49 protein-coding genes and 3 pseudogenes are annotated in these 57,671 nt (G+C 54.5%); 30 read left to right on the forward strand and 22 right to left on the reverse strand.

Features of this window, described 5'->3' with window-relative positions:
- Positions 1 to 150: 150 nt before the first annotated feature.
- Positions 151 to 486: a hypothetical protein gene (locus OHL20_RS24230; protein WP_263385886.1), complete on the forward strand. Its 336-nt coding sequence runs from the start codon at positions 151 to 153 to the stop codon at positions 484 to 486.
- A gap of 20 nt (positions 487 to 506) precedes the next feature.
- Positions 507 to 755, forward strand: a complete 249-nt coding sequence (locus OHL20_RS24235; RefSeq protein WP_263385887.1) for a hypothetical protein — start codon at positions 507 to 509, stop codon at positions 753 to 755.
- 3 nt (positions 756 to 758) lie between these two features.
- Here the strand turns inward: OHL20_RS24235 and OHL20_RS24240 are convergent, their stop codons facing one another.
- From OHL20_RS24240 to OHL20_RS24250, 3 genes are read right to left on the reverse strand one after another with little or no spacing between them, the layout of a single operon-like run.
- Positions 759 to 1,163, reverse strand: coding sequence for an HAD-IA family hydrolase (locus tag OHL20_RS24240; protein ID WP_263385888.1), 405 nt, complete (start codon positions 1,161 to 1,163; stop codon positions 759 to 761).
- Positions 1,124 to 1,480: an HAD family hydrolase gene (locus OHL20_RS24245; RefSeq protein WP_263385889.1), complete on the reverse strand. Its 357-nt coding sequence runs from the start codon at positions 1,478 to 1,480 to the stop codon at positions 1,124 to 1,126. The genes OHL20_RS24240 and OHL20_RS24245 overlap by 40 nt, the downstream gene beginning before the upstream one ends.
- A complete protein-coding gene (locus OHL20_RS24250; protein WP_263385890.1) occupies positions 1,477 to 1,704 on the reverse strand; it encodes a hypothetical protein in 228 nt (75 codons plus the stop codon). The genes OHL20_RS24245 and OHL20_RS24250 overlap by 4 nt, the downstream gene beginning before the upstream one ends.
- Before the next feature lie 91 nt (positions 1,705 to 1,795).
- On the opposite strand from OHL20_RS24250, the gene OHL20_RS25410 reads away from it, so the two are divergent.
- Positions 1,796 to 3,403 carry a DUF2130 domain-containing protein gene (locus tag OHL20_RS25410; RefSeq protein WP_396272905.1) on the forward strand — a complete coding sequence of 536 codons (1,608 nt, stop codon included), beginning with the start codon at positions 1,796 to 1,798 and terminating at the stop codon, positions 3,401 to 3,403.
- Between the two features lie 203 nt (positions 3,404 to 3,606).
- Here the strand turns inward: OHL20_RS25410 and OHL20_RS24265 are convergent, their stop codons facing one another.
- A complete protein-coding gene (locus OHL20_RS24265) occupies positions 3,607 to 4,656 on the reverse strand; it encodes a Fic family protein (RefSeq protein WP_263385891.1) in 1,050 nt (349 codons plus the stop codon).
- 550 nt (positions 4,657 to 5,206) lie between these two features.
- Between OHL20_RS24265 and OHL20_RS25415 the strand changes: the two genes are divergently transcribed.
- From OHL20_RS25415 to OHL20_RS24275, 3 genes are read left to right on the forward strand one after another with little or no spacing between them, the layout of a single operon-like run.
- Complete coding sequence (locus OHL20_RS25415; RefSeq protein ID WP_396272921.1) at positions 5,207 to 5,416, forward strand: helix-turn-helix domain-containing protein; 210 nt, start codon at positions 5,207 to 5,209, stop codon at positions 5,414 to 5,416.
- Positions 5,413 to 6,195, forward strand: coding sequence for a ParA family protein (locus OHL20_RS24270; RefSeq protein WP_263385892.1), 783 nt, complete (start codon positions 5,413 to 5,415; stop codon positions 6,193 to 6,195). Before OHL20_RS25415 ends, OHL20_RS24270 begins: the two co-directional genes overlap by 4 nt.
- On the forward strand, positions 6,176 to 7,693 hold the full coding sequence (locus tag OHL20_RS24275; protein WP_263385893.1) for a hypothetical protein: 1,518 nt from the start codon (positions 6,176 to 6,178) through the stop codon (positions 7,691 to 7,693). Before OHL20_RS24270 ends, OHL20_RS24275 begins: the two co-directional genes overlap by 20 nt.
- A gap of 44 nt (positions 7,694 to 7,737) precedes the next feature.
- Here the strand turns inward: OHL20_RS24275 and OHL20_RS24280 are convergent, their stop codons facing one another.
- Positions 7,738 to 8,244, reverse strand: a complete 507-nt coding sequence (locus OHL20_RS24280) for a hypothetical protein (protein ID WP_263385894.1) — start codon at positions 8,242 to 8,244, stop codon at positions 7,738 to 7,740.
- Positions 8,245 to 8,386: 142 nt separating this feature from the next.
- On the opposite strand from OHL20_RS24280, the gene OHL20_RS24285 reads away from it, so the two are divergent.
- Positions 8,387 to 9,334, forward strand: coding sequence for a tyrosine-type recombinase/integrase (locus tag OHL20_RS24285; protein ID WP_263385895.1), 948 nt, complete (start codon positions 8,387 to 8,389; stop codon positions 9,332 to 9,334).
- Between the two features lie 264 nt (positions 9,335 to 9,598).
- Entirely contained in the window at positions 9,599 to 10,402 is an 804-nt protein-coding gene (locus tag OHL20_RS24290; RefSeq protein ID WP_263385896.1) for a DUF6338 family protein, read from the forward strand.
- Between the two features lie 613 nt (positions 10,403 to 11,015).
- On the opposite strand, the pseudogene OHL20_RS24295 reads toward OHL20_RS24290, so the two are convergent.
- Positions 11,016 to 13,709 (reverse strand): annotated as a pseudogene (locus OHL20_RS24295) (Tn3 family transposase); the annotation flags it as partial.
- A gap of 66 nt (positions 13,710 to 13,775) precedes the next feature.
- Between OHL20_RS24295 and OHL20_RS24300 the strand changes: the two are divergent.
- From OHL20_RS24300 to OHL20_RS24310, 3 genes are all read left to right on the forward strand, one after another.
- On the forward strand, positions 13,776 to 14,477 hold the full coding sequence (locus tag OHL20_RS24300) for an IS6 family transposase (RefSeq protein WP_263385898.1): 702 nt from the start codon (positions 13,776 to 13,778) through the stop codon (positions 14,475 to 14,477).
- 38 nt (positions 14,478 to 14,515) lie between these two features.
- Entirely contained in the window at positions 14,516 to 14,944 is a 429-nt protein-coding gene (locus OHL20_RS24305) for a recombinase family protein (protein WP_263385899.1), read from the forward strand.
- Between the two features lie 167 nt (positions 14,945 to 15,111).
- Positions 15,112 to 16,155 (forward strand): hypothetical protein, encoded by a 1,044-nt coding sequence (locus tag OHL20_RS24310; protein WP_263385900.1) that lies wholly within the window; start codon positions 15,112 to 15,114, stop codon positions 16,153 to 16,155.
- A 152-nt stretch (positions 16,156 to 16,307) separates the two neighbouring features.
- On the opposite strand, the pseudogene OHL20_RS24315 reads toward OHL20_RS24310, so the two are convergent.
- The 3 genes and pseudogenes from OHL20_RS24315 to OHL20_RS24325 all read right to left on the reverse strand — a co-directional run bounded on the left by OHL20_RS24315 (position 16,308) and on the right by OHL20_RS24325 (position 21,754).
- Positions 16,308 to 16,999: pseudogene (locus OHL20_RS24315) on the reverse strand (IS6 family transposase).
- Between the two features lie 67 nt (positions 17,000 to 17,066).
- Positions 17,067 to 20,603 (reverse strand): TonB-dependent receptor, encoded by a 3,537-nt coding sequence (locus OHL20_RS24320; protein ID WP_263385901.1) that lies wholly within the window; start codon positions 20,601 to 20,603, stop codon positions 17,067 to 17,069.
- An 899-nt stretch (positions 20,604 to 21,502) separates the two neighbouring features.
- Positions 21,503 to 21,754, reverse strand: coding sequence for a hypothetical protein (locus OHL20_RS24325; RefSeq protein WP_263385902.1), 252 nt, complete (start codon positions 21,752 to 21,754; stop codon positions 21,503 to 21,505).
- A 12-nt stretch (positions 21,755 to 21,766) separates the two neighbouring features.
- Here OHL20_RS24325 and OHL20_RS24330 point away from each other — a divergent pair, with 12 nt between their 5' ends.
- Positions 21,767 to 22,066: a hypothetical protein gene (locus OHL20_RS24330; protein WP_263385903.1), complete on the forward strand. Its 300-nt coding sequence runs from the start codon at positions 21,767 to 21,769 to the stop codon at positions 22,064 to 22,066.
- Between the two features lie 325 nt (positions 22,067 to 22,391).
- Here OHL20_RS24330 and OHL20_RS24335 read toward each other — a convergent pair whose 3' ends face one another.
- The gene (locus tag OHL20_RS24335; RefSeq protein ID WP_263385904.1) at positions 22,392 to 24,386 is read right to left on the reverse strand and encodes a family 16 glycoside hydrolase; all 1,995 of its coding nucleotides are present in this window, start codon (positions 24,384 to 24,386) and stop codon (positions 22,392 to 22,394) included.
- Between the two features lie 231 nt (positions 24,387 to 24,617).
- Between OHL20_RS24335 and OHL20_RS24340 the strand changes: the two genes are divergently transcribed.
- Entirely contained in the window at positions 24,618 to 24,908 is a 291-nt protein-coding gene (locus OHL20_RS24340; protein WP_263385905.1) for a hypothetical protein, read from the forward strand.
- 35 nt (positions 24,909 to 24,943) lie between these two features.
- Here the strand turns inward: OHL20_RS24340 and OHL20_RS24345 are convergent, their stop codons facing one another.
- Positions 24,944 to 25,645, reverse strand: coding sequence for an IS6 family transposase (locus OHL20_RS24345; RefSeq protein WP_263385898.1), 702 nt, complete (start codon positions 25,643 to 25,645; stop codon positions 24,944 to 24,946).
- Positions 25,646 to 26,004: 359 nt separating this feature from the next.
- On the opposite strand from OHL20_RS24345, the gene OHL20_RS24350 reads away from it, so the two are divergent.
- The 9 genes and pseudogenes from OHL20_RS24350 (at position 26,005) to OHL20_RS24390 (ending at position 32,589) form a co-directional block, all read left to right on the forward strand.
- Entirely contained in the window at positions 26,005 to 26,211 is a 207-nt protein-coding gene (locus OHL20_RS24350) for a hypothetical protein (protein ID WP_263385906.1), read from the forward strand.
- 157 nt (positions 26,212 to 26,368) lie between these two features.
- Positions 26,369 to 27,013 carry a recombinase family protein gene (locus OHL20_RS24355; protein WP_263385907.1) on the forward strand — a complete coding sequence of 215 codons (645 nt, stop codon included), beginning with the start codon at positions 26,369 to 26,371 and terminating at the stop codon, positions 27,011 to 27,013.
- Positions 27,010 to 27,351 carry a hypothetical protein gene (locus tag OHL20_RS24360; protein ID WP_263385908.1) on the forward strand — a complete coding sequence of 114 codons (342 nt, stop codon included), beginning with the start codon at positions 27,010 to 27,012 and terminating at the stop codon, positions 27,349 to 27,351. The genes OHL20_RS24355 and OHL20_RS24360 overlap by 4 nt, the downstream gene beginning before the upstream one ends.
- A 610-nt stretch (positions 27,352 to 27,961) precedes the next feature.
- Positions 27,962 to 28,507 carry a DUF2975 domain-containing protein gene (locus tag OHL20_RS24365; protein ID WP_263385909.1) on the forward strand — a complete coding sequence of 182 codons (546 nt, stop codon included), beginning with the start codon at positions 27,962 to 27,964 and terminating at the stop codon, positions 28,505 to 28,507.
- A gap of 11 nt (positions 28,508 to 28,518) precedes the next feature.
- The gene (locus OHL20_RS24370; protein WP_263385910.1) at positions 28,519 to 28,758 is read left to right on the forward strand and encodes a helix-turn-helix domain-containing protein; all 240 of its coding nucleotides are present in this window, start codon (positions 28,519 to 28,521) and stop codon (positions 28,756 to 28,758) included.
- Between the two features lie 341 nt (positions 28,759 to 29,099).
- Positions 29,100 to 29,402 (forward strand): hypothetical protein, encoded by a 303-nt coding sequence (locus OHL20_RS24375; protein ID WP_263385911.1) that lies wholly within the window; start codon positions 29,100 to 29,102, stop codon positions 29,400 to 29,402.
- Positions 29,403 to 30,420: 1,018 nt separating this feature from the next.
- Complete coding sequence (locus OHL20_RS24380) at positions 30,421 to 31,701, forward strand: carboxypeptidase-like regulatory domain-containing protein (RefSeq protein ID WP_263385912.1); 1,281 nt, start codon at positions 30,421 to 30,423, stop codon at positions 31,699 to 31,701.
- 457 nt (positions 31,702 to 32,158) lie between these two features.
- Positions 32,159 to 32,290, forward strand: a pseudogene (locus OHL20_RS24385) (type II toxin-antitoxin system RelE/ParE family toxin); the annotation flags it as partial.
- The gene (locus OHL20_RS24390; RefSeq protein ID WP_263385913.1) at positions 32,287 to 32,589 is read left to right on the forward strand and encodes a helix-turn-helix domain-containing protein; all 303 of its coding nucleotides are present in this window, start codon (positions 32,287 to 32,289) and stop codon (positions 32,587 to 32,589) included. The pseudogene OHL20_RS24385 and the gene OHL20_RS24390, both read left to right, overlap by 4 nt.
- Positions 32,590 to 32,888: 299 nt before the next feature.
- Here the strand turns inward: OHL20_RS24390 and OHL20_RS24395 are convergent, their stop codons facing one another.
- From OHL20_RS24395 to OHL20_RS24410, 4 genes are all read right to left on the reverse strand, one after another.
- Positions 32,889 to 33,125, reverse strand: a complete 237-nt coding sequence (locus OHL20_RS24395; RefSeq protein WP_263385914.1) for a hypothetical protein — start codon at positions 33,123 to 33,125, stop codon at positions 32,889 to 32,891.
- A 23-nt stretch (positions 33,126 to 33,148) separates the two neighbouring features.
- A complete protein-coding gene (locus tag OHL20_RS24400; RefSeq protein WP_263385915.1) occupies positions 33,149 to 33,991 on the reverse strand; it encodes a hypothetical protein in 843 nt (280 codons plus the stop codon).
- A 125-nt stretch (positions 33,992 to 34,116) separates the two neighbouring features.
- Positions 34,117 to 34,992, reverse strand: a complete 876-nt coding sequence (locus OHL20_RS24405) for a hypothetical protein (RefSeq protein WP_263385916.1) — start codon at positions 34,990 to 34,992, stop codon at positions 34,117 to 34,119.
- An 834-nt stretch (positions 34,993 to 35,826) separates the two neighbouring features.
- Positions 35,827 to 36,198: a hypothetical protein gene (locus tag OHL20_RS24410; RefSeq protein ID WP_263385917.1), complete on the reverse strand. Its 372-nt coding sequence runs from the start codon at positions 36,196 to 36,198 to the stop codon at positions 35,827 to 35,829.
- A gap of 252 nt (positions 36,199 to 36,450) precedes the next feature.
- Between OHL20_RS24410 and OHL20_RS24415 the strand changes: the two genes are divergently transcribed.
- A complete protein-coding gene (locus OHL20_RS24415; RefSeq protein WP_263385918.1) occupies positions 36,451 to 36,807 on the forward strand; it encodes a hypothetical protein in 357 nt (118 codons plus the stop codon).
- Positions 36,808 to 37,062: 255 nt separating this feature from the next.
- On the opposite strand, the gene OHL20_RS24420 is transcribed toward OHL20_RS24415, so the two are convergent.
- Positions 37,063 to 37,650, reverse strand: coding sequence for a methyltransferase family protein (locus tag OHL20_RS24420; RefSeq protein WP_263385919.1), 588 nt, complete (start codon positions 37,648 to 37,650; stop codon positions 37,063 to 37,065).
- Between the two features lie 251 nt (positions 37,651 to 37,901).
- On the opposite strand from OHL20_RS24420, the gene OHL20_RS24425 reads away from it, so the two are divergent.
- The 4 genes from OHL20_RS24425 (at position 37,902) to OHL20_RS24440 (ending at position 41,782) form a co-directional block, all read left to right on the forward strand.
- Positions 37,902 to 38,417: a hypothetical protein gene (locus OHL20_RS24425; protein WP_263385920.1), complete on the forward strand. Its 516-nt coding sequence runs from the start codon at positions 37,902 to 37,904 to the stop codon at positions 38,415 to 38,417.
- Positions 38,318 to 39,325 carry a hypothetical protein gene (locus tag OHL20_RS24430; RefSeq protein ID WP_449555764.1) on the forward strand — a complete coding sequence of 336 codons (1,008 nt, stop codon included), beginning with the start codon at positions 38,318 to 38,320 and terminating at the stop codon, positions 39,323 to 39,325. The genes OHL20_RS24425 and OHL20_RS24430 overlap by 100 nt, the downstream gene beginning before the upstream one ends.
- A 130-nt stretch (positions 39,326 to 39,455) precedes the next feature.
- Positions 39,456 to 40,421, forward strand: a complete 966-nt coding sequence (locus tag OHL20_RS24435; protein ID WP_263385922.1) for a VWA domain-containing protein — start codon at positions 39,456 to 39,458, stop codon at positions 40,419 to 40,421.
- 59 nt (positions 40,422 to 40,480) lie between these two features.
- Positions 40,481 to 41,782 carry a hypothetical protein gene (locus OHL20_RS24440; RefSeq protein WP_263385923.1) on the forward strand — a complete coding sequence of 434 codons (1,302 nt, stop codon included), beginning with the start codon at positions 40,481 to 40,483 and terminating at the stop codon, positions 41,780 to 41,782.
- 13 nt (positions 41,783 to 41,795) lie between these two features.
- Here OHL20_RS24440 and OHL20_RS24445 read toward each other — a convergent pair whose 3' ends face one another.
- Entirely contained in the window at positions 41,796 to 42,089 is a 294-nt protein-coding gene (locus OHL20_RS24445) for a hypothetical protein (protein ID WP_263385924.1), read from the reverse strand.
- A gap of 555 nt (positions 42,090 to 42,644) precedes the next feature.
- Between OHL20_RS24445 and OHL20_RS24450 the strand changes: the two genes are divergently transcribed.
- Positions 42,645 to 42,902 (forward strand): hypothetical protein, encoded by a 258-nt coding sequence (locus OHL20_RS24450; RefSeq protein WP_263385925.1) that lies wholly within the window; start codon positions 42,645 to 42,647, stop codon positions 42,900 to 42,902.
- Between the two features lie 2,074 nt (positions 42,903 to 44,976).
- On the opposite strand, the gene OHL20_RS24455 is transcribed toward OHL20_RS24450, so the two are convergent.
- From OHL20_RS24455 to OHL20_RS25420, 4 genes are all read right to left on the reverse strand, one after another.
- Positions 44,977 to 46,251, reverse strand: a complete 1,275-nt coding sequence (locus tag OHL20_RS24455) for an acyltransferase family protein (RefSeq protein ID WP_263385926.1) — start codon at positions 46,249 to 46,251, stop codon at positions 44,977 to 44,979.
- A 1,510-nt stretch (positions 46,252 to 47,761) separates the two neighbouring features.
- Positions 47,762 to 48,676 carry an alpha/beta hydrolase gene (locus OHL20_RS24460; RefSeq protein WP_263385927.1) on the reverse strand — a complete coding sequence of 305 codons (915 nt, stop codon included), beginning with the start codon at positions 48,674 to 48,676 and terminating at the stop codon, positions 47,762 to 47,764.
- A 230-nt stretch (positions 48,677 to 48,906) separates the two neighbouring features.
- Positions 48,907 to 49,392 (reverse strand): hypothetical protein, encoded by a 486-nt coding sequence (locus OHL20_RS24465; protein WP_263385928.1) that lies wholly within the window; start codon positions 49,390 to 49,392, stop codon positions 48,907 to 48,909.
- Entirely contained in the window at positions 49,389 to 49,796 is a 408-nt protein-coding gene (locus OHL20_RS25420) for a PadR family transcriptional regulator (protein WP_396272917.1), read from the reverse strand. The genes OHL20_RS24465 and OHL20_RS25420 overlap by 4 nt, the downstream gene beginning before the upstream one ends.
- A gap of 120 nt (positions 49,797 to 49,916) precedes the next feature.
- On the opposite strand from OHL20_RS25420, the gene OHL20_RS24470 reads away from it, so the two are divergent.
- A complete protein-coding gene (locus OHL20_RS24470) occupies positions 49,917 to 50,303 on the forward strand; it encodes a VOC family protein (RefSeq protein ID WP_263385929.1) in 387 nt (128 codons plus the stop codon).
- Between the two features lie 81 nt (positions 50,304 to 50,384).
- Here OHL20_RS24470 and OHL20_RS24475 read toward each other — a convergent pair whose 3' ends face one another.
- Positions 50,385 to 51,617, reverse strand: a complete 1,233-nt coding sequence (locus OHL20_RS24475; RefSeq protein WP_263385930.1) for an IS110 family RNA-guided transposase — start codon at positions 51,615 to 51,617, stop codon at positions 50,385 to 50,387.
- A 700-nt stretch (positions 51,618 to 52,317) separates the two neighbouring features.
- Between OHL20_RS24475 and OHL20_RS24480 the strand changes: the two genes are divergently transcribed.
- Positions 52,318 to 56,937: an RHS repeat domain-containing protein gene (locus OHL20_RS24480; RefSeq protein WP_263385931.1), complete on the forward strand. Its 4,620-nt coding sequence runs from the start codon at positions 52,318 to 52,320 to the stop codon at positions 56,935 to 56,937.
- Positions 56,938 to 57,671: the final 734 nt, after the last annotated feature.

The following is a 57,671-nucleotide window of genomic DNA, read 5'->3' on the forward strand; positions in this document are numbered from 1 at the left end:
CAAAGCGCCGTTCTCTTCACCGCAGGGATCTAGATGCAATCGCACCGTAAAAATGTGCTCCAGGATCGCTGCCGGAGGCTGGACGTGGAGCACATCCGCTTCATCGATCAAGGCCCGACACATGCCCGCACTGAAATTTGTTACGTCCTGATGACACAGACCCTTCCAGTTCGCATCTGGAATTTTGTCGAACAGAATACTTTGGACGGGAATGAAATGCGCTCGGAGAAGAGGCTCGACCAGCCCGCGGACGGCATCGTAATCTGCCAGTTTCCTTACCTCGGCCGACACGTCCAGGAGATTGCGGACGGCAAAGACTTCGCAACGCTTTCACACCGATCCCGTGTCGGCAATGTACTCAAGATCGTGCAGGAGATCGTCCACTTTCTGACGCGAGAGAACATCTTTCACAATCAAAAACTGTCGATCGTCCACAGCGGGTTTGTTGCATATCGATGCTCGCACCATCATCGACTGATGCCCTAAGCTGATGCCAGGAGCTACCAATGCGCGACACCTCCCTGTTCCTCCCCGATGCGATTGAGGACGCATTGCGCTCCAATCTGGAATCCGGCTTGCGTAGCCTTGCGGACGCGATTGCGAGCAAACAATTAGACGGAACATTCCTTGGCTCGATCGCCGCTGCAGGTGGACGGAACGACGACCGCATCCATCTCCGCATCACCATCGACGTTGCCGCACCGATCCTGAGATCGATAGTAAGCTCGGCTTCTACTTTGAAGCTGACCGAGTAGCAGTCACGGTTTGTGACTCAGAAGCGCTGGGAAATTGAGATTGAGTGTTGCAGTTTCAGGGTGGATGTCGATGTGGATCTGATCAATAGACGCGATGATCCAATCTGCTTCCTGGAGTTCCTCAGGACGATGCGAAGATGCCACGGCGAGCACCGAACACCCTGCCGCCTTGCCCGCGCGAATCCCTGCCGGCGCATCCTCGATCACGAGGCAATCCTGCGGCTGTCGCGTGAGGATGGCAGCTCCTCGCAGGTATCCTTCCGTGTTTGGTTTACCGAAACGTACAGTATCGCCTCCGACTGCGTGCTGTGGTGCTGTGATTCCAGCTACAGCAAGCCGGCTCCGCATCATCGATTCAGAAGCCGAGGTCACAACGGTCCAGCGGTAGGACGGGATCGAAGCCAGCAAGGCGACGACTCCGGGATACGCGACAACTCCATCCAGCTCTCCGCCGCAAACAAATCAAGCTGCGCAAGATGATCAGCGATCGCTCTCGCGTCCAGGTGGGGACAGTATTCCTGAATTGTGTCGGCAGCACGACGACCATGCGTTCGGTGCAGCTCAAAGGTTGCTGCGAAGCCATGATGCGCCGCCCATCGTGTCCAGCATCGTTCGTCCCCATCTGTCGATTGAACGAGTACACCATCCATGTCGAAGAGCAGACCGGCGACCGCGATCTCGACCGGGAAGGTTGCATGGGTTGGGAGTACGGCGCTCGCGTTCATAGGGCGAGAGTATCAGGGTGCACTTCCCTGTCCGGACGATCCTCCGACCAGAGCGTAGCCTGCCGTGCAGCGACACCCTCCCGGTCCAACGCCGCAATCCGCAGCTTCCATTTGTCAACGAGTTTGAGTGCCTGGCGGCTCCGCCGCTCAGCGCGGGCCAACATGCGTTCTGCATGAACACGGACGCGGTCTGGAGCGCAGTGGGTCACGGGAGACTCTGTCATTCTAACTGTCAAGCCGAGGACTTCTCTGCCTCTGTCCTTGTCAGACTCTCCTGGTCATCATGACGCCCTATACTACGGCTGAGGTATCCCTTTGCCGCTCCAAACCGATCAATCCCTTGTTTGTCCGAAGTGCGGCGAACCCATCAAGCTCACCGAATCACTGGCTGCGCCTCTGGTCGCAGCAACGCGAGCACAATACGAACAGCAGCTTGCCGATCAGGCCAAGACCTTTCAAACAGAGAGGCAGCTGGTTACGAAGCAGCAGGAAGCGAACGATCTCCGTGCTGCTGAATTGGACGCAGCGGCCAGGAAACAAGAGCAGGCGGTCGCACACGCTGTACAGGATGGAATCGCAAAACAACTCGCCGGGGAGCGAACGAAGATCGCCGAGCAGGAGTCCGCCCGAGCACGCCAACAGGTCGAAGACGAACTCAGGACGGAACGGGAGGCTGCCGCTTTTCAGAAGGAACGGATCCAGGATCTGGATCGCAAGCTGACCCTGGCACGGGCAGCCGAGACCGGACTTCTCAAGAAACAACAGCTGCTCGAAGACAAGGAGCGCGAACTCGAGCGTGATTTGCAGAAAGGGATCGCGCTGGCACGAGCTGAGGAACGCGCGAAGGCGCTGTCTGAGGTCCAATCCGACCTCGACCTGAAAGTACGGGACCGAGACAACAAGATCTCGGAACTGCTGACTCAAATCGATAGCCTAAAACGCAAGGCAGAGCAAAGTTCACAGCAGTCCCAGGGTGAGTCCCTGGAGCTTGCGCTCGAACATCAGCTGCGCGCTCAGTTCCCTTTTGACCTGATCGAGCCTGTCGCCAAGGGTGAGTTTGGAGGCGATGTGCTTCAGCACGTTCGCGACCAGGCCGGCCAGCTCTGCGGCAAGATTCTTTGGGAATCGAAGCGGACCAAGGCCTGGTCGGATTCCTGGCTCGCCAAGCTCAAAGGAGATCAGCGAGCAGCGCATGCTGATCTTGCGGTCATCGTGTCGCAGACCATGCCCAAGGATGTTACGCGCTTCGACCACATGGAAGGGATCTGGGTGTCGAGCTTGGGTTGCATCCAACCCGTCGCTAATGCCCTGCGCGTGAGCGTCATCGAACTCGCTGGAGCCCGCCGGTCGAATGATGGACAGGAGACCAAGGCGCAGCAGATCTACGCCTACCTGACCGGGCCACGGTTTAAACACCGCATCGAGTGCATCGCTGAGAAGTTCACGGAACTACGCAGTGATCTCGACAAGGAACGGAAGTGGATGAACAAGCAATGGGCGAAACGCGACAGTAAACTCCTGGCGGTACTCGAAGCCACGTCCGGCATGGATGGCGATCTGCAGGGCATCGCGGGATGTCTTCGCCGCGCGGCCCGCGGACGGCGTTACGTCCATCACTCCAATATCACCGCCACGACCGCTGTTGATACCGTCGGGGCCCGCGTCCGCGACCGCCTTACGCCCAAAGAGATGCAGATCGTTGCCCTCATCGTGCAGGGTCGCAAGAACAAGGACATCGCCTTCCAACTCAACACCAAGGAGCAGGTTGTCAAGAACTACCTGCGCGGCATCTACGACAAAACTGGCGTCTCCGATCGTCTGGAGTTGGCTCTTTTCACGCTTCACCATCGCATCCTGGCCGATGCCGCGGCCAAGGCGGGCAACCTCATCCAGAAGAAACGGCCTAGCAAAACAAGTGGATAGGCGCCCCATAAGAGCGCCTATCCACTTGTTACCCGCTGAGTGGGCTGCTCTCGTTGACCGGCCTAATTTCCATCAACAGAGTCTTAAAGACATCGACGCACTTGAGGGTCCCATGCGACTTGAACTCAACAGCTAAAATGTTGCAAGGGCTGAACTCGCCCCTGCACTTCGCTCCCGTCATATCAAGTAAACAATCTCAGGATTCAGGGCAGCGCATACCAGCTGCCTTTTCCTGTTCCATGCCTTGCGAGATGCCGCTTCTCGACCAATTGCGCAAGATGTTCCTTGAGCGTGTTCCGGCTGGCTCCGGTAAGCCGGATGATCTCTCCCATGGTGGCGCGGCCATGCTGCCGGACGTATTCGACGATCTCGACGGAGAGGCTGGGAAGCGCGGCAACACTCAACTTCTCGCGCTCAATCTTAACAGCGAGCCGGCGCTTCTGCTGCTCCAGAGAACGCAAGAAGAAGAGGAGCCATGGCTGCCAGTTCGCAACTGGTCCGCGGATCGTCGCCTGGGTCTGCCGGAGTGCAAGGTAGTAGGCCTCCTTGCTGTTCTCGATGACGCTTTCAAGCGAGCTGTAGGGCACGTAAGCATATCCGGCCTGCAGCAAAAGAAGCGTGGTCAACACTCGGCTCAAACGTCCGTTGCCGTCCTGGAACGGATGGATTTCAAGAAAGACGACCGTGAAGACGCCGATCAGGAGCAAGGGGTGGAGCTGGTTGTCTTTTCGCGCTTGGTTAAACCAATCGACCAACTCGGACATCAATTGCGGCGTATCGAAGGGCGTGGCCGTCTCGAAGACGATGCCGATCTGTCTTCCCTGCTCATCGATGGCGGCAACACTGTTCGACAACTTTTTGTACTCGCCGCGATGCCGAGTGTCCTTCCCGTTGTGACGAAGAAGATCCCGGTGGAACTGCTTGATGTAATTCTCGCTGAACGGCAGGTCCTCCCACGCGCGAAAGACGGTCTCCATGGCCTCGGCGTAGCCGGCTACTTCCTGCTCATCACGGCTGGCGAACGATCCGATTTCGAGATTAGACAGCAGCCGCTCGACCTCTCGATCTGATAGCTTGCTGCCTTCAATCCGAGTGGAGGAGCCAATGCTTTCGATCGTGGCTACATGGCGGAGAGTGCGGAGCCGCTCAGGAGCAAGCGAGCCTAAAGCTCTCCAGGCACCTTTGAACTCATCGATGCCTGCGATCAGACTGAGGACTTCGGGCGTGATCTTTAGCGTGTCGATCGTGAACATGGCTCTACCATAAGTACACCCATAAACACCCATATGGCCAGAAGAAAAGCTCGATAGCGATCGAACGTCGCGCTCCTTGCATTTGACCCCTATAACGTGTTGTTACGGTTTCCTCTACTGCACAGTGAATCCTACCAAAGGATCAACTAAGTCAGTCAGACACTAAGTTCCCGCGTGTGTTCCGAAGGCAGCTGTTGAACAAACAAAAAGAGCATACGACGCGGAATGTTTCATCCCCTGGGCATGTTTGGTCCGTACCCCTGTAAACCTTTCATCCTCTGTGACAGGAACGATAGATCCCCACCCTCAGAGAACGAAACACCCCCTCCCCCTAGGGTCGTATCATCCACTCAATATAGAGAAGCTTCTTAGGACATTTCTTTAGAAATACTTAAGGTATGAAACAGGCCGAACGTCGGCGTTTTCTTGTTCTTATTGGTATAGCCGAGTGTAACGACAATTTCTGCCGACTAAGCAAAAAACAAACTTTGTCATGGGTTGCGTACTTTTTGCTTGATGAATGACCAATTGTCCATTACGGTTGTTCTTGATGAGACCTCCAAAACCTCGCAATCCTTCGATTTGGCTAAGATCCTCGGAAGTAGCGTCTATTTTGGGAATATCTCAGCGAACGTTACTGCGGAAGCTGGCCTCTGGGAAGCTGCTAGAGCCAGGTCGTGATCCGGTGAACAACTATCGCCAATGGCGGCCTGAAGAAGTTCAAGAACTGCAACAACAGCTCCGGAGAGACAAGAAATGATCCGACTCGTAATTTCGAATCAACGTGGCGGGGTTTCGAAGACCACTACAACCGCTACCCTTGCCCGTGAATTCGCTGATCGCGGTAAACGCGTCCTCGTGATCGACACGGATCCTCAGGGATCGATCAGCAGTGTTCTTAACCTCAAACCTGAGTACGGTCTCTATAACTTCGTCATCGAAAAGTTGAATTTCAATGACTGCATCGTCAAGGTTTCAGACCTGCTGCATGTCATGTGTTCCAGTCGTGAGACTACGAAGGTTGAAACCATTCTCATGGGACAGGTTGCACGCGAAAATGCCTTTACCCAGATCTTCGGTCAGGTTGAGCAGGACTATGACGTGGTCCTAATCGACGTGAGCCCCTCGATTACGTTGCTCCAGACCTGCGCCATGGTGTATGCCAAGCAGGTCTTGATTCCGATTGGCATGGATACCCTGTCCTTCCAAGGTGCTATGGCCTCCATAGAGGCGTCGAAGTCGCTGAACCAACTCCTTACCACCAACATTCGAACCATCGGCCTCCTGCCCGTTATGGTGGACCGCAGATTGGCGATGACGACTACGGTTCTAGAAGGATTGGAAGGAATGTCAAAAGGGATGCAAATTCCTCTGCTCCACGCGATCCGCACAGATCAGAGTGTGACCAAGGCAGCGCGTGCCGGCAAATTCCTCGTTGACTTCGATCCGAAGTGCAAGGCCTACGAGGATTACCACCAGGTTGCTGATGAACTCGAGAAACTCTTCAAGGAACCCGTAAATGCCGGAAGCAAGACCTAGTTCGAAGCGCCACCAGAAAATCGAGCCACTGAGTTGGGAGGTAGCTGCTCAGTCCCCTGCCCTGAAGGGCATGACATCATTTCTCGACATTAGCCCGGACGACGTACGAAGAAACAATTTTGAGGGATTCGGACCGCTCAGGCTAACGAAAGTGCCCCGAGTCGCAGTAGTTGCCCCTACCATTGTTGTAGACCCAGGGGATGAAACGCTCCCAGGGACTCAAACACGCTACGATAATGTTTCATCCAAGCTGCAGAAGACGAAGCCATTCGAACTTCCCAGCGGACGAGGAACGCTGGCGCCCGGCTTAAAAGAAACTGCTGCAGATTTAGCGATTCCAGTGGCTGAAACCTCCCCTAATAATGAAATAGACGCTACTGCCGTTGTAGTGCCTGCCATTGAATCAACCTCTGCGCTGTATATGTGGCCTGAGGTGGTTTCGTTCCCTGGGGTTGAAACGTTACCAGTGAATGAACAAAGCGGTGGGGACGAACAAAACCTCGCACGCCAGGAGGCACTAACGCCGGGTCGTGGTCGTTCGAAGATTCGACGCTGTGTACTCGCCCAGGATGGACATTCTCTAGGTGAAGAGGCGATTTATCAAGTGCTCTGGAGGACAGGAAGAGCAGAGAATAGCGATCCAAATGGTTCACGAACCAACCGAATGGGCGCAGCGGATATCGGCTACAAGGTTAATATGGCCAAAAAGAACGTGCGTCAGAATATTTCACGCCTGTTTGAAAAGCTTGCATTAGAGATTGTTGAAGACTTCGAGACAATCAATTCGCAAGCACGGCTATATCGGGTGTACTCCTATAAGCAAATTTTGGAGCGGCGGCGTGCTGCAGGTCTTGAATACATTCTGCGAAATAAAGGAGTTGTCTTTTGCACCAAAGATGGCTCCGAACTCGTCTCATCCCCTGCGTATGTTTCGATCCCAGGGGATGAAATATCCATAAAGCCGGCTCCGCCAAAGAAACGGCGAACAGTCTCTCCCGTCGAACCACCTAAATACCCACACGCTGCCCCAACAACGGCGCCAATTGGAGCCTCCGACGAAGCTGATGTGCGAGCAGTGTCTCAGGCTCTGAACCGGTACTGGACGGTGGATGAGGCAGCAGCGGTGCAATTACTTCGCGCCTGCCGTAAAGTTCGAGCCGACGCGAGAGTTGACGAGATCGCTTTCTTCGTTCAGGAGAAGTTGGATCTAGCACGCACAAGTCGAACGATCACTAATCCAACCGGTCTCATCCTCGCCATGGTCCCCCAGTCCTTCAGTGGAGCGGCATTCGAAGACTTCAGGAAACGCATGGAGAGCCGCGCAAAGCTTGCTGAGGAAGAAGCTGAACGGAAGACCCAGCAGGAGGCCGAGCTGAATACATGGATGATGAGGGACCGGGAACGCTACGAGGCCATCGTGGGGGACGCTTCAAAGAGCGATAGAGAACGTGACGAGGCGGAGAAGCGACTCCGGGAGATTGACGCTTGGAATCGATGATTCGTTTCGTGAGAATCGGGTAAGCCTAGAGTAGTGCTTTTGCGCTAAGATCTTCGCTCTTCGCCGGTCGCTTTTAGCAATTCGAAGCTTTGAGCAAACTCCTCTCCTTCGGACTCCAGGATGCGGGCGAGAGCAAACATCGCCTCGGCGAGCTCCGTTACAGTCGTGAAGTTGACCTCCATCCTCCCGCGGCTCAGGACGATCGAAGAGGGAAGGGCATCAAGGCTCACCGGGGGAATATCGGTGCGGACGAGCGAGCGCGGTTTCCGCCGCGAGATCTGCACCTTCTCAGCTAGCAACTCCGCATAGAGTGCGGGCACGTCTTCGGCTTCGCGCACTCGCTCCAGGAAGCGCAACAGCACTTCCCGGTCGACGAGGTGGGCATTGCCGATCTGGAGGGTTGGCAGCATCTCGAGCATCTTCTGGGCGGCCCGGGATTGCAGCTCGAAGAGCTTCTCAAGATCACGGCGGTCGTAGTGCGATCGCGATGAGTTGGATACAGTGCGGGTGATCTCGTGCAGACGGGGAAGCCAGGACACAGGTCGGGGCATTGTTCGCTTCTAACCTCTGTGTTTAGGGTAGTGGAGAACCTTTTTGGCGGGAAGAGTTGAGTGCGCGATCACGCATTTATTACCCCATTGCGATTGGTATTTTACCCACGACAATGTATATTGTCAGGGGTAAACTCAATTTATGCCATTCTTGCTCAAAACGGGCCTTCCGGGTACAGATCACGCCGATCCGGCAGGGCAGGGAAGTGCTTTTGCCCTCACGCCGGCCCAGATGATCCTGCGCAGCATGGTTCTGGACACGGTTCCGTCGACCCACTCGAAGCGGAACTACGCCACCGCCCTCGATGCTCTGTTCCGGTTCGCTGCCAGCCAACCTCTCACCCGGGCGCTCCTCATGGAGTACCGGGCGAGTCTTGAAGAGCTCGCGCCGTCAACCATCAACGTCCGGCTCGCCGCCATGCGCCGGATGGTGACCGAAGCCCGGAAGAACGGCATGCTCGGGGTCGAGGAGGCAGCGCAGCTCACCTCAATTCCAAACATCAAGCAGGCCGGCACCCGGATGGGGAACTGGCTGACCCGCGAGCAGGCCAAAGAACTGCTCGCCGTTCCGGACCGGTCGACCCTCAAGGGCAAGCGTGACTACGTCATCCTGGCGCTGCTGGTCGGCTGCGCCCTGCGCCGGACCGAACTCGCGGAACTCGAGGTCGAGACGATCCAGCAGCGGGAGGGCCGCTGGGTGCTGGCCGATCTCGAAGGCAAGGGCCGGAGGATCCGGACCGTCGCGATCCCGATCTGGGTCAAGAAGGGAATTGACGTCTGGCGCGAGGCAGCCGGCATCGAGAGAGGCCGGCTCTTGGTCCGGATCGGGAAGGGCGGCACGATCCGGGGCGAGACCCTGAGCGACTGGGCCATCTGGTCGGTCGTCGAGCAATCGGCCAAGCAGATCGGGGTCGAGCGCTTCGGTGCTCACGACCTCCGCAGAACCTGTGCCAAACTCTGCCGCAAAGGCGGCGGCGACCTCGAGCAGATCAAGTTCCTGCTCGGGCACTCCTCCATCCAGACGACCGAACGGTATCTTGGAGCGGAGCAGGAGATCGTCACTGCCGTCAATGACAACCTGGGTCTTTAAGTGAGACGGATCGCTCTATCGAGTAGAATAAATAGGTATGGAGGAGTCTATGGCTCAGCCCCAAAGAATGATCGCGCATGATTCGGTTTGTAAATTAGTGAACAATGGCGACTTGGGCAAGACACTGAATACAGTCAGGACTGTGCCGGGAGCCAAGAATCCCTTCGTGACTTCCCGACAAGTTGGAAGTTCTGGGTCTGGCGGGTCTAGTTCCACTACAACTTCCTCCGCCCAGAGGAATCCTAAATAACTCAGAGGTGACGGTTGAAATTCGACGTTTCAACCATATTGCTTGTAATCGTCGCCGTCATCCCTGGCCTTTTCGCTCAACGAACCCGAAATCAGCTTGTGCCGCGTTCTTTTGCGCCTCAGGGTGCGAGCGCTGAACTGGCTGAGCTTGTCGCACTCGGAGTTGCGACTCACGGGATCCTCGCGTTTTTGTTGGCCACTGTTTCCTTACTCATAGGCTGGATACACGAAGGTCAACCAGATTACTACTTTTCAAAGCTCGATTCCCTGATCGTCAGTCAGTGGTTCTCCCAACATATTGTAGAAGCTTGCCTTATTGCTTCTGCGTACGTCTTCGTCTCATTCTTCTTCAGCCATTGGCTCGGCTTTCTTTACGGGGTGTGGCGATCGAATAGCCCATTCACAACACGTCTGTTCGCGAAGGCGACCTGGCTGCGGAAGCGGTTTGGCGTAACCGGCTTGTTGGGCGAACGTCCAATCATCTACGAGGTGCTAAATCCCGCGCTTGATAGAGATGGAACGAAATCCGTCTTTGTTGAACTTGAGATGAAAGATGGTCTCGGCTTCTATTCTGGACAGCTCAGCCAGTTTGCGATCGTCAAGGATGATGAACCTCATAAACCCGTCTACCTCATTGACGTTTGGTATAAAAAAGATCGTAACGACGACTACATTTCCGTTGCTACAGACGGCATTATGATCGATTTGGCAGATGCCGTTACCCTCCTGGTCAAACAGGTTGATCCTTCACTCCCCGTTGGCGACCAGCCTCCTATCAGCGAGGAAATTGCAGCCTTGGCTTACAAATTTGTGGAGTGATGATGGCTGTCTATCAGGGACATCTGAGCGAGATTGGCAACGTGCGGAGCAACTCCTTACACTTTAGCGAACGATCTCTGATTCGGATCTCCATGCCCGAAGGGAGTTGCTACTCCACCTGCAGCAAACCAGATGATCAGCCCGAAACTTCTCCAAATAGCCTGATCGAAGCTGAACTTGCCCTAGGCAAATTTACTGACAACGGTGTGAGTCAACCTAATCGTCTGCTGTGAGTACAGCCCACAAAGTATCATCGTTATCGTGAAGACAGAACCAACAGACGAGGCCCCAAGACGGTCCAAGCCTAGCCGCCACACCCTACATCCTGGCAGCAGGCCTGCTAATACTGGCCATCGCTCACGGTGTTGCGCCGAAACGGCTTCTCCTAGATTGGCTTATGGTGGCACTTCTTGCAATGGCTGTAGCCCTATGCTTAGTGCCTTTTTCCACCTTGTTGGGCTTGATCGAGAAGCTGAAATACGGCGAGTTTGAAGTCTTGCCCCGCGACCTAACAAAGCTGAATGCGGCGGTCCAAGTGGTCGCGAATTCCAGCGCAGAATCAGAAAGCCAGGCCGTATCTGGGGGCACCTCAAGAAAGGGAAATTTATGTACGCTAAGGCGCGGTGGAGGAGTTTCTCGGGCTTCGGAGAGGTCTGAAGCCACCCTTGGCCACCCGCTTATTGTTGTGCCAGGTGTAATCGCCCGTGAGATTGATGTGCTCCCAGCCAAGCGGAGAGACGTGTTGTAGCAGGGCGGGATCGAACTGCCTTGATTTTGCCATCTGCTCTGTTGCGCGCTCCAGATAGACGGTGTTCCAGAACGTAATCGCAGCCACAACCAGGTTCAGTCCGCTTGCGCGATGCCGTTGATTCTCAAAGGATCGATCACGGATTTCGCCCAGCCGATTGAAGAACACGGCTCTGGCAAGAGCGTTGCGCGCCTCACCCTTGTTCAGTCCGGCCGTGACACGCCGGCGCAGCGCTGGATCTTCGAGCCACGCCAGCATGAAAAGAGTTCGTTCGATCCTTCCTATCTCGCGCAGCGCGAGAGCAAGACTGTTCTGGCGCGGGTAGGAGCCAAGTTTGTGCAGGATCAGGGATGCCGTGACGTTGCCCTGCTGAATGGATGCGGCGAGCCGCATAACCTCGCCGAGCTGCTGTTCGATGATCTTCGTATTGATGGAGCCGCCGATCATCGAATTGAGTGCTGGCCACTGTGCAGGCTTCCCCGGCACATAGAGACGCTTGTCCGCCAGGTCACGTATGCGAGGCGCGAAGCGGAAGCCGAGCAGGTGACAGAGGGCGAAGACGTGATCGGTGAAGCCAGCAGTATCGGTGTAGTGCTCCTCGATTCGCAGCTCGGACTCGTGATAGAGCAGGCCGTCGAGCACATGCGTCGCGTCGCGAGCGGTGGCATTGATGACCTTGGTATGGAAGGGTGCGTACTGATCGGAGATGTGAGTGTAAAAGGTGACGCCGGGATCATTCCCATATTTGGCGTTCACCTGGCCAGCCGCTTCGCCGCGGCCGCCCGCGCGGTAGCGCTGACCATCCGAGGAGGAAGTAGTGCCTTCGCCCCAGTGCGTCGCGAACGGAGTGCGATGTTGATGGTTGACGATTTCGGCCAGAGCTTTTGAGTAGGTCTCATCGCGAATGTGCCAAGCGACCAGCCAGGAGAGCTTCGCAGGGCTTGTGCCTGGGCATGACTCAGCCATCTTTCCAAGGCCAAGATTGGTAGCATCGGCCAGAATAGCTGTCAGCAGCAGCGCCGGATCTTTCGTCGGCTCGTTCGTCTTGAGATGGGTGAAGTGCCGAGTGAATCCAGTCCAACAGTCGACCTCCATCAGCAGATCCGTGATCTTGACGTGTGGAAGCATATTGCTAAGGGCATCCCGGAGAGCTTCGCCCTCCTTCGGAACACTGTTCTCAAGCGGGCTGATCTTGAGTCCCGCACTGTTCAACTCAGCATCCGGCAATTTATCTTCTCGGGCGAGAGCATCGGTCTGGTCGAGAGCACTCCGCAACAGCGACATCCGCTCCTCGATGTACGTGGCTCCAGTCGTAGGCACAGCAACGCGCAGATCGCCTTGTGCAAGTCTGCGCTCAAACTCGCCGTGAGGCATAAGGTAGTCCTCGAAGTCGCGGAACTGGCGGGAGCCCGCTACCGAGACATCTCCGGAGCGCAGTGAGTTCTTTAGCTCGGCCATGACGCAGAGTTCATAAAAGCGGCGGTCTATACCTTCAGGGCCCACTACATAGCTTTCCCAACGCCTTCGAATGAATCCCAAAGGAGCGTTCTGCGGCACCTTCCGCAAACCGTCCCGGTTCATCTCCCGCAGCACTTCGACCGCTTCGATCAACTCCCGCGCAACCGGAGCGGGTCGGAGTTGAAGAGTCTCGATCAGCGTGGGAGCATAGCGCCGGAGCTGAGGATAGTGTTCGCCGATGAGCGAGAGCGCATCGAAGTCTTCGCCCCGCGCGAGTTCGGCTGCCTCTTTCACGCTGGCAGAGAAACTCTCCCACGGCATGACCGCCTCAATTGCAGCGAACGGATCGCGACCTCGCTCCCTGGCGTCGACTAGCGCAGCTCCGACCTTTGCGTAGAGCCGAACTTTGTCGTTGATAGCTTTGCCTTGCTCAGCAAAGGCCCTCTCGTATTTGTGCTTCGACTTGGTGAAGAAGCTGCCAATCAGTCGGTCATTGAGGTCGATAATCTCATCGGTAAGCGTTGCCGCTGTTTCGATCATCAATGCGACCAGTGTGCCGTGACGCCGTGCCTGCTCATACTCTTTGAATTGATACACCGCTGTCTGGCCGGCTTCGCGGGCGAGTTGCAGGAGACGGTTCTGATGCAGCTTTTGGCTCACATCGGGCGACAGAGCAAGACCGCGGATCGCACTCAGCCGCTCTATATGTCCAAGCACCGCTCGAGGCGTTGGCGCTCCTGGAGGCATTCGCAACCAAGCGAGCGTGCTGTACGGGCTGCCCTCGCGCTGCTCCAGAAGTTGGTCGAGCTTGGTCCGCTGCTCATCGTCGAGTCCTTCGGTTAGGAGAGCGAAGACTTTTCTCTGCGCGCGCGTCATTACCTCTGCGCAGAGCCGCTCGATAACTGCCACCGGAGGCAGTACGATCAGTCGTTTCCGAAGTTCCTCCACAACTGCTTGAGCGAGAACAACTCCACGCGTGGTTTGCAACGCCGTGGGGTCGAGCCAAGCCGAGATGGACCGGTAGTCCTTGGTCCCGAACTGCCCCATTCCCAATCGGGGCAGCAGTTCAAGAAGATGGCTTCGCCGCGTCGCATCGCGCTTCGCGTGGCTCTGTTGCATTAACTCGGTACCAGGAGCTTGGGTGGCGTAGAGACGTTAGGATGGCTCATGTTCAAGCGTCGGCGCTTTCCGGTTGAAATCATCCTGGTGTGTGTTCGCTGGTACTGCAAGTATGGGATCTCCTATCGCGATCTGGCGGAGATGATGGAGGAGCGCGGTGTGGAGGTAGACCCGTCCACGATCATGCATTGGGTCCATCGCTACGCACCTGAGCTGGAGAAGCGAGTCCGTTGGTACCAAGGCTACCGGGCGACCTCGTGGCGCGTGGACGAGACGTATGTGAAGGTTGGCGGCAAGTGGAAGTACCTGTTCCGGGCTGTCGACAGGCATGGCCGGCTGATCGACTTCATGTTGACGGACCGACGAAACACCGGAGCTGCCTATCGCTTCTTGGGTAAAGCGTTAGCTACGATGCGTCATTGGCCACCATCGTCGATCACGACAGACCAGCTCGGATCTTATCCGGCCGCCATCAGCCGGCTGCAACGGGAAGGCAAGTTGTCAGGGTCGACAAAGCATCGCACGTGCAAATACCTGAACAACATCATTGAAGCGGATCATGGAGCACTCAAGCGAGTTATTCGTCCGACACGGGGCTTTCAGAGGATGAAGACGGCAGCCGCTACCATCAAGGGCTTCGAAGTGATGCGAATGATCCGCAGAGGTCATTGCCTCACATGCAAGCCGCACGTCAAGGACGAGGTGCGTTTCATCAACAAGCTGTTCGATATCTTCACGGTCGCTGCCTGATTGAACAACGTGAGAGCTAATTGCACACAAAAGAGTTAATGCAACAGAGCCGTCTCAAGAGTCTGCGTGCAGGTGACACGCTCGTGGTTTGGCGCCTTGATCGCTTGGGACGTAACCTCGCCGATCTCGTCAGCCTTATTGCAGAACTGGAACAACGCAAGATCAACTTCGAATCGATGACCGAAAAGATCGAAACGGTCTCCCCTGCAGGCCGACTCGTCTTCCACGTATTTGCCGCCCTTGCTGAGTTTGAGCGAAACCTAATCCGAGAGCGGACGGTGGCCGGACTCAGTGCTGCTCGTGCCCGAGGGCGAACAGGGGGACGTCCCTCCAAGCTTTCCGTCAAAGAGATTAGGACTATTCGCGGTCTTCTCAAAAGTGCTGATATGCCGGTCGCCGAAATCGCTGCCCGCTTCGGCATTGCTCGATCAACACTGTATCGCTCCGTGCTGAAAACGGCTGTCTGATTGTGTCAGGAGTGTCCCGGATGAACGGTATAGGCAAGATTGGCGTGTTGGCTCTTTTTATCGTGTTCCCGATCCTGGCGCACGGGCAGGATGATCCTGCGGCGTTCAAGACGCCGCCTTCAGCAGACGTGATAGCCCGGTGGGTTCATGGCGGCGACCCTCGCGAGATGGCATGGGCTGCGGTATTTGCACTCCAAGAGAAGGACACGTCCTTCCTACCTGAGTTTGCTTTCTTGGCGGAACAATGGCGGCCGCTGCCTCATAGAAATATTTTGGAACGCGAACACCATCCGCCTCAGCCTCTTACGTCGGAAGAACGGGAACGGCGGGATGCCATGTCAGCACTGCTTGACTCCATCATTCAACTAAACGGCAACTTGCCTGCTGCATCAGCTCAGAATCTAGCCTCCGACTTTCCGGTTCAGACGATCATTCTGCTCCATCGTATAACGCCGCAGGAAGCCGAACCCACTCTGCTAGCTCTATATGGCGAGACGGCACCCGCTTCCTGGTACACCCAACGAGCTGCTGCTGCCTTGCTCGCTCTGCACCCTCCGGCAGGATTCGCTGCATCGCTATTGAGCAACACCACGGTGACTTCGCATGTCTTTGTGTCTCTGCCAGAAGATCCAAGCCTCGGAATGGGCGCGAGCAGTGGAGACTGCGGAGGTTATGGTCCGCCGCCCGTGAAAGCAAACTGGCCCGCTATCGGAAAATACTCTATGCGCGAAGCGGGTCCCGGGCGTGATCCTGCACCGTACCTGACAATACCTGGACTGAAGCCTATTGATGTTGTGCGAGTAGTGGCCCCAACGCTACAGAGCGACTCCGGAGAGTGCACCGGTTTCACACCGCTCAACAATGCAATCCGGGCTGCGCTGATTGCCCAAATGCTTGATGAACAGCCGGAACGCATGACCATCAAGTCTCACGTTGATGTGAACATCAAAGCTAAAGACGATCAGGATTACAAGACACAGTTGGCAGCATATGTGGACCGTGAAGAGGCAACGTTCCGCTCAGTGAAAATGAATCTGGTGGCAAAGCAGTTGATCTCGCCTGCGGAGGCCAGCGACGATGCCGTTCTACCATGCCTGTTGCTGGTTATTAGTGATAGCAGGTCTGCAAAGGTCTTCCCGCTCCAAGAAATGCAATTCCGTAGCCCTAAGGTGAAGTGGGAAACCGAACATCTGGGCGTGCTCTACGAGTAGCTAAAGGCGTTTGTCGGCCCTTAGCGTACATAAATTTCCCTTTCTTGAGGTGCCCCCTATCTGAGAGCTCTCAATCCCCAGCTGAGAAGGTTTCAGAGATGGCTCTGTTGCATTAACTAAGATAAGCCAGACGAGCCCTTCGCTACTTGCGCTTACGCGGCACGCTGGAAGAGCTGGTTCACGAAGCGGATCTCGTTATGGACACCTCGTTTGCAAGTGAGGCAGTGGCCGCGCCGGATCATGCGCATGATCTCGAAGCCCTTGATGGTGGCAGTTGCTGTCTTCATCGTCTGGAAGCCGCGCGTAGGCTTAATGACTCGCTTCAGTGCGCCATGATCTGCCTCAATGATGTTGTTCAGGTATTTCGATGTTCGATGCCTTGTGCTCCTCGGAAGCTTACCACTGTCCTTGAGACGCTCGATCGCTTCAGGATAGGAGCGGAGCTTGTCCGTGGTGATCGATGACGGTGGCCAATCCCGCATGATTGTCAATGCTTTAGCGAGGAAACGTTGCGCCGCGCGTGTGTTTCTGCGGTCTGAAAGCATGAAGTCGATCAGCACGCCATACTTGTCGACAGCGCGGAACAGATACTTCCACTTGCCGCCCACCTTGATGTACGTCTCATCGCTCGCCACGATGTCGAGCCATAGCGTTGATAAGCCCGCACTCGCTTCTCGAGCTCAGGAGCGTAGCGATGAACCCAGCGCATGATCGTGGATGGATCCACCTCCACCCCGCGTTCCTGCATCATCTCAGCCAGGTCCCGGTAGGAGATCCCATACTTGCAGTACCAACGAACGCAAACCAGGATGATCGCGACTGGGAACCGACGACGCTTGAACATGAGCTTCATGCTAACGCTCAGACCAACGCGTTAATGCAACAAAGCCCAGAGTTTCCCTAAGTGATTCTTACCAGCTTATTTTGGCTGAGAGTTGCATTTGACGGGGTAGATTGCTCTGACCTGCACCGGCACCCTTTTCGATTAAGCCGAATGTCGAATCATTGGTGTTGTTATCAGGATTCTCGGACCACAAAGGATGGTTCAACACATTAAAGGCTTCGAGGCGTATCTGCAGGCTGAGTCTTTCAAACAGCGCGAAGTTCTTCGATAGATTTGTGTCAAATTGGTGGCTGCGCGGAAGACGAATGCCTGTGTAGGTCGTGTTTTGTGTCTCTCCATAATTAGGGACCTGCAGGAAGTTGGCCTGGCTGCAGGTGCCATCATAATCAACTGGCACCTGCACAAGAGGATATGCGCCAGAGTTATTCTCCTGATACTTTTCCGTACACGGAGAAACAAGGCGAATAAACCCGTTATCCTTCTGGATGTGGGGGTGCACATAAGGACTGGCGAGTATGTTAGTTCCTGCTGGTATAGCCCACGGTGTACCGGTCTGATAGACGTACAAACTTCCTATCTCCCATCCGCCGATCACACCATCAACAATGCGATTCGTACTACCTAGAAATGTACGTCCTCGGCCAACTGGTAAAAGATAAACTCCTGAGAGAGTGATGCGGTGGGTTCTATCGTTGCCATCAAGACTCCTTGACGGCACACGATACGTCGTATCAGCAAACCCTCCTGCGTCCATCTGCTTCGACCAGGTCCAAGTGCCATGCATGGTGAGGGACTTGTTCCATTTGTGAGCTGCGGTGACTTGGAGAGAGTTATACCAGGTACGCTCATTGTTGAGCTGGTACTCCGTTATATCTCCGAACTGAGGAAAGGAGCGAGTGAAGTTCAGCTGACTGATGGTTGTTGAATTGTAGTAATTCGATCCTTGGAATCCATTAATTCCTTGAAATGGATTAATAGGATTGTTATTCGTGCAGACTTCATACCTTCCACCTAATGCTGGATTACAAGGCGCGTATGCCGCCGCACTCTGGTGATTGATATTGTCACTGCTGTCTCCATTGTAGAGGCGGCTTCCGACATAGGCGATGCTGATCGTGTCATTTCTGCGAAACTGCTGCTCTATCCCGAGAGAGTATGTCCAGAAGCTCGGAATCTTGTAGTGTGGGTTTAGAAAAAATGGACTTTGTCCTAACTGCTCAAGCATCCCGAGAGAAGATCCAGTAGGTTGAATCACTGAGGGATAGAGGTGACTGATGGGATTCGCAAGATTGGGATACGACGTGCTCGGTCGTGTTGGGTCACTTGCCTGGTAGTTTGTCGTAGCGCTGAAGCCATAGGTTGACGGGGCGGCTTGCTGACTTCGAAACGATTCACCAAAACCTCCACGCAGGACCATTCTGTCGTTTAGAGCGTAGGCAAAACCAACGCGCGGCTGAACATTGCCCTTCGTGAGAGCGAACGGTGCACGGGGATTGCCGTTAACACCTAAGTAGGTTATGCCACCAAGGAGTTGGCCGTGACCTGGAACAGTCACTTGGGAATTGATGGGGTTCGTGGCCGTCGTGTTGAATGCGTAATTGGCAAAGTTGTTTCGCTCGGTCTGGGCAGGGGCGAAATCCCAACGCACTCCAAGATTTAGGGTTAGCTTCCTGGTGACCTTCCAGTCGTCCTGAACGAACGGCGCCCAGTAGTGCGAGGAGAAGAATGTTTTCACATTGATGGTGTTACTGCCCGAGGTGAGGTTGCCGAGCAGCAATGAAGCGATAGAATTCCCACTGGCAACATCATACGGTCCACAGCAGTTGGTCTGCGTCCACTGACGATCAACATAAAGACTGTTGCCGCCGCCTACAATGTTGTTCCCCGATTGCTGGAAACGCGCATCAACTCCGGCGTGAATGGTTTGTTTGTTCTTCACCCAGGTTACTGACGGGAAAAGGAGCAGAGAGTTGCTGACCGTTTGCGAATTGTTGTTTGTACCAAGAGAGGCGAACTCGCTGACTTGGATATACGGAAACTCAACTGCGGCTGCAGGGCCCATACCAGCCAGGTCTGCTGAAGATAGACCAAGAGTCGTAGGATCAAAGCGCGGCCCTCCAAACGAATAATCAGCTCTGATGGATACGTTACTGCGAAAGTCCAACAACAGATTGGGGCTGACTGTGTGAGTCTCCTCGAGCGTGAAGGTATGGCTGCGTTCTCCGTGTGGCAGTTGACCGTTGTCTGCCGCGTTGCTGAAGCCGACATAGCTTCGCCTCTCGACTCGTTCCCAATATCCGTAGTGAAAGCTGAATCGATCTTTGGACGATATGTTCTCATCCCACTTCCCGAGGACATTGCGATACCTGTCAGTATCTGCAGCAGCAACGGTGTAGTTATTGGCGAAGGGATTGGAACCTGCGGCAGTTTGCGTGTTGGGCGCGGGATAGTAGGAGAGGATCTTCTGGGCTACAGCATTAATGCGGGATGCTGGAATGACGTTTGCAGCGGGTGTTGGGTTGATAGCGTCAGTTGGACCGAATGGAACGCGTACGTAGGTTCCGTTAGCGTTTTGCGAAATGTTCTGAGGATCTAAAAGACTGATTGGGGCATACGAAGAGCCGGTGTAGTAGACCAGGTTTGTAAAGTCGCCTTTCAGCCAGGCCGGACTTGGGACGGAGTCAGTAACGGTATTTGGTTCGACCTCGTTCCAGTTTTCATACTGCATTGTAAAAAAAGACTTGTCTCGTCCGTTGTAGAGCTTGGGAATGACAATTGGGCCGTCCAATTCGAAGCCATATTGGTCCAACTTGTGCTTTTGGGTGCCGAACTGAGACGTGTCTGTACCGGGCAGCGCTGTAGCTATTTTGTAATTGTTTTGCCATAGGTTGGCGTCGAGAAACGTACGTCGGGCGTACTCATATACATCGCCGTGAATAAGATTGGTGCCCGACTTAAGGATGACGTCCTCGACACCGCCAGAGTTGCGACCAAACCGGGCATCATAAGCATTGGTGACGATCTTGAACTCCTGCACCGAATCAACAGGCGGCACATACGCTATACGTGCGTTTCCTGTGTTATTTGTCGAAGCTGCCTCATTGGAGACTCCATCCAACATCAGCTCTACATTGCCTGAGCCTCCACCGTTGATAGCGGTGTTTGCCTGCGTATCATCAAACGGTCGCTGATATTGGGTCGCTCCCTGGTTCCAGGTCACACCAGCACTCAAAATCGACAGCATGCCAGGATCGCGACCGTTGAGGGGAAGCTCGGCAACACGAGTATTTTCTACGACCTCGCCGGCATCCGCCTTTCCGAAATCGATGAGTGGATCACTGTTAACCGTTACAGTCTCGGAGCTACTCCCAACCTTCAGAGTGAAATTCACAGTTGCTGTTTGATCGACCTGTAAGTTAATTCCCGTATGTACTGCTGTCTCGAAACCTTTTTCTTCGATTGATAGTGTGTAGTTACCCACTTTCAAATAGGGAATGGTGTAGTCCCCTGATTTTGTAGATGTTGTCTTTGTCACTATGTTGGTGTCCACGTTGAGCGCGGTGATCGTAGCCTTCGGAATGACAGCTCCAGTGGAATCGGTCACACGTCCTGTAAACTGCTGAGCGCTCAATAAGCTAGCTGATAGCAATAATATTAATATTAGTGGTACACGAACTACGATCATTTGGCCTCACATCCAAGTTGGCAATCATGGCCACTCGAGTGCTCCTTACTTGATACCTGCGGTTTGCCGTGTTCAACGCGGAAGTTGGGCTGATAACGAACGCGGATGCGGTCACCGAACTCGGAGCGCATCAAGTTGAGTGAAATTCTGGTAAGAGGGAACAGTCGATTCGCCTGCATCCAAATTGTGGCGGTATGCCGCTTGTGGTTTGATCAGTTCGTTTGATACTGGGGATCAAGAACACACTAAGGAAAAAGTAGCAGCATCCGTTGAATAAACACCCTTGTTTACGATCACGTTTACGAACAGTGAGAGCGTTTACGTCAATTTGCCTCCAGACACTTACGGGTTACATACATTGGCAACAGTTTTTTGGAAACGTTTTCAGCGAGCAGAAATTTATTCCCCTGATGAGAAGCTTGTCAACTTAAATATGGAGAGCTATGTTTGCGTTTGATAAGCAAAAGAAAACTTGATCTGAAATCCGATATCCGAATCCATTGCAGCTTCGAGGGCAGGACTCCCTTTTCTTGCTGTGCCGATCGTGCGCTTCCATCCTCTTATGATTAGGAGGATCTGAAGACCCGCGAGTCGCCTCCAGACGCACGCCTGCATTTTCGGTCTTCGGTTCGAGATAATTGCATTCGTTCCAGGAGCTGAGAGTGACCAGGTACGTCAGTGCAACGTATACAACTGCCCTGCCCCGGAAACTTGTGTTCCCGGCGGTGATAATGCTCGTTCGGTCAAGGGCCCCAAAAGTTCGTGCACGCAAAACGGTGTCTTCAGTGACAACGACCGAACTCGCCGAAAACGACGATTTATCGGGAGTGGCCCACGTCTTGAAGTATCTGTAGGAACAGATCTATAGTCGTTCCGCGTGGCTGCTTGCCATGTCTTCGCTTACGAACGATCACGACGCTCCAGGTCTGCATGGCCTTACCTGAGGATCGAAGCTTCAGAATCGCGATCTTTCCGGTGATGGCAAATGACTGCGCTATCGCACGCGGGGCAATGGCCACACCAAGCCCCCTATCAAGAGAGATCGCCTTACAGCCAAGTTCCTCCATCATGGGCGGCAATGCTTGGTCGATCTCCCAATCCGCCACAGGTTCGAGAACTGCTATGCGGACGACGCGTGGACCATCAAATCCGGCCTCAAGGCCGCGGCGCCCAAGACGCTGCTCTACCCTCAGGCGCCACGCAAGTGGGAGGTTGAGCCTTTCCTAATGACCGCGATCGCACTGCGGATAGCAATTACGGTGACCGTCGCCGTGCACCACGCGGGAACCAGTCCCGCCACTTGCGTTAGTTGTCAGAACGAGCTGCATGTTCGACCAAGGGTAATTGCCGTCTTCGCCAGACTTGCACTCGGCATTCTGTAGACCGCCGAGGATGAACGAATCGCAGCCTACAGCTTGTGGGGAGGAGGTCGCTGATCTCATCTTCTCGAACGCCGTAGGCGTGGAACTTCCTAATGTAGTACGTGGCATTTACGATCAAAACTGGCACACGCACTGGTTCCGGAGGGCGAACGAGGGAACCATTGTGCCACGGCCTTGATCGAGTGCAGGCTATCGTTAGCCTTGCCCAAGCTTGGCAGGACCGGCAAATGAAACCTTAATGTCAGCATGATTCTAACCGGGAAATTGACTACACCTAATTGGTCATCTCGCCCCGCACGGCGACACGAGACAATTGACTAGCTGTTTATTGGCGGCTTGTGGGGGTTATCGAGAGATTGTCGAATTGATCGGTGTCGTAGTCGAGAAACCCCAGCCCGATCTGACCGGTCTGGAATGGTATGTCGGAAAGAGCCGTCACTTTCTCTGCGTCGATATAAGCCGTGATCTGGTCCTTGTTGAAGGACAAGCGGTATGTATGCCACGAACCAACACCAATGGAAGTGACCGATCCTTGAGCCAAGTCGGTGTGCTTGCCGTGCGTGTCGGTTTTGAAAAGACTCCAACTGCCCGTATCCGAGACGCGGAAGTAATACCCCTGTTGATGGGACTGCGGGCGCTCTTGGATGCCCGCGCGGCCGATCAGTTCGACGGTGCCGGGTTTGGTGAGAATCGCGTCGACAGATAGCGTGTAGTTCTCCCACGACGGATCGCCGAGCAGCGTGAAAGCGTCGCTATCGTCTTGCCATTCGATAGGCTTCATGCTGTCCATCAGCTGCAGGCACTTGCCCGGCCGTCCCGCGGCGCATCGCTGAATTTCAAAGGAGCCCTGCATGTCGGAGAGATAACGCGCCTCCTGACCAACCTGGTATCCTTCGAAGTTTTCGGAGTAGGGCAGCCTGAGTTCACCCGGTGGCGGAGCTGTCGCCGTTCCTTTCCCGGCGCCAGTCACGGTGCTAAAGGTATAAACGTAACCGGGCAAGAGCTTGAACTGATAGCGGCCCGTGCCGTCCGCATTCAGTTCGGGCAGATGAACGAAGAAGTCGTGGTCGGAGTTCCCATCAATGTTCGTCGCCCAGACCTGAACGGGCTTCGTCGCCGGATTTCCGCTGACGCTGAACGTCAGCAGCGACGGCTCTTTGGCCGCCGCGGTCTCGATAATAGTGCTGTACTCGGCTCCGTCCGGCGATTTCAGCGTGATGTAGCTGCCGTTGGCGCGGTCACCGTCCAAATATCCGCTTGCGCTGTTGAGGAATTGCCAGCCTGGCTGCGTAAATTGAGTCACGTGGGCCGTCGCCCACAAGCTCGTTCCGATACTGTAATTCCCCGACCAAGGCTGCGAAGCCACCATCAACCCCACCGTCGGATAGGGCAGATTGGCCGTAATCGCGGCGACGAGCGGCCAGTTCAAGAAACCGGTCATCTTGGCATCCACATATCCGCGAATGATCGCGCGAATCAGCGGTCCAGTTCCGCTGTTGTCGTCCTGCGAGCCACTTTCACTGTCCCACAGCGGCTTGTGCGTGGCGAGCGCTTCCGGGGTGGAATGGCAGTGGTTCGCGTTACCGCCATCGCCACCTTCGCATGAATAATGAGCAGCGACAATGTCTATGGAGCTGGCAAAGCCCACATCCTTAACCATTTCTTTGGCTTCATCCCAATCGGAGTCGTCTCCAACCACTTGAGTCGCGTAGTGCTTGGCGGCCAGCGCGGCATGCAGATCCTCGTACCACAGCTTGTTAAATCCTCTTTCGTTCCATCCCCCAAGATAATCGATCTTCAGGCCGTGGGATTGCGCGCAACCCATCCAGGTCATTAAGTAGTCAATCGTGTCCTTTGACCAGAAGTTGCTGCCATAGTCGATCCAACCCGGCGCGGTCCAGGCCAGTCCGTACAACTTGATGTTTGGGTTGCGTAATCTAGCCTGCTCCGCCAGCCAGAACTCGTAGCCGGCATTGCAGTTCACCGCGCCACGGGTATGCTCCACACTCGGCTCGGAACCATCCGTGGAGTTAGCGTCTCCGCCGATCTCCAGCTTCAAAATCTGCAGTGCCGCGCCGTATCCCGGCTTGAAGAGATAATCGAGAATCTGGTCGCGCTGGGCCGGAGGATAATCGATCAACAATCGCGAGTTGCCGCCGCCGCCGCTGATCGCGCCTACCCCGCCGAAGACTAGGCCGCTCTCTGCGGTGTCGATATGGACTTGCGTGCTAATTCGCTGCGACGTCTCGCGCGGGGTTGGCGCAGTTTGTTGCGAAGTAGCTGCTTCGCCATAAGACGCAACCGCTATCGCCAGCGACATCACAAGAACAACTCCAACTCGCAGACTATGCATTGCTTCCTAATCTCCTACCGCGTGACCTGTCGCAATCCGGGTACTTGTCAAGACAGCCTAACAGAGAGCCCAGGCGCAACAGCGGGCGTCATGCTAAGGGATTTCACCCTTGGGAAAACCATTAGCCGCCGCGCTACCCCCAACAAACAAAATTTGTCGTGGGGAACGCAGAGGCCGCGCGTATGGGTCGGGTATAAGGTGCACCTCACGGAGAGTTGTGACGACGATGCCCCTCGACTGATCACGAACGTCGAAACTACGCCGGCCACAACCCCGGACGACAATATGGCCGAGGTGGTGCATCGATCGCTTCACGGTCGCAATCTACTCCCCGCGATGCACCTGGTGGACAAGGGATACACCGACGCCAAAGTGCTGGTGAATAGCAATCGCGAGCATGGCATCAACATCATCGGCCCCGTCGCACAGGATCCAGGCTGGCAGGCTAGAGAAAAGTCGGGCTTCGACAAAAGGGCTCTGTTGCATTAACTCTTTTGTGTGCAATTAGCTCTCACGTTGTTCAATCAGGCAGCGACCGTGAAGATATCGAACAGCTTGTTGATGAAACGCACCTCGTCCTTGACGTGCGGCTTGCATGTGAGGCAATGACCTCTGCGGATCATTCGCATCACTTCGAAGCCCTTGATGGTAGCGGCTGCCGTCTTCATCCTCTGAAAGCCCCGTGTCGGACGAATAACTCGCTTGAGTGCTCCATGATCCGCTTCAATGATGTTGTTCAGGTATTTGCACGTGCGATGCTTTGTCGACCCTGACAACTTGCCTTCCCGTTGCAGCCGGCTGATGGCGGCCGGATAAGATCCGAGCTGGTCTGTCGTGATCGACGATGGTGGCCAATGACGCATCGTAGCTAACGCTTTACCCAAGAAGCGATAGGCAGCTCCGGTGTTTCGTCGGTCCGTCAACATGAAGTCGATCAGCCGGCCATGCCTGTCGACAGCCCGGAACAGGTACTTCCACTTGCCGCCAACCTTCACATACGTCTCGTCCACGCGCCACGAGGTCGCCCGGTAGCCTTGGTACCAACGGACTCGCTTCTCCAGCTCAGGTGCGTAGCGATGGACCCAATGCATGATCGTGGACGGGTCTACCTCCACACCGCGCTCCTCCATCATCTCCGCCAGATCGCGATAGGAGATCCCATACTTGCAGTACCAGCGAACACACACCAGGATGATTTCAACCGGAAAGCGCCGACGCTTGAACATGAGCCATCCTAACGTCTCTACGCCACCCAAGCTCCTGGTACCGAGTTAATGCAACAGAGCCGTTTCTTGCGCTGGTCTCCGTCATCAGCGCCTATCTTGCCTTCTCCGGCTATCGTGTTCTGAAGTTAAAGGATCTTGCTCGTGGTGGTTCAGCACGACCGATCGACTGGGCAGCCGCCTGCATAGCCCTCGCCGCATCAGCTTTCCTTGTTGGCTTGGGTTGGTTACGTCCTGCAGCGGTACAGCATATGCAGGTAGTCGCCATAGTGCTCGGAAGCCTGGGTACGCGTGGGATTGTCGCGGACATTTGGCGTTTTATCCGGAAGCCAACTGAAAAGATGTTTTGGTGGTACTCGCATTTGACGAAGTTCATCGCCAGTTACATTGCGGCGTGGACGGCCTTCTCCACCGCTACCCTGAGCCACATCTTCCGGCACGCCGGCATCATTCTCTGGCTTTGGCCCGCAGCGATAGGAATTCCTGCCATTATCCTCACTATGGCTTATTACAAAAGGAAGTTCGCCGTTCGCACAGCTTCTGTTGCCAACGGTCTTGCTCCTGTCTGACAGATTTGAGATCGAGCTTGCGTTGCCGACGATAAGTCCTCATAAACGCAGCTGTCACCAGCTAAGCCGGTTTTGTTGGGGTATACGCTAACCATCCACGTTCAATCAGACACTTTTCCGTATTAATAGAATCCCTATTCCTGTATTCTGACGCAAGATGAGGAAGCCTAGAGAACCTATTTCTACGAAGAAGTCGGCCCGGAGAGCAGGGAAGGGCCTGCAGATAGGGTACCTGCGCGTAAGCGCCGTCGACCAGAGCGAACTTCGTCAGCTCGAAGGCCTTAAACTCGACAAGACGTTTACCGACAAAGCTTCCGGTAAGGACGTTCATCGGCCGCAGTTCGAACTGCTGCTCTCCTTCATTCGGGAAGGGGATACGCTGATTTGTCATTCGATGGATCGGCTGGCTCGCAACCTGGACGACCTGCGCCGAATCGTTCTGGAATTGACCCGGCGTGGCGTCCACGTCCAGTTCAGGAAGGAGCAGCTGACGTTTACCGGCGAAGATTCCCCGATGGCTAATCTCCTGTTGAGTGTCATGGGAGCCTTTGCTCAGTTTGAACGGGAGCTTATCCGAGAACGGCAACGCGAAGGAATTGCCCTGGCGAAGAAGCGAGGAGCGTACGTTGGACGGAAGCGCGCCCTGACACCGGTTCAGGCTGTGGCTTTGCTGAAGCGGGTAGCTGACGGCGAGTCGAAGGCCGCCCTCGCTCGCGAGCTTGGGCTGACCCGGGATACGGTCTACCGTTATATGAGGCGCGGAACGCAAGACAAACCAGCAGGGAGGAGAGGTCAGCGATGATGGATTACGGGATGGATGCCTCGGCACTCGAAGAGTACAGCCTCGGCTATCGGGCGAGACTGGCCGGCATGATGTTGTTGGAGGGCGCTACTGTTGCCTGGTGCTCGGGTTGGGACCATGCGGACACGGATCGCCTGGAGTCTGCACGGCATCGCAAGGTAGTGGACGAAGGCCTGGAAGACAGCTACGAAGCGACTTGGGCCGTCCTCTTCGACGCCGGCAGGGAGGCACGGCTGCATGGAATCGGGTTCGATGAGGGACGAACGCAGCCTTGGCAGGCGGGTTGGGTGAAGACCGACATCAGCGTGGGTGTGTCAGGAAGAGAAGGCAAGGGATGAAGAAGGGAATTCAGCGGGCGCTGCACTGCCGGTGTGGACGGGAGAAGATCCTGGCCCAGGTATGTGCTCAACCTGCTACACCTTGAAGCGGCAGGACGAAGCGTACTTTGGCGGTCTCAGAGAGCAGGTTCTCGAACGAGACGGCTATGCCTGTAGGGTATGTGGAGCGTCCGGACGGCGGAAGCGATCGATTGTTGTCCACCACCGGGTTCCCGGCAAGTCGGTGCTAGGCCTCATGATCTCGCTCTGTCCTGCATGCCACGCCAAGATGAGCCGTACCAGGGCTGTCCTCTCCCACATGCCCCCGCTCCTGTTGGAACTGTGGCGCGAACAGCATCCACGAGCTCATGAACAGACCACGCTGAACTTCAAAGTACGACCTCATCCCTTCAGAACGGAACCACTCTTTGAGGAAGAAAGGGAAGCGGCGACTGCTTCTGCTGGTTCGTAGGCTAAGGTGGCGACATTGCCGATAACCCGTTTCCGAAAACCATAAATCTTGCGACTTTAGATTGTTGAACGAAATTATCGATAAACAGTAAAAATACATTGACAAAGGTGATCCTAACCATCAAATTGAGTGCATAAAGGCATCTCAAGGAGACGATCAATGATGCGACCTGAAAACGAAGCGAGGCTGACCAAGATCAAGAGGATCAGCGTCTTTCTGCGCGTGCTGAGCGTGCTTTATATGGTCAGTTGGGCGTGGATTCTCTGGCTTTTCGCTAGAGGACCTATCTTTTGGCAGGGACCCAATTGGGGCATTGGAACCGCTTGGTATAGCTACAACGGCGTTGAATTCAAGGTGTACAGCCTTGTCACTCGCGAACGCATCCTCGCAGCCATTTTCTTTGCTTTTTACTGGGGAAGCGCCATCCTGTGCGGCCTTCAGCTCTTTCGTTTGCTCGGCTTCTACTCCCGCGGAGAAATCTTCACGAGGAAGTCTGCCGGCCAGCTCCGTCAATGGGGTTTCGCCTGTTTGGCACTGGGCATCTCCAAGCTTAGCTACGCTCTCCTGCCGCTCCTGCTTGCCAACGCCCGGAGCACGCAGGAGGGAGACCTCAGCATGATCGTGAATGGATTCAGCATCGTGGCGATCTCATGGTTCATGGAGATGGCCGCGGAGATGCGGGAAGAAAACGAACTCACGGTCTGACGGAGAACTCAATGCCCATTGTTGTAAACATCGATGTCATGCTGGCACGGCGAAAAATGCGCTTGAATACGTTGGCAGACCTAGTTGGAATCACGGCGCAAAACCTGTCCGTGCTCAAGACAGGACGTGCCAAGGCCATTCGCTTCAGCACGCTCGAACGTCTCTGCGTGGCGTTGGAATGCAAACCAGGGGACTTGCTGGCGTACGAGCAAGGGTCTGCTTCAAATCTAGCTAGAGAGAACCTCAGGTAATCTCTGTCGTGGGTGATCGTTACAAAGCGGTTGGTGCGTCGGCTCATGGAAAACGGAGTTTTCGGAAACAACAAAAATCGAAGTCGCCGAAAACACCGACTTTCGCGGAGGCGCGCCGCCACGCAGGCGCGGGCTGGGGTCAATCGAAGACCTAATCGAAGTTGTCGCGGGTCATTTTGGGGCGGCGGGCCATGCAGTTTGCGTAAAACGATTGCACCCGGTACGGTGTTCGCATGCGACTTCCACTGAGAAAGATAGTTGCGACTCTCACCCTATGCGCTTTGAGTTCCACGATAATGGCGGCGCAACAGCCAGTCCAGTCCTCGTCTAGACAATCAGCTGTGGCAACAAAGGTTGCGACGCTTAGAGCCGGTGACAAAATCAGTGTCCTATTCATGCATGATGCTGAACGTTACGGAACGTTTCAATCTTCGCAACAGGATGAATTTACCTTCCGTGACGTAGACCAGAACGTTGATGTGACGTTCCCTTATGCGGATGTTAAGAAGGTGAAGAGTGGGTATGGCGGTTACAATTCTGTCACCCATAAACACACTGACCACGCCAAGGCATATATAGGAATCGGAATAGCGACTGGCCTAATTGTCGGAGTTGTTGTTGCCGCTGCAGCTGCCAAGAACTAGTAGTTGTGTCAAACCAGAAGCCTAGGCCACGCTTGATTGCAAAGCTTGTACTATCTGTAACCAGTCCTCTAGACGGTGACAGGCCGCTCTTATTTCGGCTGCAGAGGACGGTTCAGCGGGTAAAGCGTTGTGCACGCAAAACGGCATTAGCGGAAAGAACAGCATTGCAGCAGAGGCAAGGTCTGCGCCCGACCGTTACTCGCAGACGGTGCCCAAGTGCCTGGGCGCGGTCAGCATTACCCTCTGGCCCCTTTCGGGGCGGCCCTTCCCCCCTGCTGCACCGACAGAATATCCCAGAGTTAGAGGGAGACCTCACTTGTACGCGGAAAACGGCATTCGCGGCAACTTCGGCTTGTTGTTGCCGAAGACCCGACTTTGCGGAAGCTACTCGAAACGCCGCCTTGTCTGTGGCAGCACGAGCAGAGCGGAACTCAACAGGCTAGGAATCAAAAAGCAGAGCGAGATGAAGAAGCCGAACCCGCCTTCCGACCGTTGCGAAGTCATCCCTCGGGTGAAGGGTGGCGAACAAGAGCCACAATGCAATGCAAAGGATTGTTATGCCTGCTGTCAATGACAGCCACCAAGCCCACGGTTTTCGCCGAGCTAAGCTGACTATCAGGTATCCGGCTACGGCAGCAGCAAGCGCGAAAACCGCACTGTCTCGAAATCGAGATCCGAAGAATGGGATCGCCTGTTTGTCCAACCAAGGCGATGCAGCATAGAAAAGCAAGAGTGAGAAGAACGTGACACCGAACAAACAGACGATTGCTATCGCTGCGTTCCCAGCACTATTTGAAGTCGAAGAGCGATTTTTCGTGTGTTGCTCAGGTTCACCGTCCATCCTCGTACAGTTTAGCTGAACCTCGACACTCCTTGGAAACGGAGTTATGGGAAACTAGGCCCCTTGCAGCGCAACTAGCGCCTCTCCCGACGCGCTACTCTTTGCAAGCCGCTGAGCGCCGGGAGCTCAACAGCGGGCCCCCACTACTAACCTCATCAGTCGTTTATACTTTCGCACATGCAACGAACCGGACTGTGTTGCTCGGTGTGGATGTGGCTTGCCAGCATCATCCTTGTATTATCGGTCGTCACGAGTGTTTCGGGGTGGGGTGCAGGACAGACGACCATCCAGCATCGTTTAGTGACGCCGGGATCGATAAGCGGCCGCGTGACTCTTGACGATACAAACGGTCCAGCGCGGTTTGCCGCCGTTTCGATCCAGCCGGTCGAGCCTTCTTCATCTGTGGCCGATGCAGCAAAGCAGAAGGACGGCGATCCGGGCATCCTAACCGTATCGCGCATCGTGCGTACCACAGTGGATGGGAGCTTTCTGATTTCCCACGTTGCACCCGGTACTTACTACGTAATGGTCGACGCGGATCCGTATCTTTCTGCAGCCGGCTTGCTGACACGCGAGCAGCTGGATCACCCAACCAAGAAGATCGCCGATCTTATGGCAAGGTTGCTCGTCCCGGTTGTTGTGATGTCAGGTAGGAACTCAACGGCGGATGTGCGGCTACATCGGGGAGGCAGCCTTAGCGGAACCGTTCGCTTTGACGACGGGGCGCCGTTCGAGGCAAGTGTGCGGCTTTTCCGCATGGAGGACAAGGGCGTGTGGAAGGAGTTCCATGCCCATCTTTCAGGAGGCAATGCTTCTGTCGACGACCTGGGGCGCTTTCGCTTTGTGGGGCTACCAGAGGGATCGTACCGCGTGAGTGCCACTTTGTCGGTAGATGAGGAGTTCATGTCTCGACGTCGCACTACGATAGAGGGCTGGATGTCACGGAGCCTCTACTCACTCCAGATCTATAGCCCGAATACGACGCGGGAGAAGGATGCGAAGATCTATCAGCTCTCGGATGGACAGGACGAAGAGGGTGTTCAGATTGAGGTGCCTCTTGGAAAACTGCACTCACTTGCGGGATCACTGGTAGAAAAAGCATCAGGACGCCCGATCAATGCCGGCCATGTTTCGGTGTTGTTTGCTGACGACGGGAAGGAACTCATGTCAACGGATGTGAGTGCAGAGGACGACGCATTTCACCTAGCGTTTGTACCGGAAGGGAGCTACACCCTTAGAGTCACCAACGCACGGGATGCCGACAGAATCGAAGTGCTCAACCCATCCGGAGCGGTTCCTCCGTCTAATACAAAGGAGAAGACGTTGCAGAGCTTTGGCCAGACGACACAATCCATCACCGTGACGACCGATGTGCAAGGCCTGCTGATCGCTGTTCCATCGTCCAACCACACTGACGCGGCGGCGGTAGTCAGTCCGGGAGCAGACTCTCTCCCATAGCGTTGGCAGACGGGAGTACAACTGCGCGGAGACCACGTATGAGTCCTAAGGAGTCGACCGGTCCTAAGTCCGGACAAGGAAGATCCGTCCGTTTAACAGAGTGCTTCAATGTTTAGCAGCTTTGACTCCCCCGTCGTTGCCCAAAGTACCGACGTGGCGGGAGTCTCCCGCCGAAGACCGGAGTTGTCGTGGGTGATGCTTTATAGCGGTTACCGCTTGTTCTGACGAGAGATAACGCCGTTTTCAGTCTTTATTGAAATTCGGTCGTGGCACCGTGTGACATAGATAAGTTCTTTGCTGTCGAGCGAGAACCGCAGCGAATCCCCAGCAAACCAACGAGGATTGCCACCAAACTTCCTAAATTGCGTGTCGGCTCGGCCCTGAGGATGGAGTTCTTTTTCCGTCCAGAGATCTTCCAACGTGAAGCGCTGCACAACAGTTCCCCCGTCGGGGCGCCTATGCCTTCGATCCCCGGCGCGTGGCGCTGCTGTTGCTGGGAGGCGATAAGACCGGCGATGGTCGATGGTATGAGAAGGCCATACCGCGGGCCGAGAAGATCTATGCGAAGCACCTGGAGGAGTTGGGATGAAAAGCTGGGCAAAGATTCGTGGAGAAATGCCGCTGGAGAGTCAGGCGCGCCTGGATGCTCGCCTAGAGGAAACGCTGGCGTCGATGCCGCTGGACAAGATGCGGAAGGCTCCTAGCTTGACCCAGGTAGCCGTAGCGGAACGTCTGCATGTCGATCAGGGTTCCGTATCCAAACTCGAAGGCCGAACCGATATGTACCTCAGTACCCTGCGGGAGTACGTGGAGGCTCTCGGAGGCACGCTGGAGCTGAGAGCAGACTTCCCCGATGGGTCGATCAATATCGACCTGCACGCTTCCTAAACTTCCCCGTCGTCGGAGCTGTGGGCAAAGTGGGCGGCGCGTAGCGACGTCCACGGCGGCTTCTGCCGCCGTCTTTTCCATAGCTAAGTCTTTGCTTGGGTTGGGGTGGAGTAGTCGCCTGCCAAAGAGAAACGAAGAACACAACATGATTGCTGCACATGTGACCGCACCATAGCCTGTCGTCTTTGAAGCGGTCCAGTGAATGTCCATGCCAAGAGACCCCAGTAGGACTCCGAAGAAACGAACCGTCGCAAGCAGTAATAAAGGGAAAGAGCAGCAGACGTAAGCCGAGCGCAGATCTACTTGTCGAGATGGCCGTTGCCTCGAAAACCCCGGAGCGTAAGCACAGCACCCGCTACTATGAGCAACGCTGGGAAGGCGAAGAACAACAGGCCTACCGCAGAATGCACACCCATGATGAACATGTGGTGGAGGAATAAACCTAACGTGGCATATGCCGCGACAAGGCCAAAGCCCAATGTCATCAGGCTGCCGCCCACAAATCCGAGCAGAGTATGCCTTGTGGATGGGTTCATGACTTCAATCCTGTTCCTGGTTGCTAGCTGATTTCTTTAACGTGAGAGTCAATCCCGAAGAGCGAGACCTTGAGACATTTGAATGAATCCGAAGAGAACTCTTCGAGCAGTGTCTTGAAGTTTAGAAGTGCACGACGCTCGATTTCCTCACGCCCTTGGCAAGGAGCGCAGGAGGAACTGCACCACATCGCATCTGTAATGGTGATGCAAAATTTAGGCAACTCCGGTCGGTTTTCAAGGTGCTTAAGCGTAGCTTCTTTCATGTCGACCGATTCCCAGGGCAGGGCTGATCGACGTAAGTAGGCACGGGCATACTCGGCAACAAGTCGCGCTAGGTGATCGTTGTGAAGGCGTGGGATGTCACATAATGCAGCGAGTACGACCTTGGCATCTCGATTCTCTGCGTTGGCCAAGCGAACCTGCTGCGCTACATACGTCGCTGCGCTTTTGCGTAACTGCAACTCTGCCCCGTAATGATCGGGGTCGGTGCCAGCGATCTCCCCGTCGGCAAACATGACGAAGTCAATTTCGAACATCAGCTCGACAGCCTGGTAGTCGAGGGAGGAAGTTGAACCTGCTGCCATGATGCCGCCGCCTGCTAACACACGATTGATGAGAGCTTCGTCCACACTGCCAGCCTGAGTCACAAGTAGCCGAGATCCGGGCGACATCACTGGGCGATAGACATCAACCGCATAGCTGTCGCTCGAACTAGTCTTCTTTCGGTTTTTACCCTCAGCATCAACGAACACCCACCGGTAACGCAACGCGGTGATCTCTTTTTCAGATTGATTTTCAATGACAATAGCGGTTTCAGCGGCCTCTGGATCTTGGGCGAAATGTCGAAGGGGAGAGTCTTCCTGCATCTTCTCGAAGACCTTCCGAAAGACGAGGGAATCCTTCTCTCGGTAGGGTGTGAGCACTACGTAATCACTCGGACTAGGAATGAGCTGTAATCGCATGGGAGATCACTCTGCAAAGAACACTCCTATTATGGCGTTTTCAAATCGCCTTTCGCTATGCACGAATCGCCCGGCATCTTTTCCCATTCGGTCGCTCTTGGTGCCTGGTTTGGACCAGAGGGCCAGGCACCGGAAAAGGTCATCCCATCCTCCGCAATCTTTGCGGTGAATGAGTGAGAGCAACACATCGCTGTATAAGCTCGCAGCTCGACCGTAATCTGATCGGGGGCGTCCAGTTTTGCTTTTGCAATCTCTCCATAATGCTCTCGCGTCTGTGCCGGGGGCTGGATGCCATTTGCATATCGCACCCGTCCGGGGATCATGATGTCGTCGGACCACGCGGCCAAAGTTTCATCCTGCTGCTGAGCAATATGCACACAGTTGTTCATCATGCCGCCGCCCTTCTGGAACCACGTTCCCACAAAAGGACTTTTCGTCAATTTTGAGGCTGGGCGCTTGAGCACAACCTCTTTTTGGAACGGGCCTCGCTCGAACAGGCCGGTCCATGTCTGCGATTCTGGGTGCCAGACCAGTTCCACATCCGTTGTAGGGAGATCGGCTTTACCAGTCAGGTGAATCCCTAGCCGATGCCCGTCCCAGCTCGCACCGCCATTCGGTGCGTTGAAAAAGTTGAAGCCAAAGGGCTCTACATCTGGACCCGCGCGTTGGTAGAGGCCGACGGTGAACTCTCCCTCCAATTGAGGCTGGCCTGCGAGACTTGCGGGTGTCCCGTGAATGTATGTGGTCAGGATGATGTTCATGCCCACTGCGCCACCATGACCGTCCGAAACCTCCCATCGCCCGGCCAAGGCTTCTGGGTTAGGTACCAGGGAGGCGTCCTGCTGCGCGTTTCCTACTCCACTCGCAAGCAACACCATCAGGCTAAGACGTATCCAGGTGCGCATGGGGAATCCTTTAGAACCGTCTGCAAGTGACTCTAAATCTGATTCGCGAGTCGTGCCGTTCCTATCGAACGTTTGCGCTTCCAACGCAGGAATCGTTGGAAACTAAAGGTGACTGCGAAGAGCACTAGAGCTGTAGAGATATAGCCGCCAATAAATATGATGATCCATCCCCAATGATGCGAAGGGCTAACGGGGGGAAGTGAGCCTGGCGGCAAAACTACGATAGTACGCGGCCCTGAGACACCGCGACGATCAAACCAGTCAAGAGCTAACAACCCTGCTGCGTGCAGGACAGTCCATTGGAATGCGAGTATTTGGAGATACCATGGCATCTCCGTCGAGGAGCCGGGATCGAGAGCCAAGGCTCCGCATCGAAAGTTCGCTGCTTCTACCGCCAATGCAGCAAGCAAAATGAACGCTGCCTGCCACTTTTTCCCAAGCCGTGAAGCGGCTATGCTCATGCAACAAATCTAGCACTTAAGTTTCTGGCAACATCAGACATACGCTGGGGAACGTGACTTAGCTGCTGCCAACGAATACCTATAGAAATATCTGCCAGCGGTCTGTGGCAAAAGTTGCGATGCTTTAGCACTATTCGGGGTCACTACACCGGTTAACGTGGGGCTGGATGCGTCACCTGAATGCGGTAGCCCACCGGCGGATAGAAAAGTCTCAGATCAGGCTCCACGCGGTGAATGTCCGACAGCATTATGCTGTCGTTGCTGTCACACAGACAAATGACTTCCTTCAGGTCAGGCGAATGCCAATTTTTACCTACGGTCGTTATTGGCTTTCCGGGCTGATTTGTGTAGGTGGTCGTCACACGTTGCCGTTCTACCGTATTCCGTCGATGTGGAGGGGCGGCAGCCGTTCGACCAGAGTGTCCGAATCGCCTTGCTTTGTTTCTCCTAGAGGTATTTGCTCCATGATCTTCGCCATCGTCAATCCCTCGGCGTACTTCAAGGTTTGTGGAGCGCAGGTTACATTTGCCACGTGCGAGACGTTGTCTGGCGGATCGGGCCGAGCCTCGCTCCAGTTGAAATTGCAATGCGAGACCGGATCGGAAACCAAAACGGTATAGATACCCACGGAGGAACCGTCTGACAAGCCCATACTGCCGCTCCTGAACTCGGACCGCGTGCGGCCAAGGCTATCCCGTAGCTGCGGGCTGCGCGTGACGGTTTCGATAACTTCGCCGTTAGCCAATTTTGACCTGCTGGTCTCAACGGAGACAGCAGTATACGGAAGTCCAGTGATCGGCCCAGGAGACTCATTTTTCTCGCCACCTTGATCGGCGGGGTACCAGCGTGCCGGAAACTTATCCGAAGGGTCGGGTGCTCTGTGCACATAATCATGCGGATCAAGAGAGTGGAAGTCTTGTGCTGCGGAGGTCCCTAGCGCAGCCGTAGTCAGCACACCTGGAACATCAGCCCGACCTACGATAAGAAGCGGCTCTCTATGCGGCTTGGCCTCTCGTATAACGCCGCGAACATCTTCGCGTACAACTATAGCGACGGCAACGCCGGCCCGCTCGTCTTCAACCACAAGGGAGTTGTTCAACCCACCGGCGATACGGCGAGTGGCGGTGGGATTACCGGCCCCAATGGGGATCAATACCTTTACGCCCACCTCCAGACCGACCTGCAAGGAAGCTACCGTCTGGGTAAAGGTTTCACCGCAGTAGTCTATGGACTCAACCTGAACAATGAAGTCTTTGGCTTCTATCAGGGCAATACAGACTCGCCGATTCAGCGCGAGTTCTACAAGCCCACCTTTGGCGGCGGACTGCGCTGGTCGCCAACGCACGAGCACTAAACGCGAGGGTTTAAAGAAGCGCCGTATACGTAACAGTCACTTTAAGGCTGCCTGTACCTGTGGTGGTGATGGGCCGCTGTGACTGTCGCAATCTGATGCCTTATTAGAGATTGCCTATTGAAGTCGGTGCTCGCTTCCAGAATGAGCTTCGGAGCGCCATTCCTCGTGCCGTCAGTGGATAAAGATGATCTCGTTTGACCGAGTCTCTATCGCAGTCAACCACTGCCAATCAACTTTGACAGGCGGGCGAAATTGCTAAAACCAGGTTTTTTTCGAGTATTGGAAGTACCTAATTCTAAATGCGGTAAATAGCGTTTTGCGCTCCGCACGGATGCGTTGTACCTGAATTGGAACAAGTACCAGGAGACCTAGAAGAAGCCATGACTTATCAAGATAAATTACGAGACTTGCCAGACTCACACCGCGAAACAAGTAAATTGGGTTTTGTATTCTTGAATAAAGGCCATCGGTAACTAGCTGCCGTGCCTCTGTCATTGGGGTAAAGCTCGAGCCGAGTTGCCAGCGCGCTATAGTCCAAAGGATTTGCGAGCAGGTCCATAGTGTGAGCGCAACCCATCGTAGTGGAGTCCACGGCAACTGCACGTTCCAAGCCGCTACAGCGACTGCCGCAATTGTGACCAGGATGACGGTGCGACGTTTAGAACGTCGCTTTCTTAGTTGCTTGCGCTTGTCATCGAAAGCATCATCCTCACTTTGAGCGTTCACCAGCGCTGAGGATGCCTCGGCGTCGGACATCATTGCTTCAGTAGGCACTTCTTCCCAGTGCTCTCCACAGTGCTCACAGAACCAGCAATTCCCTTCCCGCAACGCTTCCAGACTCATGGAATCAGTTCCACACGATCGACACGTTGGCGCGACGACCCTGCTGGATTCAAATTCAGCTACGATCCGTTGTGCATGTTCTGCTGAGATACCCTCCGCGATCAGTTTCGCGGCATGTTCGGCGTTGTCGAGCCCCACCGTGACTTGGAGCCGATGGGATGCCCTCTCCCTTGAACCGGCACTAGACTGGTTGCGATGTCCACACTAGCTTTATCGGCTCCGCCTCGTATCGCCAGCAGGACACCGCCGCTGTGGTCAATGCGGTTGGACCGAACGGTCCCATCGTACAGAACGTCCTTACCCCAAACCGCAACTCGCAGTACTCCATCCGGGTCACCAATGACCTGTCGCCGACGCATCAACTTTCCCTCGCCTATAACTTCGAGCACAGCAGCAGCGCCAACGCCGGCGTGGGCGGAATCGTTCTGCCGGAGGCAGGCTTTAATCTGCAATCGCGCGAGGATGACTTCATCATCAACGATCGCATCATCGTCTCACCGAACCTTATAAACCAGCTTCAGATTACGTTTGAAAAAGATGAAGACCTCACGCGCAGCGTAAGCAGTGCGCCGTCCATCCAGGTGAGCGGCTCTTTTATCGGCGGGGGCGTGCAGGCCGCTACGAGTGGCAAACCTTTCTGCCGGACGATAACAACTTCGCGCCACGCATTTCGCTTGCTTATGCGCCGGGCAAAAGCACGACGGTCGTCCGTGCGGGTGCCGGCATCTTCTATGATCGAACCGGCGGTGATTTTCCGGGCACCGTAAAGGTCCATGATGGTGTCGTACTCCATTCGGTGCAGATTCAGAATCCCACCTTCCCTCTCGCGCAGGGCGTCAGCTACAGCGCTCTTCCAACCAACCTGGTGCGGTTCGATCCCCACGTGCGAACCCCTTACGCCATGCAGTACAGCTTCGGTGTGGAACGGCAACTGAGTCACTCCGTGACCGTCACGGCCGCATATCGCGGCCAGGTGCAGGCGAAGAGCTTTCGCTCGCGCGATGCGAATGCACCGATACTTCCAACGAATCCTGACCTTGCGGCGACTTACTCGCGGCCGGACTCAAGCTACGGCGAGATTCAGCAGATCGAATCGGGCGGGCGCACGCTTCTCAACGCCTTCGATCTCTCGTATCGGGGCCGCGCGGGACGCTGGTTTTCCGGACAGGCGCAATACACGTTCTCTCGCTTCGCCGGCAATACCGGCGGCATCAATGCATTCCCCCAGAACCAATATTTACCGAATGATGAGTGGGGCCGGGCCGACCAGGACCGGCGTCAACGCTTCAACCTGATTGGCAACATCAACCCGGACCACTGGCTATCTCTCGGGGTCAATGCCACACTGTATTCAGGGCTGCCCTTCACGGCGACGACCGGCGACGATTTCTTCCACACAGGACTCGGCAACGCGCGACCAGCGGGGATAGGCCGGAACACATTTCAAGGAGGAGGTGTCGCTTCGCTCGACCTGATCTACAATCACGACTTCTTCCTGAGCAAGGAGAAAGGCGACAACGCCAGATTTCTGTCCGCGGGCGTCTCGGGATTCAACGTACTCAACCGCACGAACTATACCAGCTATATCGGCACACTCAGCTCGTCGTGCTTCGGTGAACCCACCGCCGCTCTGGCTACCCGGCAGATCCAGTTCTCTCTGGGCTACAGGTTCTAAGGCTGCTTCTGTTATTCAGGGCGGGGGGGGATTCTTGCAGATCGATGCCGTCACTTCGCAAAGCAAATCGTCTACAAGACACATTGTCTACAAGACATCTCGCCTACCAGACACACAGGGGAACTCACGAGTGGAACACTTTCGTCCTTGGTTGCGAAAGACGCTGTTGATTGCTTCATTGGTGCAGTTTTCGTTCGCACAGGCTGTTACTCCTGCTCCAGAGGCCGCAGGATCTTCACCGACGTACCTGCTGCACCAGAATGTTGAAGAGGTGCTGCTCTACTGCACGGTGCTTGACCATCAGGGCAACCTTGTCACCGACCTCGAGCGCTCCGCATTCAAGGTGGCCGAAGACAAGGCGTCTGTCGCCATCACCCACTTCGACCACAGGGATGTCCCGGTCTCACTCGCGCTGGTTCTCGACGGCTCGGGTTCCATGAAGGAGAAGCGTTCGGCTGTGCAGGCGGCTGCCGTCGATCTCATCAAGGCGTCGAACCCCGACGACGAGACCTCCGTGACGAACTTCGCCGACACAAGCTACCTCGACCAGGACTTCACAAGCGATCTACCTCGATTGCAGTCGGCTTTAGGGCAGAGCAAAACGGTCTCCGGTGGAACCGCGTTGTTCGATACCGTCATCTCGGCGGCAAACCACCTGGCCGAAGCCTCACACCGGAACAAAGAGGTCATCGTGGTGGTGACGGACGGACGGGACAACGCTTCTGCCGCCGACCTTTCCTCCGCGATCCGTCGTGTGCAGACTGCGAACGGCCCGGTCATCTACAGCATCGGCCTGCTGTACGACCTGCCGGGCTCGGACGCACGGCGGGCGCGTCATGATCTGCAGGCCCTTTCGGACGAGACCGGCGGCATCGCCTTCTTTCCTGCCTCGGTGCAGGAGGTCGACAGGATCGCCGCCGAGGTCTCAAAGGATATTCGCAACCAATACACCATCGGCTACCGGCCTCCGTCCAACACATCGAGTGATGGATATCGGACGATCGCCGTGCAGGCGGCTTCCTCAAGCCACCGCGACCTGGTCGTCCGGACACGTAAGGGATACCTTCGCACAAAGGCTTCCACCTCCAACAACTAGCTCCAGTCAGCAAGTGTGTCAGTATCGAGAACAACCAGAGTTGTCAGGTCAAGGAGCTTATGCAGAGATCGTACGGAGCTATTTTCGCGGGCGGCATCTTCACAGTCGCGGCTTGCTCCATGCCGGCGCAGCAGGCGACACTGCCACCCGGCACCGCACTGCGCATCGAATTGGACCATAGTCTTCGGAGCCATAGGGGAGCGTCTGTCCGAGGGCATCTTACCGAACCGCTCTACCTTGTGGATCACCAGCTCATTCCCGCTAATTCGCTTGTGTCTGGAAAGATTGGCGGCACGCATCCCGGCTCCCGGCAGGAGCATGTACAACGCCTGCTCGCCGCTGATTTTACGCCGCCCAGGGTGCCGGACATCGTCTTCAGCTCCATTACGGTGCCTGCACAGGGCAGCGTGGCGGCTTACACCATCCCGATCGATGCGCCGGCCGTGCGGACCGATGCGAGCGTGCTTACACTCGGCACGAAGACTAAGAAGCAATCCATCAAGGAGCGGATCGGCGCGGCGTTCCGCAAGAGCAAGCAGGATGTCAGCGAGGGTGTGAAGGATCGCCATTACAGTGAAATTGTTGAAAAGTGGGCAATCGGCCAGTTGCCGTATCACCCAGAAATCCTCTGGAGAAAGACGAGGTACAACGCCGACCTTGCGACGCCGGCGATCGCACAAGATACCTCACAACCTGAGCTGCCGCTTGAGGACCTTCACGGACGCCTGCCACAGGGTGCGCTGCACGCTCGTCTCACCTCGCCGCTCACCTCGGAGACGGCACGGCGCGACGACCCGGTCGAAGCCATCATCACCAGGCCGCTGCTCTCGGCTGACGGCTCCCGGCTATTGGTGCCGGAAGGAACGCATCTGCACGGCAAGGTCGTGCAGACCAAGGCCGCGCGCCGCTTCGGGCACAATGGCGACCTGCGCTTCGCCTTTCGCAACCTTGATCTTCCGACAGCAGACGGACCTACGCAACTTACCGAGATTCACGGCCGGCTCTCCGCAGCCGAGACGGCTCCCGGCCAGCATGTCACCATCGACGAGGAAGGTGAGGTCAAAGCAAGCGATGGCCCCGCCAAGTACGCTGAACCGCTGCTCCTGGGTGTCCTTGCAGCCGCAGCCGGGCCGGACGATGAGCATCCAGGCACACCCCGTCCAGGCGCCGCAACCGTCTCTTCCAACGGCTTCGGTCTGATCGCCCGCGTTGTCTCGCTCAGTACGAGAAACACCAGCGTCATTCAAGGCTTTGCCTACTACTCCCTCGCCAAGTCTGTTTATTTTCACTTTATCGCCAAAGGGCATGACACGACCTTTCCGCACGATACCGAGATTGAGGTGACGCTGTCGGAACGATGAGGATTTGCGTCTTTTACGAGTGCTGGAAGAGCCATTCGAGATCAGGAATCTTCTCAGAGACCTCTTTGCGGAGAGCTTCCGCCTGACGAGCGGCGTCTGCTTCGCTTGTGGCTGAGGTCGCTGGAATCTCCATCACGAGAATGCCAATCGGGCGGCTCTTCGTATCGAACATCAGCATCTTCATGTTGTAGAAAGCGCCGTCCGTATTGAGCGGGCCGTAGGTCTTGCCATCTTTAGTAGCCGCGAAGTCGCCGATGGAGGTATGGATGCCGATTCTGCTTGCGTTCCCATTCGCAATGAGAATCATCTCCTTCTGACGCGGCGGGATGACGTGAAGTCCTATCCTGGGGTCCCGGCAGAATTCGGAGATAGGGCACGATAATCTCGGCAGGCTCATTGAGAACAAAGGGTTTAGCTCAGCACTGGTACTTTACATCAAGGCTCGCGTGACGTGACTGTATGTTGTTGATTTCATTGGCAGACTCTGCCACTAACGTGCTTTACTTTCCGAATTCTGACGGGCCCCCTGCTTAGCGTACATAAATTACCCTTTCTTGAACTGTCCCCTATGTACGAAAGCCGCAACTCAAATATGTTCCGGGAGACGATAGGCCTTTGACGCACGATGCTTACAGGGCATCCACGTCCAATACCGTCCAGGTACCGGCACCTTCGGCAACCAAGACACTGGTCACCAAGAAGGGGGCCGTCAACTAAGCTGATCACAAACAGCACTAACTAACCGGCCCAACAACAAAGCTCCTCCCATCGAAAACAGTCTGTGGGAGGAGCCTTGCATCTAAAGAGAGATAAAGCGGTGCGACGAACGGTGTCCTCTGAGGTTGAAACGATGAGCAGAAGAATGGATGAAGCCCTCGTTCTGCGAGTGCAAGAACATCTTCACCGTAAGCTGGCAGAAGAGTTTCCTGGGACGATCAATGTTGCTGCGCTCTTCCTGGAATGTCCTGTAGGGATCGAACTCTGGATGGAACACTGCACACGGAAACCCAATGCTTCTCTTCTCGCACCCCTCAGTGCCGAAGACGATCCGGACGCCCATGGGGACTCGGTCAAGTTTTGGAACCATGTCAATGAGTGTGCGGAGTGCAACCCGGTATAGCCACATGTTGCCTTTCGACAACGATGGACACCCTTACTGCACCGTTATTTAGTATTGATGGCGGCTAGTCCCAGCACTGTATGAATCTGCTGGTAAGCGTTTCGATTGTCTCTCATGGCGCCTCTGGATACATCGCAGGGAATGTGCTGGTTCTGCAACTTTTTCGCGAAGTAGACATGCCGATGTCCATTCGAACAACGGAACACGCCATAAGAAGGAATGCTGCTCATCGATCCGAATTCAGGATCTCCATGTTTACCGAAGACATAGGTCGTCTGGCAGGTTCTGCATCGAATTCCCCAACATGGACAATCTGAATGGAGCAAACAGCACGGATAGGAGAACTCGATCGGAGAAGCAACAGCCATTTCACTTGGATGCAATTCGATGTCTCGTAGGCAGCGTTTGAAGACAACACGTTCCTCTGCTTTGCCGTGCCCAGAAGGATTGCTCTTGATCTTAAGAACTGAAGCTGATCCACGAATACATGGGTGTGCGGAGTTGGCAGAGAGTCAAACCAGGCACTGCAATTGTTCTCACCGCACGAAGCCTTTCGATTCGAAAGCGAAGGGGAACAAAGACTTCTCTTGGTTAGGCTACTGCTTCTATGAGCGGTGTCGGGTGCGGAAGTGGCTGCTACAGTTGGCGCAGCGATACGGCCAATACCCGGCAAGGTTCCAGAATCGATCGATGCCATGACGGTGCACGCGGACTGCGCTCTGGTTTTTACACTTTGGACAAATCACGGGTTCGCGATCCACAATCTTCGATGATTTCCGCATAGGCGATAGTAGCAGCGTTGCTGCAGTGAAATCCGTTCTGCTTACCTGCTCTCGTCCCCCTTTACTTCGTCCGCCGAGACGGCGCTTTGCTCAATACGACCGAAGTTGCCGAAAGACTCTGCGGGAAAGAGATACCGGCGACGTGCTTGAGCGGGCCTGCTACACCAAATTGCGCTAAATGATGGTCAATGTGTTTTGTACTGAATCGCCCATTGATGCGGTTTGAGCGGCTCAAAGAAAGGATGTCGCGAGAAGCTCTTTCAATGCCTCTGGTGTGAATGTGCTGGCAGCGAGTACCACCTCCACTTCGTGAGGTCCTTCAGCCTCCGCGCCGCTTCTAGTGGGCGATAGACATCGATAAGAAAAAACGAAAGTCGGCAAGAGCATACAGAAACGGGCTACTGGATTTGGAATAACTTTAGTATGAAGCCGATTGCGAATTGGATAGGCTCATCCCTCTCATGGCTGACTCTCAACCTCTTTTGGAAAGGCTTGACTCATTAGAAACGACTTCCGCGCAATTCGTTGGTTTATGGCATGCCAGCTTTAACGTTGTTTCTGCGCTACAGCGGCTTTTCTCAATGCAAATCCGCTTGAGGACGGACGCACTGCCAGGTAGACGAAAGCAGCCACGATGATCGCCAGCATGAAGAAGAATAGGAAAGGGTTACAGCGAATGCTGTGTGTCCCTGAAGGACTCTTCTTGAGGATCGGCTTACCTGGTTGCATCATCATCAGATGCGAGGGTGCTTTATTGGGTTTTCGAGGCAAATGACCGAATTGTTGAGGTGTCCAGTACGCAGTGCCTAGCGTTGCGTTTGTGAGCAAGAACTTCAATGTCGTCTTCGGAGTCTTTGACGATCTCGGCTTAATCTAAGGTTTTATGCAGAAGAGAGGCTGAATACAGCGCATTGGCCATCGTCGAACGTCATGATCACGTCGCCATTGAGTCTCTCCGCCGATAGCAGGCGCGGCACTGATGGAATCTTTATGCATCCATGCTCGTTGAAGTGCTTGGGGTTCGTCAGTACGCATAGAAGCGCTTGGTCTACACGATGTTTTTGGAGTGAATTTGATTCCGTCGCAGAGTGTTTCAGCTTGTCGTAATCGGCTTCGTCTATCTGACGTTCTGGATGAGAGGTCGTTACTCTAGCGCAGAATGAGACGGCACCGGCAAGCGGTCTGAATTTGATTGTGGCTGCGATCACGCACTGGAATACCGTCTATCTCGAACGCGCGGCAGAGCAGATGGCCGAATCGCGGCAGTTCGATTTTGCGTTGCTCCGCACGAGCTATCTTTCATCGCTACGAACTGTCATAAAAGTTCTTGCTTTCCGCAGGGTGAGCGAGGAGAAGCGGCCTAGCTGAAGGAACCGCGGAAAATGCCTTGGGGTGGGCACAGGGAATTCGGCGCCAACGAGCCACTGTGTCTCTGGCGAGGATGCGAGCACGCGGGTAATGAGCAGCGACCCCGTATATGTCAAGACCAATACCAAAATCCAAAGAAACACCCCTTCCTCCCCCTGATTCATATGGAGTCGCGCTGTGAGGAAAGGCGGAATCCTGCGACAAGCTTTACAACATAGGTCCATGACAATGCTGTGTGTTAGGTACAGGCCGAACGTATCGCGGCGCACGTTCACAAAGCGTGGCCAGCTCGCGGTGGGGATCTTCATCAAGAAAAGAACGACCATGATGGAGTAGATTTGATTGGTGAATCGGAGTGTGTTGCTGGGATCGACGGAATGTAGATGTACGAGCAACAGTGTTTCCGCGTAGGCCATTGTCAGGCTTACAAGCGTCAGCGCAACCATCGTGTTGAGTGAGATTTCGCTTATCCATTGGGTCATTTTGACGATGTGCTTTGAAGCGAACGAGCCTAGCCACAGATCAAAGACGAACCCGAACAGAGCTTCGAGATGCGAGCTAGGTATCCACAGTCTGTAGATGTTCACTACATAAAACAGGTGAACGGCCAAAAGAACCAATCCAAGACGGATATCGTACAGGTATCGACGCAATGCAAGCAGAACAAGAAGTGCAAGCAGCAGATTTGGAACGAACCAGAATGATGTCGAAAGCAGGCAATCCCTCAATCGACCAAATAGGACAGGTAGCAGGTTGTGCAGGCTTAGTACAAATCGATGGTGAAGGAGATCAAGGCTTATTGTGTAGGTAATGAATACCGTCACCCAGATGAGCCATGGAAGAAAAACCTTCTTGACGCGTCGACCGAAATAGTGGGTTCGGCGGCTTGTTTGAAGACGCTCCCCAAGGAGGAAGCCGGAGATGAGAAAGAATCCAACAGTTCCGAACTTCAATGGAACTTTCAGTGCATCTTTCCATGAAGAAGGCGCATTGACAAGATCAAATGCGCCGGTGGCATGTATTGCGATGATCGCAAGCATAGACCAGAAGCGAACGTTATCAACAAAAACATGCCATCCCACTTGAGCAGTTCGAGACGAAACAAGCAATGGCTCCGCACGCATCTTGCGCATGGTGTCGAAGTCTTTCACGGGTGTTTCGAGGATCGATTCTGTTACCTGTGAGTTCGGGTTATCCATCTGCGCGTCTGGGCAAGAGGTCAGGTCTTCTGCAAGTTGAGTCCAAAATAGAAACCTCTTCGTTCTCGCAACTCTCGATCGAATTCCTTCTCAGGCTTCGTGGCTCTCTGAAACAACTTTATGAGACCACTTCTCAAAACCACTCAGAATAAACAGTTCTTTTTACGTCCAAACGCGCGGATCAAGGCTCCGATAAACCTTTGAGGTTGGTTACTGTTATACGACAACTTGCCTTCGTGGTGTAGTACTTGTCAACAGAAACGTAAGATACACCTGTTTACCTTGCAGTTTGTTTTACTCGCTGGGCGACTTGATAGTAAAGCTTAGGTCTTCGGCCTTGTGTACTCTCCATGACCTTTCGCAAGGCTGATCGCAGAGCTCGCGACCCACGGCGGTTCGGAATTTGCACTCTGGCAAAGACTGCTGCCCCACAAGCCTTCGGCGATTTCCGGGAGCGTGCTTTGGGGTTCAACAATAAGCAACAAGCCTAGAATTAACACCCGGCATGAACAGAGCCGCATATTCACCTCACCATCTACACCTAAATACTCACAAATGTTGTTTTCGCCGGGTTACCTTACTCAGTTCGTTCCTTTATCCATGGTTTGAGGAATGCTAGCGGAACATTCGAATTCACGATTACCATGCTGGAGGTCCTTTCGCATGAGGAGCGGCACTGTTTTATCACCTTCATCTTGGAGGTGGTACTCGACACCTATCGAAAACGGTCTTTTTGGGAAACTACGAAATCGACGTTGCCGATAACACCGACTTTTACGGAATATCGGGTATCGTCTCTCTATGTATGCTGCTCACGAGGGCTCAATGCGACGGTCAATATTATTAACGAGTGCTGCCGTTGTCTTGGTGAGCATGGCATTAGCTTGGAAGGTATTTGTCGTTCTTGGCTGGAGAGCTACCCACCCAAACCGGATCACGTATCCATTCAGTGCTTCATTTGCTTTTCCATGGATGGTCGTTTCGCAGTCAGAGAATGGAGTCAAAGTGGAGAGATTCACTCACCTATTTCCCACATTTCGAACTTCGTACTCCGAGGTAGTTCTCCAGAATGAGCCGCCTAAACTCGCTGCCCAGCCGGACGACTTATGGTTGGCTGAGCGGTCGGCAATGTTTAGGCAGAAGGCACTTGCTCGTCGTTATCGCAACGGGTCAATCCTATGTGCCGAGTGGCAGATGGGTCGATCGCAGGCCGACTATTGCCGTTCTCGGGGAGGCACCGCTACTTACGCGGGCACGGGAGCTGACTTCATGAACGCGATAGATGTTCTTGCCGACCTTTCTTCCGAGGAGACAGTCGTTCGCTAATGGGGTAAGGACGTCGAGCTTGGACAGAGGATAGTTCCAATCGAAGCAGGTATGAGAGACGGGATTATGGCCAACCTGAGCCCAATCCGCCGTTCTGAATGGCCGACGTTGCCGATAACACCGCCAAGACTTTGCGGAACTTACCTACAATCAGGGAGCCGCATTCTCTCCGTGTGCCAAGCCCTTACTCTCGGGCCTGTTGCTCCGTTGGAAACAGAAAGCTCACCGCGGGGCCGAATCTCTCGCTCCAATACTTCGGTTGATGTTGGCCGCCCGGTTGCACGGTCAGTCTCACGTCCGGATGGTTCATCAGACTTTTCTGAAAATTGTTAGCCAGCGTCTGGCTCATTGTGACAAAGGCACCATCGAATCTAGGAAATCCATGTGCGGCAGCTTCCGCCGGCGGAACCTCCGCCGTTCCGACTCCTATGGATATCCGTATTGGCCCTTGCACCACCTGAGATGTCTCCTGCAGGATTCTGCCATTCCCATTTTGGAGTGACGTGCTCTCCAGCAGGCCCAAGCCAAATGTATCCGGTTGATCGAGCAGCAGAGTCAGCGCGGCGAGGGACGCCAGAGAAGCGCCGCCGACTCCACGGTGTGCTCGATCCGCTGTCGTCCGATACTTCCCATCGATCAGCGGAAGAACTTCAGTCGTCATGAAGGCAGACAGCTTTTGTGGTGCGTTCGATACCTCGCCGTATCGGGAATACTCGTCTTCGCGCACACCAGGCCCAGCATTATCAATACCAACAACGATCAAGGGCGCGAGTGTTCTCTTAAGGATGAGGTCTGTCACGATCTCGTCAACGTGCCATTCATCTGGAAACGGTTGCGAGGTGCAGCGATCGAAGAGGAACTGCCCGTCGAAGAGGTAGAGCACCGGATAGCGCTTTGATGCCAGAGCCGAGTCGGAGTAGCCGGGCGGCAGCCACACACGAAGAAAACGCTTCTTGCCGTAGACTCTGCTCTCGAGTGGAATCGTCTCAAGATGACCGGTAACCGTGCTCTTGCAGGCCTGGGCCGGGACTTGCGATTCCAACTTGGCATCGAGCATTAATCCGCAAGTCAGCAGGACCAACGCCGCGCGAAGAATCATAGAACCTCTCCTGCAATCGCCGATACGATCGCTATGGCTGCGCGATGATTATCCAACGCTCAGTAGATGAAGTTCAAACTCCGTTGAGGATGACCCATCGCAAACATTCAATCCGCATCCCTGAAACTGGCGTTTTCGGCAACACCCCCTACAACCGGAGTTGTCGGCGTTGAAGTCACTTTGAGCGAGCTCAACGCAATTTAGATCATTCTTACTTTGATTTTGCCCGTTCACCCAACACCCATGAGGAAGACAACCGCGAAGTTCACCAAGACGGCGGAAGCCTGAACAGAAAGAACTTTGACAGCCTGACCGGGTAATCGACGCAACCACTTGAACGCGAAGAACGCGATGACCGGAAGCTGGCCCGCTATTAGGATTTGCCAGATATGCGCTGTAGGTCCTTCGTCCTTGGCACGAAAATCTCCAAAAACCCATGGCCCTAACGCCATTGTCGCTAATGCAAGAAGAGACATGGTCAACGGCAGGAACGCGCTGGGCTGCTTCGAAAGTGCGCTAAACGTCTGTGGTGATTTGGTCATGTCTGCTCCGAAAGTGGGTGAAATAAGCTCTGAAAAGGCGGAACGCACCAAGTCGGCTGATGTTCGAAGGCCCGCCGGCCGCAAGTAAAGGAACTCTTCAAACTCTTCTCCATAACGGGTGCGCCAACGCCGAGGATAGAGACGCAAATGCAAGCGCGCCAAAATGCGGTTCATCTCACCTCCAGCCTGCTCAACCCCACCTGCGCAAGCTGTTTCATCGCAGAAAGGCGAGCACGGAGTACGCTACGACCTTGGGTCGTAATGCGATAGGGTTGGCGCCGCTCTTCCGGTGGAAGGGGTTCAATCCAGCCCTCCTGCTCCAGCCGGCTGATCGCTCCATATAGAGTTCCTGGTCCCAATCGCGTTCCACAGAGGCGCGCAACGTCCTCGATCATGGCATGACCGTGCTTTGGACCACTGGCTAGGCTCGCAAGTACGAGCAAAGGAGGATCGGAATATTGGCCAAGATCCTTTGTGTGGTTAGGCATCATCGTGCTCCGACTACTACGTGTTGCGTAGTAGTATTGCACGGCCGCTGCGATGGGCCAAGTTGATTTTGCAAAAAAACGCACATCCATACGCCCGAAGCTTTTGCAAAGGCCGAGTAAAGTGGTCAGCCAGTTAGCCGAATCGACTTTGCACTCTCTGAAACCACCGTCTCAGCAAGGTACACTCGCTGTGAACACAGCGGAGGTTCTATGAAGCGAGTCACTGATATCGGCGGCATCTTTTTCAAGGCAAAGGATGCACCTGCGCTGCAGGCCTGGTACAAGCGTCATCTTGGCATCGATGTTCAGACGTGGGGCGGTGCAGCATTCGACTGGACCGACTCGGATGGCAAGCCTACGGGTGGAACGACCGCCTGGTCTGTTGCTCCGGAAGAAAGCGCCCAGTTTGCTCCAAGCAAAGCCTCATTCATGGTCAACTATCGCGTTGAAGACCTTCACGCTCTCATCGAGGCTCTCAAAGCGGAGGGCTGCAACGTCCTCGACAAGATCGACGACTCTGAGTACGGGAAGTTTGGTTGGGTCATCGATCCTGAAGGAAACAAGGTCGAGTTATGCCAACCACCCGCTGGTCAATGAAGCGAGTAGGTCATATGATGAAGTCGCCTCCACCGCAAACTTACATACGATAAAGGACGTTGTTCTGAGAATAGATAGCTCCTACTCGACCGCAAAGGTGTTGTATCCGAGTTTCTTCAAGCAGCGTATGTGGTGCTGGGCGCGTTCGACATCCCTGTCGTTCGGAGTTATCAAAGGTTCTTCTCGGTAGGGCATCTTCGCTGAGAGAACTGCGTGGATTGTCTTAAGCAGCGTGTGCCCGAGCGCCACGATGGCGCGTTTGTTTCCGCAGCGCGATCTCAGTGCGTGGTAACGCGACTGCAGCCGTGAACCCTTTCGGTTGGTGGCTGCCCATGCGCTTTGCGTCAGCGTTGTTTTCAGCCAGACGTTTCCCCGGTTCGTACGAACGCTCTTCTTGACGCCAGCACTTTCGTGGTTCGCCGGGCACAGGCCAGCCCATGAACTGAGTTGCGCTACTGTTGGGAACTGTTCCATGTCCGCTCCTATCTCGGCCAGGATGCTGGCGGCGGATTCTTCCTTGATGCCCGGAATGCTCTGGAGCAGATGGAACGCTTCGGCAAGTGCCGAGTCCGTCAAGTGCCGTCGGATCTCGGTGTTGAGCGCTTCTACCTGTTCATCAAGGAACTCGAGATGACGAAGAGCATGCCGGATGAGAAAGCGCTGATGGTCGCTCAACCGATGATCGGCAACGGAAGCCGTAATTTGTGGGATCTTTTCTCGGGCCTTCTTCTTGGCCAAATCAGCGATCTGCTCTGCGGTCATCCGGCCGTCGAGAAGCGCTGCGAGCATCAACTTGCCCGACACACAGAAGACGTCTGACAACACGTCACCGAGCTTGATGTTCGCATCTTCAAGCACCTTCTGAACCCGGTTCCGTTCCCTCGAGTTCTCCCCGATGAGCTGCCTGCGACGACGCGTGAGGTCTCGTAGTTCACGAAACGCCAACGGAGGGATGAAGCTTGGCCGGATCATGCCGTGGCGAAGAAGATGAGCCAGCCAGCGGCTATCGTTTGGATCGGTCTTGTGTCCGCGCCTGTTCTGCACGTCCACAGCGTTCGCCAGGATCACACGGACGTGCGCCTCAAGCAGGTTGAAGACCGGCTTCCAGTAGCTGCCGGTGCTCTCCATCACGGCATGAGTGCAACCTTCGGCGACCAGCCATTCGGCGAGCCGTTGAAGCTCGCTCACAATCGTGCCGAACTTCTTGATCTGCGTGTGGGGTTCGTCTCTTGCGCCACCGGTCATGACGCAGACCACGACGAACTTCTTGCCGACATCGATGCCGGCACATCGCTCTAGAATCGTTTCGATCATCTGCTCCTCCAATGCGGACAAGCAGCCGGCGGCGAGTTGGGCATATTGTTCTACGGGCTCAAGAGAGCACCAGTCAGATGTACGTGAGCCGCCGGCGGGTCAGATTATCATTCGGGGTCAGACCACCAATAAGTCCGCGACCCTTTACCTGTTCGCCCCTGAAGTCTCCACCACCCCACGCTTCAGGTCAACGAAAACCCTTCTCATCCTCAAGTGCGGCCGCGTCGCGGCCATCGCTGATTATCATGCCTAGTAAAAGGGAAACAACTGACAATAGGGGCACTCAGTGTTTAGCTGCTCAGCATCGAGACAGTGATTGCTTTCGCGATTCAATTCGCTAGCTCTGATGCAAGCAACTTTACTGTTCTGCTTTCAGTTGTTGCGCTTAGGTAATTAACTACCAGTAAGAACTCCCGCACAGATGCTTCGTCGCACCCCCGAACTGTGTGTAGCAAAGGCAAACTTTCGTTTGACATGAGTTCCGTCCTAGGTTAGTTTCTGCCTATCGGTAATCTAACATCTAAACGGAAGTGCTCCCGGGCAGCAGTGGCTCACCTATTTCTAGCGTTTTGCTGATGATACGGTTTCGTCGAAGCACATTCCTATAACGCCTGCATATGAATCTGAATGGAACCATTGACGACCATAGATCGCCCGTTCGTGGATAGTAGAGCAACAACACCACTACAAAGGAATCGTGATGATTACTAGGCGCAACTTTGGGAAGCTGGGTATGGGACTGGCTGCCACAAGCAGATTTTCTCCTTTTCTATTAGTTTCGAGCGCTGATGCTCAAGGACACAGTACGACAGGCGAAGGCGCAGATATCCGCCGTGTAGGCGTACGAAGCAACGGTGCATATTGGGGGCATGGAGGTGAGAAAATCGATCTGCTCTCAGGCAATCTTTCTTACTCAATGTCGTTGCTGCGTGCAATGAGTCGATCTTGCAGTGTGCCTGTCTCATTGACCTACAACTCGCAGATATGGAAGCAAGGGCTAGCAGGCTCGAAGTCTTATGGGAGCGACTCCTGTGTGGGCTATGCGTGGCGTCTGCATATTTCATCCGTTATTCCTGAGACGAACGGCACTACCGCCAGTGGTTTTACATTCGTCGACGGTTCTGGCGCAGAGTACCGCATGACGCAAAGCGGAAATGTATGGCGGTCACTTAATGGTCACTATGTAACCTGGGATCCGGCACAGTCGACGCTTTGGCTCGCAAACGGCTCGTCAATGACGTTCGGATCGGTCGCAGGGCCACATGAGGACGACGCAGGAACAATGTATCCAACCTTAATTCAGGATACAAATGGTAATCAGATAGTGGTTAGCTACCTGGCTGGGATCGGTCAGACAGGTAGCAACTCAAGCGGAAGGATTTCGCAAATTCAAGATGCCCGTGCTGGCTTTGCTGGAGACGGCCAATTCAGCTACATCTTTATGTATAGTTCTGGCCAGTTGCCGCGGTTGCACTCGATTGTCAACACAGTCGGCAGTTTAGAGAACTATTCGTTTTCTTATGTGCAACAACAAGTATCGTCCCCTTTTGCGGAAGCTAACAGCGTCAGCATCCAGGTAACGATGCTCGCTTCTGTGACAGATGGAACCGGGCTAAAGCATATCTTTGAATACAATCTTCACGGAGAATTGACCCAAGGCCAAAAGCCGCAAGGGGGGGTTCTGGGGTGGGACTACCGGACCTACAGCTTCCACAACGGCCGTGCCATTCGAGAGGTGTCAAGTCGCTCACTGTTGGATCCTCATTCGCCTTCAAACTCACATACACATTCGTTTGATAGAGACCCTTCCGATAGTGGCGAAGAGGTTCACAGTTCTGCAATTGTGAGCGGACCGACTGTCGGCGCACGAAAAATATGGAGCTTTTCCAGTGCTTCTGGATCAGCCCATTTGGGGCATGCGTTGTCGGTTTCCTCATTGAGTGGAGCAAAGGTTGCGCGGCAGAAGTCATTTGCATGGAGCAACACGGATACAGGGATTCCATACATCTCGAATCAAACCACCGTACTTGATCCGGGCACTGCCGGCCAAAAAACATCGAGCCATCAGATTTCCCGTGATGCCTATGGAAATCTAGCGTCACACGAGCTGCTCGACTATGACAAAAGTGCGAGTCCTGCTCGGACTATCAAGCACACGCATGTGACCGATCAGGCTTATCTTGCTCGCCATATCCTTAATTTGCGGAACTCGACCGAGGTGCAAGGCGGTGGGAAGGCGGTGAATACTCGCAGCTTGAAGTATGACACTACTCCGATCATCGACCGTCCAGGCCTTACGAAACACGATTCGACAACATTCAATGTTGGAAACGCCTTGCGTGGCAACATAACCGAGAGCTATGTAGGAGGTGTCTATCGTCGCGTTCAATACGACATCACTGGTACTCCAAGTGTCATACAGGACAGCACTCAGGGTCAGATCTCCTTGGTTCCAGCAGAAGACAGCAATAACACTCGGCTAGGAATAATCATCCCGAACAGCAACGAAAATCTGGCCATGCAGATGGGCTACTCCGGCGGAAAGCTGACGACGGTGACCCGTCCGAATGGAAACCAAACGGCTCTATCCTATGACAGTCTAGGCAGACCCGCTACTACAGCCGACTCGAACGGACGGCTTGTCACCTTCGGGTACGATAATGGCCCATCTACGGTCACCAGTTCACTCAATGGCAGGTGGCGGAGAGCAATCTACGGCGGCTTCGGCCAAGTGATCAAAACCGAGAAGGGCGATGAGTCAGGTACCCATAGTTTAGTGCTAAACACCTATGGGCCGGCAGCGAACGCCCCTATGGGTAATCTCGTGCAGACATCACTGCCGCAAGCACCGGGAGACGAACCACAGTGGATGAATACCGCTTACGACGATCTCGGTAGAAAGATATCTCAGGATTCAGTAAAGACGGGCGCCCCCACCACGTTTTCCTACTCTGGAAACTCGGTGAAAATCGCCAGTCCTTCAGGTCGATGGAAGAAGGTCTTTAGAAATGCAACTGGCCAGATCCAAAAAGTTGTGATGCCGGATGCAAGCAACACCACAACTGTAGAGACCCAGTACTCGTACAACGCTCTAGGAAAGCTGATCTCGGTTACGATGCCAAGAGCCGGTGCCACACAGACTCGAAGTTTTTCCTATGACTCCGGTGGCCGAGTGACCCAGAAGCATCATCCCGAGAGCGGTCTTAAAAACCTAGTCTACAATCAAGATGGTACTTTAGCGTCGACAATGGATGCTAAAGGTCAGAGTTGTGTGTATACCAGGGATGCCAATAAACGGATCACCCTGGTTAATCGAGTTACTGCCAAGGGCGATCCACTTCCGAATGAATCCTATTCCTATTATTACGATAGCAATTCGTTCGATTCAGCCTTTTCCAAAAATACTCAAGGACGTATTGCGGCGGTGCAATGGGGAAATGCTAACACCTTGCCTGGTCTTATGACTGAGATGTACAGCTATACCGTCTCCGGTCAACTAGCTGCAAAGCGTCTCAGGGTGAATCGCGGTGGCAACAATGCCGATCTTGAGTTGCACATAACTTACGACGGGGAAGGCCGGGTTGCATCGGTAACGTACCCCTTCGGAGATCCAACTCTGTCCTATACCTACGATTCCATGGGGCGTCTAAGTGGCGTTTCGACTGCCTCCGATGCAACCGTCAAGGATGTCGCGTACGACAGCTCAGGGAATCTGACCTCGATGAAACTCTATGCCAAAAACATAGGCCAATACCTCATTCAGGGATATCAGTACAACACTCGTAACCGGGCTACACGTTTGATCGCTGCACCGGCAGACCCAACATCCGGAGGCGGGCAGCTTCCTACTGTCGATCTCGCCTATACCTACCGTTCCAATGACGGCAAAGTGATCTCCGAAACAGATAACATTACAGGGACATCAGTATCCTACGGCTACGACAGCCAAGACAGGCTTGCTGCAGCCGTAAGTAGCGATGGAGCGTGGGGCTTAGGCTACACGTATGATGAATTCGGCAATCGAACCAGTCAGACCTTGACCCAGGGTCGGGGCTATTCTCAACAGGTTGTGTACGACCCTGCGAACAACCGGATCGTAGATTCTAAGACTGACTACGACGCGAGCGGCAACCTCGTTCAACTTCCGTATATGCAGATGAAGTACGACGCAAATAACCGGCTTACTCGGCTTGAGAGTCCGAGCGGGGTAGAGCATTTTGGCTACGACTACAAGAATCTGCGTGTTTGGAAGGTGGCACCGGATGGCACGGAGAGCTTCGATTTTTATAGTGGGACCATAAATCTCGCGACCTATATCTTGGCAAAGGATAAGTCAGGAAATCTCGCTTTCAGTGTTGCCAAAACCGACATCTACTTCGGCAGACGACTCGCCCAGTCGGCAGGGGATGTGGTTGTCACCGATCGACTTGGATCAACTCGTGCTTGGAGCGCAAAGAAAGGTGCGAAGACGGCCAACTACATGCCTTTCGGCGAGAAAATTAAGAGTCAGGACGACGAACGAAGCAAATTCGATGGGTATGAAGATGATGTCAACACGGACCTGAAGTACGCCGAGCAACGCTACTATTCAAGTACCCTCGGCCGGTTCATGTCGCCTGACCCCTATGAAGGAAGCGCAAATCTTTCCAGCCCGGAAAGTTGGAACCGGTACGCATTCGTGGCCAACGATCCCATCAATCGTGTTGACCCCCATGGACTCATCATATCCGGGACTTCAGGCCCATCCGGCGATCCTGGCAACACCGGCAGCGGCGGCAAAGGAGGCGGAGGCGACAGCAGCCCCAGTCATGGTAGCGGTGGCAGTGGCGCAATCGGTACAAATGATCCCGAGCTAGATGATGGTACACCAGCCACATCGGGCTGGACTCAATCTGTCCATTACGATTCCAATGGATCTTACGAAGTTACAAATGACTATACGGGTGTTTATGGCAACACTCTAGAAGTCATAAATGACTATAGCGCCGATGGCACGATGAATGAACTCCAAGTCTACGATAACAACGGGAATCAGATATTTGGAGGAAGCGACGCCGATTTCACTTCAAGCCTGAATCAAAGCTTGCTCTCTCTTCAGAACGCCATGGCTAAAGATACCTCTGGACAAAATCTCATAATTGGGATTGGAACAGTTGGCACATCTGTCGACGCGGTTCTTTCGCCTGCTGTTGCAGCCTTAATTGCGATGTTCACTGCTGCGGACGCAACTCCCTATGCTGTTACCGCGACTGCGGCACAGATTTTAATAAATAACTGCCAGGCGTGGATTACGTGGGCGACAAGCGCCGCGAAGCATTAGAGAAAAAACACTTGAGAAATAGGGGCAAACAATGGTGACAAACAACATACTGAAATGCAGTCTTCTGGCATGGATTCTGTTATTCGCTCCCGTTCGAAAAAGTGAGGCCCAAAATAATATCCAACCATCCGAGGTCACCCCGATTCCGCCGCCGCCGGCTCTTCGCATCGTTCATGGCCACGCTGTAGATTGCAGTAAAGGAACGGCATGTTATGGCTTATCCGGTAAGGTGAGAGTGCATGTTGTAATCGGAAAGGATGGTAGGGCTGCTTCGATAATTCCATTAGGGGGGGACAAGCGCTTCTTTGACGCGGTTGTGAATGCGGTGCGCTTATACCGTTTTAAATCTTGTACCGAAGGTCGGGATGAATGCGGTTACGATTTTACAGTCAATCCTTAGCTGCATACTTGGGAAATCTGTGCATCCGATGCGAACACTGCTTTCTTGATAAGGCAGTGCAAATGATGAAGGCAGGAGCCAACGAGGGATGCCATCATATGGCGTCTTGTAATCGCTTCTTCTGACGACAAGATATATTTGCTGCGGATTATACGCGACCAATATGGCGATGGTCCTATTGAGTTATCAACGATTCCCATAAGGTAGAAGCCTGCGCATAGACTTAGCAATGAGTAGTAGACGACACACAGCCAAGAACCGCCACAACTTGATACTTCATAGCGTTGTTCCCGAACCTATCCATCATAAACAATTGGGAGCATTTATCAATTGC

Origin of the sequence: Granulicella arctica (assembly GCF_025685605.1) — a bacterium.
GTDB classification, from domain to species: domain Bacteria; phylum Acidobacteriota; class Terriglobia; order Terriglobales; family Acidobacteriaceae; genus Edaphobacter; species Edaphobacter arcticus.

What these genes read in the sequence shown, in the direction of transcription:
- OHL20_RS24440 (WP_263385923.1), top strand. Translation starts at nt 40,481, where the DNA reads ATGCAGAGATCGTACGGAGCTATTTTCGCGGGCGGCATCTTCACAGTC.
- OHL20_RS24325 (WP_263385902.1), bottom strand. Translation starts at nt 21,754, where the DNA reads ATGATGGAGGAACTTGGCTGTAAGGCGATCTCTCTTGATAGGGGGCTT.
- OHL20_RS24470 (WP_263385929.1), top strand. Translation starts at nt 49,917, where the DNA reads ATGAAGCGAGTCACTGATATCGGCGGCATCTTTTTCAAGGCAAAGGAT.
- OHL20_RS24455 (WP_263385926.1), bottom strand. Translation starts at nt 46,251, where the DNA reads ATGGATAACCCGAACTCACAGGTAACAGAATCGATCCTCGAAACACCC.
- OHL20_RS24400 (WP_263385915.1), bottom strand. Translation starts at nt 33,991, where the DNA reads ATGCAGGAAGACTCTCCCCTTCGACATTTCGCCCAAGATCCAGAGGCC.
- OHL20_RS24300 (WP_263385898.1), top strand. Translation starts at nt 13,776, where the DNA reads ATGTTCAAGCGTCGGCGCTTTCCGGTTGAAATCATCCTGGTGTGTGTT.
- OHL20_RS24305 (WP_263385899.1), top strand. Translation starts at nt 14,516, where the DNA reads ATGCAACAGAGCCGTCTCAAGAGTCTGCGTGCAGGTGACACGCTCGTG.
- OHL20_RS24235 (WP_263385887.1), top strand. Translation starts at nt 507, where the DNA reads ATGCGCGACACCTCCCTGTTCCTCCCCGATGCGATTGAGGACGCATTG.
- OHL20_RS24475 (WP_263385930.1), bottom strand. Translation starts at nt 51,617, where the DNA reads ATGATCGAAACGATTCTAGAGCGATGTGCCGGCATCGATGTCGGCAAG.
- OHL20_RS24390 (WP_263385913.1), top strand. Translation starts at nt 32,287, where the DNA reads ATGAAAAGCTGGGCAAAGATTCGTGGAGAAATGCCGCTGGAGAGTCAG.
- OHL20_RS24420 (WP_263385919.1), bottom strand. Translation starts at nt 37,650, where the DNA reads ATGAGTCTGGAAGCGTTGCGGGAAGGGAATTGCTGGTTCTGTGAGCAC.
- OHL20_RS25420 (WP_396272917.1), bottom strand. Translation starts at nt 49,796, where the DNA reads ATGGATGTGCGTTTTTTTGCAAAATCAACTTGGCCCATCGCAGCGGCC.
- OHL20_RS24365 (WP_263385909.1), top strand. Translation starts at nt 27,962, where the DNA reads ATGATGCGACCTGAAAACGAAGCGAGGCTGACCAAGATCAAGAGGATC.
- OHL20_RS24450 (WP_263385925.1), top strand. Translation starts at nt 42,645, where the DNA reads ATGGATGAAGCCCTCGTTCTGCGAGTGCAAGAACATCTTCACCGTAAG.
- OHL20_RS24355 (WP_263385907.1), top strand. Translation starts at nt 26,369, where the DNA reads ATGAGGAAGCCTAGAGAACCTATTTCTACGAAGAAGTCGGCCCGGAGA.
- OHL20_RS24360 (WP_263385908.1), top strand. Translation starts at nt 27,010, where the DNA reads ATGATGGATTACGGGATGGATGCCTCGGCACTCGAAGAGTACAGCCTC.
- OHL20_RS24250 (WP_263385890.1), bottom strand. Translation starts at nt 1,704, where the DNA reads ATGACAGAGTCTCCCGTGACCCACTGCGCTCCAGACCGCGTCCGTGTT.
- OHL20_RS24370 (WP_263385910.1), top strand. Translation starts at nt 28,519, where the DNA reads ATGCCCATTGTTGTAAACATCGATGTCATGCTGGCACGGCGAAAAATG.
- OHL20_RS24270 (WP_263385892.1), top strand. Translation starts at nt 5,413, where the DNA reads ATGATCCGACTCGTAATTTCGAATCAACGTGGCGGGGTTTCGAAGACC.
- OHL20_RS24230 (WP_263385886.1), top strand. Translation starts at nt 151, where the DNA reads ATGACACAGACCCTTCCAGTTCGCATCTGGAATTTTGTCGAACAGAAT.
- OHL20_RS25415 (WP_396272921.1), top strand. Translation starts at nt 5,207, where the DNA reads ATGAGACCTCCAAAACCTCGCAATCCTTCGATTTGGCTAAGATCCTCG.
- OHL20_RS24310 (WP_263385900.1), top strand. Translation starts at nt 15,112, where the DNA reads ATGGCATGGGCTGCGGTATTTGCACTCCAAGAGAAGGACACGTCCTTC.
- OHL20_RS24380 (WP_263385912.1), top strand. Translation starts at nt 30,421, where the DNA reads ATGCAACGAACCGGACTGTGTTGCTCGGTGTGGATGTGGCTTGCCAGC.
- OHL20_RS24285 (WP_263385895.1), top strand. Translation starts at nt 8,387, where the DNA reads ATGCCATTCTTGCTCAAAACGGGCCTTCCGGGTACAGATCACGCCGAT.
- OHL20_RS24265 (WP_263385891.1), bottom strand. Translation starts at nt 4,656, where the DNA reads ATGTTCACGATCGACACGCTAAAGATCACGCCCGAAGTCCTCAGTCTG.
- OHL20_RS24460 (WP_263385927.1), bottom strand. Translation starts at nt 48,676, where the DNA reads ATGATTCTTCGCGCGGCGTTGGTCCTGCTGACTTGCGGATTAATGCTC.
- OHL20_RS24395 (WP_263385914.1), bottom strand. Translation starts at nt 33,125, where the DNA reads ATGAACCCATCCACAAGGCATACTCTGCTCGGATTTGTGGGCGGCAGC.
- OHL20_RS24280 (WP_263385894.1), bottom strand. Translation starts at nt 8,244, where the DNA reads ATGCCCCGACCTGTGTCCTGGCTTCCCCGTCTGCACGAGATCACCCGC.
- OHL20_RS24275 (WP_263385893.1), top strand. Translation starts at nt 6,176, where the DNA reads ATGCCGGAAGCAAGACCTAGTTCGAAGCGCCACCAGAAAATCGAGCCA.
- OHL20_RS24445 (WP_263385924.1), bottom strand. Translation starts at nt 42,089, where the DNA reads ATGATTCTCATTGCGAATGGGAACGCAAGCAGAATCGGCATCCATACC.
- OHL20_RS24415 (WP_263385918.1), top strand. Translation starts at nt 36,451, where the DNA reads ATGCGGCTTGGCCTCTCGTATAACGCCGCGAACATCTTCGCGTACAAC.
- OHL20_RS24465 (WP_263385928.1), bottom strand. Translation starts at nt 49,392, where the DNA reads ATGAACCGCATTTTGGCGCGCTTGCATTTGCGTCTCTATCCTCGGCGT.
- OHL20_RS24335 (WP_263385904.1), bottom strand. Translation starts at nt 24,386, where the DNA reads ATGTCGCTGGCGATAGCGGTTGCGTCTTATGGCGAAGCAGCTACTTCG.
- OHL20_RS24405 (WP_263385916.1), bottom strand. Translation starts at nt 34,992, where the DNA reads ATGCGCACCTGGATACGTCTTAGCCTGATGGTGTTGCTTGCGAGTGGA.
- OHL20_RS24245 (WP_263385889.1), bottom strand. Translation starts at nt 1,480, where the DNA reads ATGAACGCGAGCGCCGTACTCCCAACCCATGCAACCTTCCCGGTCGAG.
- OHL20_RS24345 (WP_263385898.1), bottom strand. Translation starts at nt 25,645, where the DNA reads ATGTTCAAGCGTCGGCGCTTTCCGGTTGAAATCATCCTGGTGTGTGTT.
- OHL20_RS24480 (WP_263385931.1), top strand. Translation starts at nt 52,318, where the DNA reads ATGATTACTAGGCGCAACTTTGGGAAGCTGGGTATGGGACTGGCTGCC.